Origin of the sequence: Herbaspirillum sp. CF444 (assembly GCF_000282135.1) — a bacterium.
GTDB lineage: Bacteria > Pseudomonadota > Gammaproteobacteria > Burkholderiales > Burkholderiaceae_D > Herbaspirillum.
Genome location: NZ_AKJW01000018.1, coordinates 57,402 through 115,072 on the forward strand (window position 1 = coordinate 57,402; position 57,671 = coordinate 115,072).

Here is a 57,671-nt window from a genome sequence, read left to right on the forward strand (position 1 = left end):
GCATCCTGATCGTGGTCAACATGGAAGTCGGCATGTGCCATCCGCCGGTAGGCCTGAATTTGTACGTGGCGTCCGGCATCACCAAGATGGGCATCACCGAGCTGACCGTGGCGGTCATGCCGTGGCTGCTGACGATGCTGGCGTTCCTGGCCCTGGTGACCTATGTGCCGCAGATTTCGCTGTGGTTGCCGAATCTGGTGTTTGACTGACAAAATGCCGCCGGAGCCTGCGGATGGCGGCTTCCGGCGGCGAGTTTGTTTTTTTGAAATATTGCCAAAAAGTATGTTTTCGATTTGCGCAAAAAGTACTTTTAATGCGGGACAAGTACTGTTAAAGTGCGACCTTCGTCTGAAAAGACATCGGAATTTTTAGTCGCAGCTTAGTAACGATGTTGTTGTCGGTCATGCTTTAAAAAACGGAATTTAAAGTGGGTGATACATAACAAACGGTATTAATACCGAGGATACTGAGGAGACGTGGGTTCAAGAGACTGTTGAAACGGCCGGAACGCACAGGGGTTAGTTTGAGGCGCATCGCGAGATGCGCCTTTTTTATTTCCGGGGCCGGATTTGTCGCCAGGCAGCGTCGGCATTCATCCCGACAGGCCGAGCGGATGCATTCCGGTCGGGGTCTGTATCAGCGCCAGCAGGTGCGGCGTCTGGCCCGGCGCCGGGCGATGCATGGCGACGTGGCTTTGCAGGCCGATCAGCTTGAGGTTTTCGGTGATGACGTCGGCCTCGGGATGGAAACCTTCCAGCTTCACCAGCGAGCAGCCCTGGTCCGGCATGTCGTCGGTCGGATGGCTGGAGGTGTTCCATTGAATCAGGCTGGGCATGACGCCGTTCATCACCGGTTTGCCGTCAAGGGGAATGGTGATGCGCCACTGCAGCGCGCCGCGGCTCATGTCTTCGACCGGGCCGAGCGGGATTTCGGAAGCCGCTGCGGCGGCATCGATGTCGTCGGTGCGCACCACCCAGCTCGCCAGGCGCGGCTTGCTGCCGGCGGGCAGATGATCCAGGCCGAACCAGCGGGCGCGTTCCGCCGGCGGCGCCGACGGGTTGACGGCAATCACTTCCAGATAAAATCCGCGTCCCAGTTTCAGCAGGGCATTATGGGTGCCGATGCGGGCATGTTCGCCGCCGGCCCGCGGCGAGACGCCCAGCGTTTGCTCGATGTAGGCGACCCCCTCGGCGAGCGTCGGGGCGGTGATGACAAGGTGATCGGCGTGGCTGACTGGCATGGGCGTAGTGTTCTTCTGTTGGATTGGCAGGGACCGGCGACGATGTGCTTAAATAGCGTATTCCATTTTTATGTCTGAATGATGAAGAATACCCAGGCGGGCGATATTTTTTCTGCCATCGTACACGTACCGTTCGGCGGGGTCGGCATTCGCACCTCGGCGGGCGTGATTCTGGAAATGGTGTACCTGCCCAAGCACTTCCGCGAAAAAGACGCCACCGATGCGCTGGCCGACAAGGCCGCGAAGCAGATTCTGCGTTACATCGACAAGCCGGACTACAAGTTCAAATTGCCGCTGGCCGAGGTCGGTTCGGAATTCCAGCGCAAGGTCTGGACGGCGATTTCGTCGATTCCCCGTGGCGAAGTGCGCACCTACGGCCAGATCGCCAAGTTCATCCAGTCGGCGCCGCGTGCAGTCGGACAGGCCTGCGGCGCCAACTGGTTTCCATTGGTCGTTCCCTGTCATCGCGTGACCGCATCGGGCGGATTGGGGGGCTTTTCGCATCATGACGATGAGGACGGTTTTCCCCTGAGCGTGAAGCGCTGGCTGCTGGCGCACGAAGGCGTCGATGGCTACTGAAGCAGACAAGACCGTCAAGCCCCGCAAATCCGCCAAGCCTGCCCAGACCGCCAAGCCCGCGTCGAAATCGCGCAAGACAGCCGCCGGCAAGGCGCCCAAGGTCGAGGCCACCGGCGCCAGCCTGGCCGCCATCGACGAGTTTTGCGACACCTTGTGGCTGGAAGACGGTCTCGCCAAGAATTCGCTGGAAGCTTACCGGCGCGACATGACGCTGTTCGCACACTGGCTGCAGACGCAGCGCCACAAGGATTTGCTGGCCACAACCGCGGACGACCTCAACGCCTATTTCGCCGCGCGCCATGCCGACACCAAGCCCAGCTCGGCCAATCGCCGGCTGGCGGTGCTCAAGCGTTTCTTCCTGCTGGCGCTGCGCCAGAATCGCATCACCGAAGATCCCTGCCTGCGCCTGCGCTCGGCCAAGCAGCCGCCGCGTTTTCCCAAGGTGCTGTCGGAAGGCCAGGTCGAGGCCCTGCTGGCGGCGCCGGACGTATCCACGCCGCTGGGCCTGCGCGACCGGACCATGCTGGAGCTGATGTACGCCAGCGGCTTGCGCGTGTCGGAGCTGGTGTTGCTCAAGTCGGTGGAAGTCGGCATGAACGAGGGCGTGCTGCGCATCACCGGCAAGGGCAATAAAACGCGCCTCGTGCCTTTCGGCGAAGAAGCGCGCAGCTGGATCGAGCGCTACCTGCGCGACGGCCGTCCGCAGATCCTGGAAGGCCAGATCGACGACGCCTTGTTCGTCACCGCGCGCGGCGGCGCCATGACGCGCCAGATGTTCTGGACGCTGATCAAGAAATACGCGTTGCAAGGCGACATCCGCGCACCGTTGTCGCCGCACACCTTGCGCCACGCCTTCGCCACGCATCTGCTGAACCACGGCGCCGATTTGCGCGTGGTGCAGTTGCTGCTGGGACATGCGGATATTTCCACCACCCAGATCTATACCCACGTGGCGCGCGAGCGGCTGAAAAAACTGCACGCCGAACATCATCCTCGTGGTTGAGCGGTCAGCGGTAAAAGTGGTGGCATAATGTGCGCCAACTCAGGGTTCCGCAAGCGTATTAAATGAGCTCCAGAAAAGACCACATCTCCGAAACTCCCGCCACGCAGTTCCTGCGCAAGCAGGGCGTTGCCTTTACCGAACATCCTTACGCTTACGAAGAGCACGGCGGCACCAGCGTGTCGGCGCGCGAACTGGGCGTGGACGAGCACAGCGTGGTCAAGACGCTGGTGATGCAGGACGAGGCCGCCAAGCCCATGCTGGTGCTGATGCACGGCGACCGCAAAGTCTCGACCAAGAACCTGGCGCGCCAGATCGGCTGCAAGTCGGTGGAGCCCTGCAAGCCCGAGGTGGCCAACCGCCATTCGGGTTTCCTGATCGGCGGCACCTCGCCGTTCGGCACGCGCAAGGCCATGCCGGTGTATGTCGAAGGCAGCATCCTTGAATTGCCGAAGATTTACATCAATGGCGGGCGTCGCGGTTTCCTGATCGGCATCGCACCGGAAGTGATCGTCAAGGTCTTGCCCGGCAAACCTGTACACTGCGCGCTGGAAGAATAAGCAATCCAAAGCCGCTGCAATACAGAGGCGGCATAGAGAAGAAAACAAGAGAGTAAAAGAGGAACAGATGAATACAGTATTGTTTGCAATTGCAGCCTACCTGATCGGCTCCATTTCCTTCGCGGTCGTCGTGAGCAAGGCCTTCGGCTTGTCCGATCCGCGCACCTACGGTTCCAAGAATCCGGGCGCTACCAACGTCCTGCGCAGCGGCAACAAGAAAGCCGCCGTACTGACCCTGATCGGCGACGGTTTCAAAGGCTGGCTGGCAGTCTGGCTGGCCATGAAGTTCGGTCCGCAATACGGCGTCGACGACACCGGCATCGCGCTGGTGACGATCGCGGTCTTCTTGGGTCACCTGTGGCCGGTGTTCTTCCGCTTCGTCGGCGGCAAGGGCGTGGCGACCGCGCTGGGCATCCTGCTGGCGCTCAATGTCTGGCTCGGCGTCGCAACGTTGGTGACCTGGCTGGTGATCGCCTACGCCTTCCGTTACTCCTCGCTGGCGGCGCTGATCGCCAGCGTGTTTGCACCGTTCTATTACGGCTTGCTGTTCGGCAGCGCCGACGGCATCCTGCTGGCGGTGCTGGCAATGAGCGCCTTGCTGATCTATCGCCATCGCAAGAACATCGCCAATCTGCTGGCCGGCAAGGAAAGCAAGATCGGTTCGAAGAAGAAGTAAATGTTTCCCCGGATGTGAAAAAGCCCGGTTCATGCCGGGCTTTTTTCATGCGCCAAAGAATCCGATTCAGGCCTGGATACGCAGTTCATCCAGCGGCCAGCGCGGTCGCACGCTGAAGGCATAATCGCGTTTGGCGGCTTCGGGGTGTTCCTGCAAGCGCATGGCGCCGGCGAAGGCGATCATCGCGCCGTTGTCGGTGCAGAACTCCAGCTCCGGATAAAACACCTGATAGCGGCGCTTTGCCGCCGCAGCGTTCAGGGCCTCGCGCAACTGCTTGTTGGCGCCGACGCCGCCGGCGATCACCAGGCGCTTCATGCCGGTGTGCTTGAGCGCATTCATGCACTTGGCGACCAGCACGTCGACGATGGCGTCGACGAAGGCGCGCGCGATGTTGGCCTTGTCCTGTTCGCAGATGTTGGTGGTCTGGTTCTTGACGACGGTCAGGACGGCGGTCTTGAGGCCGGAAAAGCTGAAGTCGAAGTTCTTGGAGTGCAGCATCGGACGCGGCAACTGATATGCGCCGGGGTCGCCGAATTCCGCCAGTCGCGAAATCGCCGGTCCGCCCGGATAGCCGAGGCCGAGCAGCTTGGCCGATTTGTCGAAGGCTTCGCCGGCGGCGTCGTCGAGCGTTTCGCCGAGCAGTTCATATCGACCGACGCCGTCCACGCGCATCAATTGCGTGTGACCGCCCGACACGAGCAAGGCAACGAATGGAAATTGCGGCGGATTGGACGACAGCAGCGGCGACAGCAAATGGCCTTCCAGGTGATGCACGCCGACCACCGGCTTGTCCAGCGACAGAGCAAGTCCGCACGCTACCGACGCGCCGACCAGCAGCGCGCCGGCCAAGCCGGGACCTTGCGTGTAGGCGATGGCGTCGATATCGTTGCGGGCGATGCCGCTTTTTTCGAATACCTGCCTTAGCAAAGGAATGGCGCGCCGCACGTGATCGCGCGAGGCCAGCTCGGGGACGACGCCGCCGTATTCCTCGTGCATCGCGATTTGCGAATGCAGGGCGTGGGCGAGCAGGCCTTTTTGCGTGTCGTATAACGCCAGGCCGGTTTCATCGCAGGAAGATTCGACACCGAGAACTATCATTGCAGCAGGGAAAACAGTGAGAACGCTGATGCGTCCGAAGGCGCTATTGTAAAGGAAAGGCGCCTGCCGCCCCGGCAGCGGACAATGAATCGTGCTTGGTGTACCCTTGCGCACATGAAAAATGAGAGCAATGGACGAGAGTAAACCATGACGGATGCAAAGGACACAGGCGTAGAAATGCTGGCCGCGGCTCGCTTCATCAAGGAAATCGGCCGTGGCAAGGACGGCGCGCGCAGTCTGTCGCGCGAGGATGCGGCGCAGCTGTACGGCGCGATGCTGGACGGCCGCGTCAGCGATCTTGAGCTGGGCGCGATTCTGCTGTCCATGCGCGTCAAGGGAGAATCGGTGGAAGAGATCGCCGGCTTCCTCGATGCATCCGAAGCCTCGTTCACGCCGCTGCAGGCGCCGCCGGGTAAATACGCGCCGGTCATCATCCCCAGCTACAACGGTTCGCGTCACATGGCCAACCTGACGCCGTTGCTGGCGCTGCTGCTGGCGCGTGAAGGCGTGCCCGTGCTCATGCATGGCGTCACGCATGATCCGCAGCGCGTCACCAGTGCGGAGATTTTTGAAGCGCTCGGCATCCATCACGCCAAGAGCGTGGAAGAGGCGCAGGCGGCATTGGCGCGCGGCGAGCCGGCGTTCATGCCGATCCAGTCGCTGGCGCCGAAGATGGCGCGCTTGCTGGCGATGCGCCGCGTGCTGGGCGTGCGCAACTCGACGCATACGCTGGTCAAGATCATGCAGCCGTTCGCCGGTCCGGCATTGCGATTGACCTCTTACACGCATCCCGAATATCTGGAGATGCTGGCGGCCTATTTCGTTGCTGCTGCACCGCATGCGCGCGGCGATGCATTCCTGATGCGCGGCACCGAAGGCGAGACGGTCGCCAACGCGCGGCGCGCGCAACAGATCGACTGGTTCCATGCCGGGCAGCGCACGCTGTTGGTGGAAAAGCAAAAGGTGGCGGAAGATATCCCGGACTTGCCCGAAGGCCGCGATGCGGAAGCGACTGCGCGCTGGATCAAGGCTGTGCTGGCGGGAGAAAAATCCGTGCCCGAGGCGGTCGTGGAGCAGGTGGAACATTGCGCGGCAGTCGCAGGGGAGATTGCTGCGAGGTAAGTTGGCGCGACAATATCGGACGGTCAGTCAGGCAATGCAGGCAAACAAATTGAACGAACGATGCAAGCGAGCAAAAGTGCTGCACTCGTATCTTGTTCCGTTGCTGAAACAGCGATCGGAAATGGACGATCAGGCTTTGGTTTTTGGAGCAGCTTTTATTGCCGCAGGCGAAGTAACTTGCGCGAAGGCAAAGATCACTTCCTTGACGATTTTGCGTTGCGGCGCGGGGAGATTGATGAAGGCTTCGAAAGCTTCCCGTTCGCGGTAGCCGATGGCTTCTTCCCAGCGAGCGCGGCGCTTGTCGATGCGTTTGCCGATCTCTTCACCGAAGCGCAGGTGTTGCGGCGTGACAATCAGCCATTCGGCAAGCGTCTCCAGCTTGTCCTGATTCGGCATCGACTCGCCGAGAAGCCAGCGACGCACACCGTGCAACGTCATCGGCTTTCCCCAATAGCGCAAATTGAACTCGCGTTCCAGGACTGCAGGTTTAGGCTCATATCCCGCTTTTTCCATCGAGGCGCGCAGTCGTTTTGCAAATTTTTCGTTCGCGTTTTCCATGACTGGAAGTTACTGCCTAGCAGCTAAAAAATGGGTACGTTTGCGTTTCTGAATAATTACGCGAAGGATGTGACTTATAATCAACTCCGCAAATTGTTGCGTCGTTTTGTCTATCTTGTCTTATTTTTAACTTGACTGATAGATAACAATTGTAACGTGTCGGAATCTGTCAACATGATGCCCAGCAAGACTTTCAGGCCGGTAACGTAACTTTCTGCACAGGTTTTTCCTGAGCAAGCTACTGAGGCGAATGTCGGATTGCGTCATGTCGTGAAGCAAGTAAAAAATTTTGAGAGCTTGTTAAAAGATTCAGTTAACTTTCGATGTAAAAAACTCCCTGGAAGAAGCCGGGATTTTTTGGTTGAGACAGGCTAGAATAGGCGCGGATAAAGGGATTGCGCGGATCGTCCGAATGAATAATCAGCAAATGACGATGACAAGAACGCGCGGAAAACTCAAGCGCGAATCAAAGCAAATCAATAGTATTTCCGCGACGCTTTTTCTCTCGCTTTGAATACGTAAAAAATCTGATGCATGCCTGTGCGTTGCATGGGATCGAGCGGCATTGGTTGTTGTGAATTATCGAGATTCATTCCGTCACTGGCAGTTTGGATGGTGCGGTTCGTAAAGAACATGCAGACGAATTTTTCAGATCATGGCTGGCTCCTATAACCTTTTGCTGATTGGTTTTTCACTATTCGTTGCGACGCTTGCTTCGTACACGGTATTGGAAATCGCCGAACGCATTTCATCCCAGGAAACCGCGCGCTATCGCCGCATGTGGCTCGGCGGCGGTGCGATGGTGTTCGGCGTCGGCATGTGGGCCACGCACTTCACCGGCATGCTGGCGTTCCAGTTGCCGATCAATATCGGTTACAACGCGTTCCTGACGACGCTGTCGCTGCTGCTGTGCATCGCGCTCTCGTTCTATCTCCTGCAGCGCGCCACGCAACGCCGCCTGCGCCGCACGCGCATGCTGGGCGACGGCATTGCGCTAGGCGCGGGCATGGCGCTGGTGCATTACCTCGGTCTGCATTCCATGCAGATCACGCCGGCAGTGCGCTACACGCCCTGGCTGGAAATCCTGTCGGTGCTGTTGACGATGGCCGTGGCCGTACTCAATATCTGGATTATCTATACGCTCAATGCGCGCAAGAGCGATCATTTCTGGAAGCGCGTCACGCTGGCGGCGGTGCTCGGTCTCGGCATCTTCTTCATGCACTGCCTGAACATGGCGGCCGCAAACTTCTCGCCGGACAGCATCAGCGGCACCTACGGTAATATGGATCGCGACAATCTGATGAGCGTGGTGCTGCTCGGCACGCTGTTCGTGCTGATCGCCGCGTTGATTTTCAGCGGCGCGCAAAAGACCAAATTGCTCAAGAAGATCGTCGGCCGCACCAATGACAAGCTGCTGCATTTCGCCACGCACGACGTGCTGACGGGTTTGCCGAATCGCGCTTTGCTGGCCGAACGCATCCAGCACGCGATTCATGTTTCCAAACGCAGCGGCCTGTCGTTTGCGGTGCTGTTCATGGACCTGGATGGTTTCAAGGCGATCAACGACTCGCTCGGCCATGCGGTCGGCGACGGTTTGCTGATTGCGGTCGGCCAGCGCATTCGCGCCTGCATTCGCGGCGAAGACATGGTGTCGCGCATCGGCGGCGACGAGTTCGTGGTGGTGATGAGCAACCTGGCGTCGCCGGAGGTGGTGGAGAATTTATCCGAGAACATCCTCAGCGTGCTGCGCCAGGATTTTCGCGTCGACGAAGCGACCCTGCGCGTGACGTCGAGCATCGGCATCGCGGTATACCCGAACAGCGGCGAGACCGTCGATGCGCTGATGAAAAATGCCGATGCGGCGATGTACGAAGCCAAGCAAAACGGCCGCAACACCTATCGCTTCTTCGAGCCGGCCATGCACGCCAGCGCGATGCGCCACCTGACCATCCGTCACGCCTTGCAGCAGGCGGTGGAGCACAACCAGCTGTCGCTGCATTTCCAACCCAAATTCGAAGGCCGGCAGCGCACGCTGACAGGCGTGGAAGCATTGCTGCGCTGGAATCATCCCGAGCTCGGCAGCATGAGCCCGACCGAGTTCATCCCGATCGCCGAACGGTCCGGGCAAATCATTCCCATCGGCGACTGGGTATTGCGAGAAGTGTGCGCGCAGATCGTGCGCTGGGACGCGCAAGGTTTGCCGCCGGTGAAAGTGGCGCTGAATCTGTCGCCGCTGCAGATGCGTCCGGATCTGGTCGATAGCGTCACCGCCATCGTCGGCCAGGCCGGCATCGCGCCGCAGCGGCTGATGTTCGAGATCACGGAAACGGCGGCAATGAAGAACGTCGAAAAGTCCGCGCGCATCATCACCGATCTGCAGACGCTCGGCTTCGATATCGCCATCGACGATTTCGGCGCGGGTTATTCCAGTCTCGCCTACCTCCAGCAATTCCACTGCCGCCAGATCAAGATCGATCGCTTCTTCACCTCGCGCCTCGATCAGGGCGGCGACTCCGGCCCGGCCATCGTGTCGGCGATCATTGCGCTGGCGCATGCCCTGAACATGGAGGTGGTGGCGGAAGGGGTGGAGACCGAAGCGCAACTCGAGGCGCTGCAGAAACTCAAGTGCGATCAGGTGCAGGGCTTCCTGCTGGGCCGCCCCGCGGCGGCCGTCGACATGCAACAACTGCTGGGGCCGGGACGCGCTTTCGCCTGAGCAGGCGTCGGAAAATCAATTGGCGATGCGCCGTTGCACCACGCGCAGATACCAGATCAGAAAGAAAGCCACCAGCCCCAGGCTGGCGCTGTTGCCGAGCCAGAAGCCGGCAGCGCCGTGCAGCCAGGCCGGTGAAAAGCCGAAGGGATCCAATCCCAGCACATAGCCCCCGCCCAGCCCCACGCCCCATAGCGCCACCGCATAAATCACCGTCGGGATCACCGCCACCTTATAGGCGCGCAGCACGAACGCCGTCGTTACCTGCAACGAGTCGAACAGTTGATAGAAGGCGATGAACAGAAACAAGGGCAGCGCCGACGCGATGATCACCTCGTCCGGCGTATAGGCGCGGATGATGTGCTCGCGCGCAAACCACACCACCACGCCGATCAGCACCGACAGGAGGGCCGACAGGCGGATGCCGGCGCGGGAAATGGTTTTCGCCATGCGCCAGTCGCGCGCACCGATGGCTTGCGCCACCAGCGTGCCGGTCGCATTCGCCAGCGACAGCGGCAGCATGTACAGCACCGTGCCGACGTTGGCCGTGATCTGGTGCCCGGCCACGGCGACGGCGCCCAGGCGCGCGATGAAGATCGCCATCAGCGTGAAGGCGGTCACTTCGATGAAATAGCTCAGGCCCATGGGAATGCCCAGTTTCAGCAAGCTGCGCTGCGCCGCCCATTGCGGTTTGATGAAACCGCTGCCGAAGACCTTCAGTTCGCGATAGATCGGCGCCTTGCGCACCAGCATCCAGCCGGTCAGCAGCATCAGCCACGCAATCAGGCTGGTGGCGATGGCGCAGCCCGGACCGCCGAACGCCGGCAAGCCGAGTCCGCCGAAGATGAACCAGGCATTGAGGGGAATCTTCAGCAGCAGCGCGCCGATCTGGATCGCCATGACCATCTTGGGACGCGCGATCGCCGTATTGAGCGCGGCATAGACGCGAAAGCCCAGCGTCGCCGGCAGCGCCAGCGCTTCGATGCGCAGGTAGAGCGTGGCCTTTTCCGCCAGTTCGGGCGAAGCCTGTGCGAAGGACAGGAAAGCGGGAGAGAACAGCAGCGCCAGGCAGCCGACGCAGCTGAGGAAAAATGCCAGCCACAATCCCTGCTTCACTTCGCGGCCGATGTCTTCCAGCCGTCGCGCGCCGTAGAGCTGGCCGATGATAGGCAACAGCGCCTGCAATACGCCCGACAGGCCGACGAAAACGCTCACGTAGATCGATACGCCCAGCGCCAGCGCGGCCAGGTCCATCGCCGAAAAGCGCGACACCATGGCGGTATCGATGACGCCGTTGGCGATCAGCGCCAGTTGGCCGATCAGGATGGGCCAGGCCAGCGAGGCGATGCGGAAGGTATGGAAGCGTTGGTTCATGCGATAAACGATCAACGCAGGCTTCTTGCGAAAGCCTGCGTTTTATTTTCTGTGTGAATGGAGCGCAGTGCAGACGTCCGGCGCGATCAATGCGCAACGGATGGCGGCCGTCGCGCGTTGCCTCAATTATTGCCCAATGCGGCGATACAGGCGGAAGCGCTCGTCGCGGTCGGACGGACGGCGGCCTTCCCACAGCAATTGCCAGTTGCCTTCGTACTGGCGCAACATCTGTTCGGCGTTCTGGTTGTCGATACTGTCTTGCAGCAGCAGGAAATCGCAGCGCATGTCCGGACGGTCTTCAAAACGGACATGGCCGAAGTAGGCGAACGAAGCGCGTTGCGCCGGTCCGACGTTGGATTCCACGCATTGCTTGACGGCCGACATCTTTTCTTCGATCTGCTGCGCGACGCCGGCATAGCTCTTGCCGTAGTTGACCCATGGCAGCCACAAGGTCATCAGCAGCACCCAGCACAGCACCACGCCGCCCGACGACAGCACCACCGCGCGCCACAACACCGATGGACGACGCGAGATGCGCCAGTGCACCAGCAATATCCAGAAAATGGTCGTCACGACCGCAATCGCCAGCGCGATCATGTTGAAGCCGGGCTGGTAGCCCGGCGCCAGCTTGTAGGCGTTCTTGGCGATCTGCGCCGGCCAGCCGGTTTCCTTGGCGATCCAGCCGATCCAGATGAAGGCCGCGCAGGTCGTCAATGTCATCACCGAGAACCAGTCCACCGCATTGATGGCGCCGCGCTTCATGGTCGGCAGGCCGAATGCGGCAAGGATCGCCAGCGCCGGCAGCAGCGGCAGCAGCATGCCCTCTTCGCTGTGCACGTTGAGCAGCACCAGCAAGGTCAACGGGATGAAGAACGCCAGCGGCAGCGAGATGTGCAGCGAATGCGGCTGGCGGCGCCAGGCATACACGGCCCAGCCGGCGAACGGCCAGGCCGGCCAGGCGAACCAGACGCCGTATTTGAGGAAGAATTTCAGCGAGGCCATGGTCGGCCAGTTCAACTGGTAGATGTTCCAGCTCAGCCAGGTGGAAAACTGCGCGCCGGCTTCCGGCAGCAGTGCGCGGATGGACAGCACCCAGATCACGCAGATTGCCAGCGCGGCAGGCAGCGACACGCCCAGCAGCGATTTGAAGACCGGACGGTAATACAGGCCCGACAGCACCAGCAGGCCGATCAGCAGGCCGCTAGGCAGCAGCCAGCCATGCGTCAGCACCAGCAGGCCGAGCGTCGCACCCAGCGCCAGGGCCTGGTGTGCCTTGTTGGTGTCGAACACGCGCGCCGAGCTGTACAGCGCATAAGCCACCAGCGCGATCTGCATGGTCTTGGCGCTGGTTTCATGGCTATGCAGCAGCAGGCCGAGGAAGCCGAGATAAATCAGGAAGGCGCCGTCGGCCAGCGTGCGGCCGAAGTCGCGCGGCTCCGGCTGGCCGCCGAAGGCCAGTTTGAGCGGTTGCGCTTCGTTGCGGCGGCCCAGCAGGTAGGTCGCGTACCAGATCGACAGCGAGCCGATCAGGAAGCAGGCCACGGTAGAAATGCGCGCCGCCAGCGGATCGCCCAGCAGCCAGCCGAACAGCTTGATGCACAGCGCCCCGAACCAGTAGGCCAGCGGGCTTTCCGCCGGCATCGCCAGGCCGGCGATGTTCGGCGCCAGCCAGTCCTGCAGCGTGCCGTGCGCCATGGTCCACATGATGCCGAAGCTGGCGGCATCGTCGTTCTTCCACGGGTCGCGACCGATCAGGCCGGGCAGGATATAGAGCAGGCCGAGTGCGAGCAGGCCCCAGCGAGGCAGTGCATTGGTCGCGGCGGCAGGGAGGCGGACTGGCTTCATCAAGGTGTTATTGCTCTTGTTTAGTTTTGATGCACTGTTGGAGTGCAAATTCAGGGTATCGTTTTGTCGACAAGTTTGCAGGCGATATTGTGCAGCAAAACCCTGTTAAAAGTTGTATTTGACCGTAACGGCCATAGGGGTGAATACATGCCGGCTGAGGCAGATGAGACAGTTCGCCCGCATGCGGCGGGCAAAAAACAAAAAAGGCAGCCTGAGCTGCCTTTTTTGACATCGTGCAGAGATTATTCTGCTGCGACTGCAGTCTTGGAACCGACTGTGCCGAACTTTTGGCGGAATTTCTCAACGCGGCCGGCGGTGTCGACGATCTTGTGCTTGCCGGTGTAGAACGGGTGCGATTCGGAAGAAACTTCAATCTTCACGAGTGGGTATTCTTTACCTTCGAATTCGGCCTTTTCGCGTGTGCCGATAGTCGAGCGGGTGATGAACTTGAAGTCGTTCGAAACGTCGTGGAACAGAACTTCGCGGTAATCCGGGTGAATGCCTTGTTTCATTTTTTTGCCTTGAGATTAAATGGTAGCCAATCGTCACTTCGTCGGTCGTCTTGCCTCTTGACCCGATTGTCGATCACTTGCCGGGGGTGAAAAGTCCGAAATTATACAATGAAATCATGGGTTTGCGTCAAGTCTGAATGGCTTTGCCCAACCGGAGATGTTGTTTTCCGTCGATCGAAACGCTTTTCGGGCCCAAACACAAGTCAGCCGGCAATCCGGATTGCCGCCGGATGCAAGATCCGGCGGACGGGCTTGTCAGTTTGTCATGAAAAACTTACTTCCACAGCGCGCACTTGGATTCCGCCTTGGTGGTCCAGGCCTGTTCGCCCGGAATGGTCTGCACCACCTTGTAGTAATCCCACGGATACTTCGACTCGGACGGCTTCTTCACTTCCATCAGATACATGTCGTGCACCATGCGGCCGTCGGGGCGGATGGTGCCGTTTTTGGCGAAGAAGTCATTGATCTTGGTCTTGTGCATCTGCGCGATGACCTTGTCAGGATCGTCCGTGCCGCTGGCCTTGACCGCATTCAGGTACTGGGTCGTCGCCGAATAGTCCGCCGCCTGCAGCATCGACGGCATGCGTTTCATCTTGGCGAAGTAGCGCTTGGACCAGTCGCGGGTTTCCTGGTTCATGTCCCAATACCAGCCGTCGGTCAGGTACATGCCTTGCGTGACCTGCAGGGTAAGCGCATGCACGTCGTTGATGAACATCAGCAGGCCGGCCAGCTTCATGGTCTTGTTGATGCCGAATTCGTTGGCGGCCTTGATCGAGTTGATGGTGTCGCCGCCGGCATTGGCCAGGCCCAGGATCTGTGCTTTCGACGCCTGGGCCTGCAGCATGAAGGACGAGAAGTCCGACGCGCCCAGCGGATGTTTTACTCCACCCACGACGGTGCCGCCGTTGGCCTTGACGATGTCGGAGGTGTCCTTCTCCAGCGATGCGCCGAAGGCATAGTCGGCGGTCAGGAAATACCATGTCTTGCCGCCATTCTTGACGATGGCCGAGCCGGTTCCCTTGGCCAGCGCGACCGTGTCGTAGGCGTAGTGGATGGTGTAGGGCGAGCATTCCTCATTGGTCAGCCGCGCGGTGGCGCCGCCGACGGCGATGAAGGTTTTTTTCTTCTCCGCCGCAACCTTGGCCATGGCCAGGCTGGTGCCGGAATTGGTGCCGCCGATCAGCATGTCCACACCTTGCTGGTCGAACCATTCGCGCGCCTTGGAGGCGGCGATGTCGGCCTTGTTCTGATGGTCGGCGGTGACCAGTTCGATCTTCTTGCCGTTGACCGATCCGCCGAAGTCGGCAATCGCCATCTTGATCGCTTCGACGCCGCCCTGGCCGTCGATGTCGATGTAGACGCCCGACAAGTCGGTGATCAGGCCGATCCTGACGACGTCTCCTGAAATCTGCGCTGTCGCCGGTCCGGCGAATCCCCCTGCAAATGCGGCGGCCACGGTCGCCGCGATGGCTGTCATCCTGACTTTCATCTTTGCTCCTCCTGATTGGTTGTCTTTGCGATGCTGCTGTTTTTATACCGTCTGGCAGACGGCTGCTTTTACTGCCCGGTATGGGTAAATAGCCGGTGTGCCGCTTTCTTCTACAACATACAACGATGCTGCGGATGCCAATGACGCTGGTGATGCCGATGATGAAATAGTTGCCGGAGGATAGGCGAAGGTGCCCGTCTTTGCTTGTCTCTGCTTTGATTCTTATTTGTTTTGGTTCGGTCTGTTTTTGTTCTGACCGAAGCGTCTGAAATAGTAGTGTACGCAGAAAATTGCGGTCAAGCGGTTTTTCCGCGACCGTTGCGCATAAAAAAGCCGCGACGCGCGTCACGGCTTTTCAATGAAAATAGGCCGCTTGTCTTACTGATGCGTCGCCAGCCGCAGAATTCCGGAGAACTTCAGCAATTCGTTTTCCGCCACGTCGGACACCGCCCAGTAATTCATCTCATCCGCCGTCCAGCGCACCACGTGATAGCCGCGGCTGCTCCCGGCCTGCGGCCCGGCATCCTTGCCGCTGGCAGGCCAGATGTAGAGGTTGATCGGATGTTTCTGGCGCCGATAGATCAGCGCCGCCACCGGATGACCATCGAGGTAATCCAGCCGGCCGCCTTCGAGCACGAAACCCTGGGGCGCCAGATCGATCACCGTCGGCGAAAAATTCAGCTTGCCGTTGAACCACGGCTTCACCGTGTGCTGGTCGGTGGAGGCGACGTCGGTCAGATGGTCGGCCTGCAAGGAGCGCACGTGGTTGGAGATGGCCTCTTCCGTCAGGCGCTCCTCGGCCGTCGGCAGGTTGAGGTACAGGCCGGCGCTCCAGACCGCGACCAGCAAGGTCGCCATCGCGGTGCCGACTTGCAGCCAGCCAAGATTCCAGCGCGCCGGGAAGCCGGGCAGACTGATCCGATGCGGCTTGTCTTGCGGCAATGCATCGGCGATGCGGGTGGCAAGGTCGGGCGGCGCCTTGAAGTAAGCGGTTTCGGTGCGGATGCGTTTGCTCAGCGCCAATTGTTCGACGTATTCGCGCTGGCACTCCGGGCAGGTATCCAGATGGCGTTGCACGGTCAGCGTTTCCGCTATGCCGAGTTCCTGATCGACATAAGCCGGTAGCAGTTCCATGATTTCGCTGTGTTCCATCATTCCCCCTGATTTGCCGGAGCAAGAATTTTTGCCAGCAGTTTGCGGCCGCGACCGAGACGCGACATCACCGTGCCGATCGGGATGCCGACGATGCCGGCGATCTGCTTGTACGACAGGTCCTCCAGTTCGCGCATCACCATCACCTCGCGAAATTCCAGCGGCAAGGCTGCAAGCCCCTGTTGCAACTGCCGTTCGCTGTCCTTGCGCAACAGCAGTTGCTCCGGATTGTTGTCGCGGTAGTGCATGTCGACGGCATCCGCGGCGTCGAGGCTGTGAAATTCTTCGTCGAAGAGCGTGTTCTGCTGTTGCGCATGATTCTCCTGATACCAGGTGTAGAAGGTATTGCGGACGATCGTGAGCAGCCAGGCGCGGGCATCGTCGCCATGAAATCCATCGAAAAAACGGAAGGCGCGCAGGCTGGCTTCCTGCACCAGATCTTCCGCGTCGTGTCGGCTGCGTGTCAGCCAGCAGGCCAGGTTGAAGGCCGAGTTCAGATGCGGCATCACCAGCATGTGAAATCGTCGGTTCTTTATCGGGTCGGTCATGCACGCATTTCCATTGGTTATCAATACGAGACTGGCAATGCCTTCGATTTATTCCCGATTTGGCGAAAAAAATAACGGGAATAAATTTTCCGGGACGGCGGTTTAGGGAGGTATCGATCAGGTGATCGGTCAACCTTGGAGGACGTCATGGGCAACGATAGTAACAATGATACGAACAATCACACCAGCAATGACGCAAACAACGGCGTCGACAGGCGCAATTTTCTTCGCCTGGCAGGACTGGGCGGCGTCATCTTTGCGTCCGGCCTGAGCGGTTGGGCGGCAGCGGCGGAGACGATGGGCGTTGCAGGGAAAGAAGATTTCTTCTTCGTGCAGCTGTCCGATTCGCACTGGGGGTTTGAGGGCGACGTCAATCCGGACGCCAAGGGCACCTTGCAGAAAGCCGTCGCAACCGTGAACGGCCTGGAGCAAGTGCCGGATTTCATCGTCTTCACCGGCGACCTGACGCACACCACGGACGACCCGCGCGAGCGCCGCCAGCGGCTGGCCCAGTTCCGCGAGATCGTGTCGGCGCTCAAGGTGAAGACGGTGTACTTCATGCCGGGCGAGCATGACGCCGCGCTGGACAACGGCAAGGCCTATCAGGAGTTTTTCGGCAAGACGAACTACACCTTCGACCACAAGGGTGTGCACTTCATCGTGCTGGACAACGTCTCGGATCCTGCCGCACGCCTCGGCGACGAACAACTCGCCTGGCTGGCCGCCGATCTGAAGCAGCAGCCGGCCGACGCCAGGATCGTGGTATTCGCGCATCGCCCGCTGTTCGACCTGTATCCGCAATGGGACTGGGCCACGCGCGACGGCGCCAAGGCGGTCGAGCTGCTGATGCCGCATGCCAACGTCACCGTGTTCTACGGTCACATCCATCAGGAAAACCATCACATGACCGGCCACATCGCGCATCACTCCGCGAAGTCGCTGATCTTCCCGCTGCCGGCGCCGGGTTCGCAAGCCAAGCGTACGCCCTTGCCCTGGGACAGTGCGCATCCGTATCGGGGACTTGGCGTGCGGGCCGTGAAACCCGAACCGAACGGCACCGAATACACGCTTACCGAACTGGCCGTAGGAGCGGCGAAATCATGAATATGAAAAAAATTGACAATGAGATCGACAAGAAACGTCGTCTGTTGCTGGTCGGTTGCGCGGCAGGCGGATTGGGGGCGATGGCGATTGCCGTAGCCCAGCCCAAGGAACGGGTCATCAAGGTGACGGCCAAGCGATTCGACTTTTCGCCAAGCGTGATTCCCTTGAAAAAAGGCGTGCCGGTGGTATTGGAGCTGACCAGTCTCGATATTCCCATGGGCTTCAATGCGCCGGACTTCGGCGTGCGGACCGACGTGCTGCCGGGCAAGGTATCCAAGCTCAGATTCATTCCGGACAAGACCGGGGAATTCACCTTCTATTGCGACATCTTCTGCGGTTCCGGCCATGAAAGCATGTCCGGCTCGCTGGTTGTTACCTGAAAGGAAACCGCTGAGAGCCTCGCGGTTGTCAGCAGGTTGCCGCGGCTTCCTTCAGGCAGGCGATAAATGCCTGCGCGGCGGGCGTCGGCTCGCGGTCGGTGCGGATGGAATAGCCGATGTCGCCGCTGTCCCCGAGCGCGCCGAGATCGCCCAATGCGAGGATGGACAGCAGATTGAGATTGGCGAAATGCCGGGCCGCGGCGCGCGGCATCAGCGAGATCGACGGCGAATCCTGCATCAGGCCGATGTTGGTCAGCACCGATTGCGACTCCACCACATTGGTCGGCATGCCGAGGCCGGCATCGAGGAACAGGCGTTCGGTCGTCAATCGTGCGGGAGAACCTTGCAATGGGAAAATCCAGGGCCAGTCGAGCAGGTCGGATAACTGGATGTCGGCGCGTTTGGCCAATGGATGCCTGCAGCCGGCCACGGCGCACAGTGCTTCGCGATACAGCACGCTGTGTCCGAAGGCGCAGACGCGCGTCGGCGGCAGATCGTGTTCCGGCAGGCTGCCGACCACGATGTCGAGTTCGCCGGTCGCCAGCGCTGGAAACAGTTGATCGGCCGGGGCGTTGCGCACGGTAATGAGCACGCCGGGACGCTGCTGCTTGAGTCGCGTGATTGCCTGCGGCAACAGAGGGGCGGATGCCGGGATCGCAGCGCCGATGATGACGTGGCCGCTGTCGCCGGTGCGGAAGGTGTTGAGCTCATCGGTCAGGTAACGCAGTTCGGCGATGACGGTCTTGACGCGCGTGCCGAGTAGCGTGCCGTAACAGGTTGGCGTGACGCCCCGGTTGGTGCGTTCAAACAGCGGCACGTCGAGGTCGGCTTCCAGTTCATGGATGGCCTTGGTGACGGCGGGTTGGGTCAGATTCAATTCGCGCGCGGCGCGGGCAATCGAGGATGAACTGAGCACGCGCTCAAAAATCAGCAGCGGTTTCAGTTTGAGGCGGCGCAGCATGACGTCGGACAGCGGAAGATTGGCGCGCGGGTTGCCGGCGCTGCTGGTGTTGGCATCGGACATCGTTGTCTCCCTGCCGGGGCGCTGGCGCATGATTCCGGTCAGTCTCGTTAATCTTAGTTGCTCGGCATTCCGGCGGAATGCTCGGTCACCGGTCATGCAAGAGGTATGCCATTGCGGCACTGCCTGTTGTTGTTTGCCGGCGAATTTAGTCGGGACAGTTTACTGTATTCGCGGCACATGCCCGCTATAAAAAATGTAAGGGCGAAATGAGCGAACGTTGTTCGTCGCTGCGAATCATGACGTTCTGATACGTCCGTCGTCCTGAAGAAAGTCAGGACCCAGCGTCGTATCGCACATCGTCACGACACTGGGTCCCAGCGTTCGCTGGGACGACGGAGAAGAAAGGAGGGATATCTGCTCAAACGGCCTGCACGGATCGTGCTGAAAAAAAATCCGCCGGATTGCTCGGGCGGATTTTTGAAGAATCGCTTGCTTCGAAAGTGGCTGACACGGCGTCGCCGGCAAGGCGTTGCAACGCGGCCAGCGGCGTTGTGTTGGCCGCTTTTAACTGCCGCGACGCATCATGTCGAAGAACTCTGCGTTGTTCTTGGTCGACTTCATCTTGTCGAGGATGAATTCCATCGCTTCGATTTCGTCCATGTCGTACATCAGCTTGCGCAGGACCCAGATCTTTTGCAACTGGTCCGGCTTGATCAGCAGTTCTTCGCGGCGCGTGCCGGACTTGCTGAGGTTGATTGCCGGGTAGACGCGCTTCTCGGCGAGGCGGCGTTCCAGGTGGACTTCCATGTTGCCGGTGCCCTTGAATTCTTCATAGATCACGTCATCCATGCGGCTGCCGGTTTCGATCAGCGCGGTGGCGATGATGGTCAGCGAGCCGCCTTCTTCGACGTTACGCGCGGCGCCGAAGAAACGCTTCGGACGTTGCAGCGCGTTGGCGTCGACACCGCCGGTCAGGACCTTGCCGGATGCCGGGATCACGGTGTTGTAGGCGCGCGCCAGACGGGTGATCGAGTCCAGCAGGATGACCACGTCTTTCTTCATTTCGACCAGGCGCTTGGCTTTTTCCAGCACCATTTCGGCAACCTGCACGTGACGCGTTGCCGGTTCGTCGAAGGTCGATGCCACGACTTCGCCGCGCACCGAGCGCTGCATTTCGGTCACTTCTTCCGGACGTTCGTCGATCAGCAGGACGATCATGACGGTGTCGGGATGGTTGGTGGTGATGGCGTGGGCGATGTGTTGCAGCATGACCGACTTGCCGGACTTCGGCGACGCCACCAGCAGGCCGCGCTGGCCGCGCCCGATTGGCGCGATCAGGTCGATGATGCGGCCGGTGATGTTTTCCTCGCCGCGCATGTCGCGCTCCAGCTGCATGATCTTGTTCGGATGCAGCGGGGTCAGGTTTTCGAACAGGATGCGGTGCTTGGACGCTTCCGGCGCTTCGCCGTTGACCTTGTCGACCTTGACCAGCGCGAAGTAGCGCTCGCCGTCTTTTGGCGTACGCACTTCGCCTTCGATGGAGTCGCCCGTGTGCAGGTTGAAGCGGCGGATTTGCGAAGGCGAAATGTAAATGTCGTCGGTGGACGCCATGTAGCTGGCGTCGGGCGAGCGCAGGAAGCCGAAGCCGTCAGGCAGGACTTCAAGGGCGCCGTCGCCGAAAATCTGTTCTCCCGATTTCGCGCGTTTTTTGAGGATCGCGAACATCAGTTCTTGTTTGCGCAGGCGCGCTGCGTTATCGATGTCCAGACCAATTGCCATTTCAAGCAATGCGGAGACGTGTAACGCCTTTAATTCTGATAAGTGCATATGAGTGTCCCGAGATGGGAATAGTAAAAGGTGGGGGAGGGAGTTGCGTGGTGTGTGTAAATTAAAGAACAGGCCACAAGTATCTAATCAGGCTGACTTGTAAGCACAACAAGCGGCAATACGAGCGTATCGCCGCCTTGAATCTTCTTAGATGTTGCTGTCGATGAACGAAGTCAGCTGGCCCTTGGCCAAGGCACCGACTTTTTGCGCAGTTGCCGCACCGTTCTTGAACAGGATCAGCGTCGGAATGCCGCGAATGCCGAATTTGGCTGGAATGGCCTGGTTGGAATCGACGTCCAGCTTGGCGATCTGCAGCTTGCCGTCATATTCCTTGGCGACTTCTTCCAGAATCGGCGCGATCGCTTTGCAAGGTCCGCACCACTCAGCCCAGAAGTCCACCAGGACCGGCTTGTCGGATTTCAAAACGTCGGCTTCAAAAGATGCGTCGGAGATATGTTTGATGTTTTCGCTCATGGTATTTCCTCGGTATGAGGGATATATAAGTAGTCAAATAGCGCCGTGGGAACATACCGCTTGCGTGGCGTATGCCATCAACGCTTCCTGAATTGCTAAGTGCTTATTAAGTAAGTGCTCAAAGCAGATGGAGTCGTTGCGCCCTAATTCAAGTTATTTTGAAGTGCGGCAGCGGGTAATCGGCGGGGTACGGAGGCAATCATAACCCATTTTTGAAAAAAGTGCGTTTCAGATTGAAAGCCTTGTTGCGCGGGCGTTTGCCTGCGCCTTGGCCCACGCCCCCGCGCATTCGGGCGGGCTCTCGCATACAATGCCGCAAAGGCATGGCCGGATGATAGTTTTCGGCAATGTTTTCGATAGATATTTATTTTCCGGTTGTTTCCCATTTTTGTTGCTCATTTTTCCAAGATTCCCGCCGCATGCTCCATTCGCCCTTGCTGATCAGTCCGTCCGTCGATTTCTGGCCGCAGACCGCGGCCGCGCTGCTGGACGCCGATCACGCGCTGGGCGAGGCCGTGCGGGCCGGGTCGCGCGATTTTTCCGGCTGTCAGGTGGTGGTGCCGGCGTTTTCGCACGCGGTGCACTGGCGCGCGGCGCTGGCTCAGGAGCTGGCGAAGGTCGTTCCCGGCACGCTCGCGTTCATTCCGCCGCGCATCAACACCATGGCCGGCTGGCTGGCCATGCAGGAACCCGAACCGGCAAGCGCCGACAGCGAGCGGCTGATGCAGCTGTATGCGCAATTGCGCCAGCACGGCTGGCTCAAGAAGATGTTCACCGCGCGCCGCAACACCGATCTGCTGCCGCTGGCGCAGACCTTGCTGTCTTTGTCGGACGAACTCACGCAGGCGCTGCTGCCCGCCATGGAAAAGACCCCCGGCGACGCTGACGAGCGCTGGCAAGCCGCCCTCAATCAATTGTCGCCGTCGGCGCGCAGCATGCTCTCGGACGAGGCGCAACTGGTCTGGTCGATCTGGAAAAGCCAGCTCGACGGCAACGACAAGACGGTGCGGCGCTACGCTCGCATGCTGGCCCTGGCGCAGCCGCCGCAACACGGTGCGCTGGCGCCGTTGATCTGGATCAGCCCGGTTGCGCCGGAACCGATGGAGCAGGCCTTCCTGGAAGCCTATGCCGAACACGCCGACGTCCAGCCGGTCGTCATCGACTGGCGCGGACCGGATATTCCCTTGTTGTATCAGACCGCCTGGCCGGAATTGTGCGATGCGTCATTGCCGCCGGTGTCTGACGATTTATTTGCGCCGAGGATGGACGCCCCGACCATGGCGCTGTGCCCGGCCGGCAGCCTCGAAGAAGCATCGCAGCAAAGCGCGCTGATCGTGCTCGACTGGCTGCGGCAAGGCAAGCAGGACATCGCCATCGTCGCGCAAGATCGCGTCAGCGCCCGTCGCCTGCGTGCCTTGCTGGAACGCGCCGAGGTATCGGTGGCCGACGAAACCGGCTGGAAGCTCTCCACCACGCGCGCCGCCGCGGCGCTGGCGGCATGGTGCGACGTCGTCACCTCGCGCGGCGAAACCACTGCGCTGCTGGACTTGCTGAAGTCGCCGTTCATCTTCGCCGGCATGGCGGACAAGCCCACCGCCGTGATGCAGATCGAATGGCAACTGCGGCGCCAGAACATCGCCGGCGAATGGCGCAGCATTCTTGCCGTCTTCAATAATGAATCCGCCGCTGCCGATTGCCTCAATGCCGTGGCCCGGCAAGCGGCGGTCTTCGAAGGCCGCAAGAGCCTGTCGGCCTGGAGCGACTGCGCCCGGCAACTGCTGGATGCGCTCGACATGCGCAGCGCATTCGAAGCAGACACCGCCGGCCAGCAGGCCTTGCAGTTGCTGCAGGATCTGGGCGACGACAGCGCGCGCAATGCAGACGGCAGCGAACTGTTCTCTTTCGCCGAATGGCGCGCCTTGCTGAACCTGCAACTCGACGCCGTGACCTTCATGCCGCCGATCACCGATCGTCGTGTGGTGATGCTGCCGCTCAACGGCGCGCGCCTGCGCAACTTCGACGCCGTTCTGGTGATCGGCGCCGATGCCGAACATCTGCCGTCGCAGCCGCAGGAGACGCTATTCTTTTCCAACGCCGTGCGGCACGAACTCGGTTTGCCGACGCGCCTGAGCCGCCAGCATCAGCAATTGCGCGATCTCACCGAACTCCTGTGCGCCAACCGCGAAGTGGTCCTGAGCTGGCAGACGCACAAGGATGGCGAACCCAATCCCATGAGTCCCTGGCTGGAGCGCATGGAGCTGTGCCTGGCAAGAGCCGGCATGGAGCCGATACGCGTGCTGCGCCATCAATTGCCGTCGCAACAGTTGCAGGCGGAGCCGGCAAGCATGCCGACGCCATCGGCGCCGACCTTGTTGCCGCCCAAGCTGTCGGCCAGCGCTTACAATAGTTTTGTCGCTTGCCCGTATCAATTCTTCGCGCTGCGCATGCTGCGCGTGAGCATCATGGACGAGTTGTCGGATATGCCGGAAAAGCGCGACTACGGCGGCTGGCTGCATGAAATCCTGATGACTTACCACGAGACCGTGCGCGACCAGAAGACGCCGCTGGAGCAACGCGCGGCCTTGCTCGCCGCCATCTCCGACGAGGTATTCGGCAAAGCCATCAGTCAGCATCCGGCGGCGCTCGGCTACGCTGCGCGCTGGCAGAAAGTCATGCCGGCGTACCTCGTCTGGGCCAACGACCGCGAAGGGCAGGGCTGGCATTTCGCCTTCGGTGAAATCGCCTTGCAACACATGCTGGAATGGCCGGGCGGCGGCATCGAGCTGCACGGTCGCCTCGATCGCGTCGATGAGAACGCCGAAGGCGAACGCGCGGTGCTCGACTACAAGACGCGTCCCTTGCCGTCGCTGGCCACCAAGCTGAAAGACGCGGAAGATCATCAGTTGCCGTTCTACGGTCTGCTGTCCGGACAAACCATGGCCGCCGCGCACTATGTCGCGCTGGAAACCTTCAAGGACAAAACCGGCGATGTTGCCGCGCCCGATTTCGAACGACAGCAACAGGCGCTGCAACAACAAATCACCACGGTCATGCACGCCGTCACGCAAGGCGCGCCGCTGCCGGCCAACGGCATCGAATCGGTTTGCCAGTATTGCGAAGTACGCGGTCTGTGCCGCAAGGGAGTCTGGCAATGAGCGCCATGGACAACACAGAAAAAGACATTGCGCCGACTGTCGTGCCTATTTCGGCCTACGAAATCAATGGCCAGCCCGCCGCAGCGGCAGCCTTCACCGCAGCCGCCTGCGACCCGCGCCATTCGGTGGTGGTGGAAGCCTGTGCCGGCAGCGGCAAGACCTGGCTGCTGGTGGCGCGCATGTTGCGTCTGCTGCTGGCCGGCGCCAAACCGGCCGAATTGCTGGCGATCACCTTCACACGCAAAGCCGCGCAGGAAATGCGCGAGCGCCTGATGGAGCTGTTGCATGAGCTGACACTGGCGCCGGCGGAAAAAGCGCGAGGATTGCTGCTGGAGCGTGGCATCGGCGAAGCCGATTTGCCGCGCGTGATGCCGCAGGCGCGCGTGCTCTATGAGCAGATTTTGTCGGGGCAGCAGAGTCTTTCCATCGACACCTTCCACAGCTGGTTTGCGCGCTTGCTGCAAATCGCGCCACTGGCGTCGGGCGTGCCGCACGGCTATGCGCTGACCGAGAAGAACGGGGAGCTGATGAACGAAGCCTATCGCCGCTTCATGCAAGCCGTGCAGAAGCCGCCGCAGATCGACATCAAGCAAGCCTTGCTGGCGTTGTACGACCTGGCCGGCGACAGCGGCGCCAGGCGCCTGCTGGATTCCTTCCTCGACAAGCGTGCCGAATGGTGGGCGGCGACCATGCCGCCGCTGTCTTCCGACGACATGCCGCTGCAATGGCTGGAGGGTTTGTGCGGACCGGATGCGCAACGCGATGCGCGTCTCGACGTCTGGTCGGATGACGCGTTGAAGGCGAAGCTGTACGAGATATCTGCCGTGCTCGGCAAAGGCGCAGTCGCCAACCAGAAGCGCGCGACCATTATCGAAACGCTGGTCGCGGGCGAAGCGTCGCCGGAGAATTTCGCTGCGCTTGCCTCGCAGTTCTATGACGACGCGGAGAAAACGCGCGGCAACAATGCGCGCACCAAAGCCCTGAAGGCGGCGCTGGCCGAACACTATGGCGTGGACGAAGAAGTTGCCGTCTCGCTGTTCGAAGAAACCTTCGAGCTGACCGGCAATGCGCTGAAACGATTGCAGCGCCGCAGCGCCGAAGGCATCGTGCTCAAGCTCAATCGCGCCTTGTTCATCGCCGGCCGCGCTTATCTCGATGCGTATCAGGAAGTGAAGGCCGAGCAGCGCGTATTCGACTTCGCCGATCTGGAATGGCAAGCCTATCGCCTGCTGACCAACGAAGAGAGCGCGGCCTACCTGCAAAGCCGCCTCGATGCGCGCTACAAGCACATTCTGCTGGATGAATTCCAGGATACCAATCCGCTGCAATGGAGCATCGTGCGCTCCTGGCTGCGCGCCTACGGCGGCGATGCGGCGCAGCCGACGGTGTTTGTCGTGGGCGATCCGAAACAATCGATTTACCGCTTCCGCCGCGCCGAGCCGCGCGTGTTCTCGGCAGCGCGCGACATGTTGCAGGAGCAAGGCGCCGCGGTGTTGCGCGCCAACCAGACGCGCCGCAATGCGACGGTCATCGTCGACGTGCTGAATACCAGCTTCACCGGTCGCAATGCCCTGTTCGCACCGCAGACGACGCTGGGCATGCCGGGCGGCGGCGTGTGGAAACTGCCTCTGGTGCAGGCGCCGGAAGCCGCTGCAGACGCAGCCGAAGCTGTCGTCGATGCCAAAACGCAAACGCCGATGCGCAATCCATTGACCACGCCACGAGAAGAGGAAGACGATGCGCGTCGTCGCGACGAAGGCGCATTGATCGCTCGGGCGATCTTGCAGGCGCGCACGCGCATCACCGTCAAAGGCGAGGACGGCGAACGCGCGCTCAAGTGGGGCGACGTGATGCTGCTGGTGAAAAAGCGCCGCCATCTGATTGCTTACGAAAGCGCCTTGCGCGACGCCGGCATTCCCTTCGTTTCCGACAAGCGCGGCGGTTTGCTCGACTCGCTGGAAATCGCCGACCTGATCGCGCTGCTGACTTTCCTGATTACGCCCAACGATACGCGTGCGCTCGCGCATGTGCTCAAGAGTCCCATCATCGGCGCCTCCGACGACGATCTGATCGCGCTGGCGCAGCGCGAAGAGGGCGACTGGTGGCAGCGTGTCCGGGCGCAGCAGCACGGCGGCAACGCGTCGCCTGCGATCAATCGCGCGGTGCAGCTGCTGTCGCAATGGCTGGAAGCCGCGCCGCATTATCCGGTACATGATTTGCTCGACATGATCCTGCATCAGGGCCAACTGGTGGCGCGCTATGCGCAATCGGTGGCGCCGGCCATGCGCACGCAGGCGCTGGGCAACATCGAAGCCTTCGTCGAACTGGCGCTCAATCTGGACGCCGGCCGTTATCCGAGTCTGCCGAAATTCATCGACGCGCTGCGCGTTCTGCAGCGCCATGCCGAAAGCGATGCGCCGGACGAAGCCAGCATCGATGCCGCCGCCGACGCCGTGCGCATCCTCACCGTGCACAGCGCCAAGGGCCTGGAAGCGCCGGTGGTCGTGATACTCGACACCAATCACAGCGATCCCGCCAACGACAACGTCGGCATCCTGTGCGACTGGCCGCAGGATGAAGACGCGCCGACGCATTTTTCCGCTTTCGGGCGCAAGAGCGAACGCGGCTTGGCGCGCGACCGCTGGTTCGATGCGGAGGAGGGATTCAAGCAGCAGGAAGACTGGAATTTGCTCTACGTCGCCATCACGCGCGCCAAGCAATTGCTGATCGTCAGCGGCGTGGCGAGTACGCGCGGCGCATTGGAAGGCGGCGTGCAGGAGGGCAGCTGGTATCACCGCCTGTTCGACCGCACCGGCGATGTCGCGGGCATGGAAGAAGTGCACCCGCAGGCGCAACGCAACGATGAGCTTGCCGCGGCCGAGCAAACGTTTTCATTGGCATTGTTCGATCCCGTGCCGCAACCGGTATCGATTGCACCGTCGGCAGATAATTACAGCAATGAAGCGATTGAGGAGGGCGTTGCTCTGCATGCCTTGCTGGAACGCTTGACGCATGCAAAAACATGGCCGCCGACATTGCCGGATGATGCCGTGATTGCGCGTTGGCTGCCGTGTCCGCGCCCGCTGGCGACGACCATACGCGTACAAGCCGCAACCATGCTGGCGCAGCCGGCGCTGGAGCGGTTCTTCAATCCGGCCTTGTATCGTCACGCGCGCAATGAAATGGATATCGTGACCGGCGACGGCGTATTGCGCTGCGATCGCGTGGTCGTGTTCGATGAGGAAGTCTGGATTCTCGACTACAAACGCAATTTTCTCGACAGCGAGCGCACGGCTTATGCGGCGCAGCTTGCGCGCTATCGAGAGGCGGCATTGTCGGTGTTTTCTGACAAGCGAATCAGGTCTGCACTGATAACTGCCGACGGTCAATTCTGGGAACAATGAAAGCGCTTTCACCATTCAGAACGTGACGATCACAACATAGGAAAATATTTCGTTTACTATAAAACTGGTTTATCCTCGGGTTCGCTCTCGAGGTAAATGCGATAAGCATCACTTCTTCATTTCATCATCAGTGCATCAGCATTAACAGCTGCGTATCGCGAAGGAACAAGCAGTAGCGAACGTTGCGCCCGGATGCACGTCAAATCTAAAACCAGGAGGAGCTATGCAGTGGACTCTTCCGTCTTTCGCCCTTGCGCAACCGCTTCAATGGAACGCGTTGCTGCTGTTCGGTAGCTTGTTGCTATTCGGGTTGATAGCCGGTCATGTCGTGTCGAAGTCACCCTGGGTACCGCGTATCACGGGTTATCTGATCGTCGGTTTCATTCTCGGCGGCGGCGGTCTGAACTGGTTGTCCGGCGATGTGCTGAGCGTCACCAATATTTTTGCCGACATTGCCGTGGCGCTGGTCGTGTACCAGCTTGGACGTTATGTCGACATCGGCTGGCTCAGGCGCGAAAAGTGGCTGCTGGCCACCGTCGTGACGTCTGCCGTGCTGTGTTTTGTGTTTGTCAGTCTGGCCTTGTCCTGGTTCGGCACCTCGCAGGTGCTGGCTCTGCTCGGCGGCGTGTGGGCGATTGCCACGGCGCCGGCGGTGGTGCTGGTGGTGTTGCGTGATTTGAAGGCGGAAGGCCAGGTCACGCGCCGTCTGGCCACGATGACGGCGTTGAACAACTTTGTCGCAATTCTTGCGGCCTACGCTTTGCTGCCGGTGATTGCGCACGAGTCCGGCACGCCGGTGCTGACGCTGGTCGAGCACACGGCGTATTCGCTGATTGGTTCTTTCGTGCTGGCGTATCTGACCTACTGGCTGATGATGCCGTTGGCGCGTTTGCTGGGACGTCAGGGCAGCCGCCAGTTCGTGCTGGTGATTTCGGTCATTGCCTTGGCCATCGGCGTGGCGCATGCCTTGCACTTGCCGGTGATGCTGACGATGCTGATCTTCGCGATTTTGTCGAAGAACCTGGATCGCCAGTACGACTTGATGGAACTGGAGTTCGGCGTCGCCAACGAATTGTTCGTGGTGATGCTGTTCGTGACGGTCGGCGCCTCGATGCGTCTGGCGGATCTCACCATGGTCGGCTGGTCGGTGCTGATTCTGATCGCTGCGCGTTTCGTGGCGATGGGCTGCGGCGTATTCGTGTTTGCCCGTTTCGCGCGCATGAACTGGAAGCAGGCCGGCTTGCTCACGCTGGGCACCTTGCCGATGACCGAAGCAGGGCTTGGGCTGATGCAGACGATTTCGACGCTGTATCCGCACACGACGGCCGACGTGGTGCCGTTGCTGGCGGGATGTCTGATCGTGCTCGAATTGTTTGGCCCGGTCGCCACGCAATTCGCCTTAATCAAATCTGGTGAAAGTGGACGCGAATGACAACTACACTTATCCAAGAAGACGCACTGGCGACTGACCATGCCGCCAGTCCGCACCTGACGCATACAGTTGGCGCCACCAGCAGCGCAGGCATCCTGCCGTTCACGTCGTCGACGCCGTTCACCATGGGCATCGAGCTGGAGCTGCAACTGGTCAATCGCCGCAACTACAATCTCGCCAGCGATGCCGTCGATCTGCTGACCTGGATTGCGCCGCGCGAGTTGCAAAAGCAGATCAAGCTGGAAATGACGCAGGGGATGATCGAGCTCAACTCCGGCATCCATACGCGCGTCGATGAGTTGATCGAAGAACTCAAGGGTTTGCGCGCGGCATTGAATCGCGGTGCGCAGCATCTCAACATCGACGTCTCCGGCGGCGGCGCGCATCCCTTCCAGCACTGGAACGAGCAGCGCATCACGCCGAGCGAACGCTTCTTCCATCTGCACGAAAAATACGGTTATCTGGCCAAGACCTTCACCGTGTTCGGCCAGCACATCCACATCGGCGTTCCCAACGGCGACGATGCGCTGTACCTGACGCATGCGTTCTCGCGTTTCGTGCCGCACTTCATCGCGCTGTCGGCGGCGTCGCCGTTCTATCAGGGCGCCGACACCAAGTTCGATTCCTCGCGCAGCAACGTGGTGCGCGCCTTCCCGCTGTCGGGCACGGCGCCGGTGCAGACCAAGTGGAGCGAGTTCGAAACCTATTACGACGAACTGCTGCAGATGGGCATCATCGGCAGCATGAAGGACTTTTACTGGGACATCCGCCCCAAGCCCGAATACGGCACCGTCGAAATCCGCGTCTGCGACACGCCGCTGACCATCGAGCATGCCGCCCATCTGGGCGCGTATGCACAGTTGCTGGCGCGCTGGATCCTGACCGAGCGGCCATTCGAGATGCGCGACGATTTCTACCTGCTGTATCAGTACAATCGTTTTGAAGCCAGCCGCTTCGGCCTCAACGGCATGCTGGCTTTGCATGGCGATACGCCGGCGACTTCGAGTAAACTGCCGATCTTCGAGCATTTGTTGCTGCAATTGCAGTTGTTGCAGCCGTATGTGCAGAACGAAGTCGAACTGATTACCCTGAAGCGCTTGCGCCATATGGCGCACAACCGGCTCAGCGATGCCGGCTGGTTGCGTCAGGCATTCACCCAGCGCGGCTCGCTCAACGATATGATGCGCATGTCGTCCGAGCTGTGGATGGATCAGTCGCCTCCGCCTTATTTCCAATGATGCCGTTTGCTTTCGCCAGTAAAGCAAGTTGGCGAAAGCAAACATGACAACACCATTCGATGTAGCAGTAATCGGCGCCGGCGCCGCAGGCATGATGTGCGCGGCCGTGGCCGGGCAGCGCGGCAAGTCGGTCGTGCTGATCGACCATTCCGTCAAGTTGGCCGAGAAGATCCGCATTTCCGGTGGCGGCCGCTGCAATTTCACCAACATCGGCGCGACGCCGCAGAATTTCCTCTCGCAAAATCCCCATTTCTGCAAAAGCGCCTTGTCGCGCTACACGCCTCAGGATTTCCTCGCGCTGGTCAAACGCTACCGCATCGGCTTCCACGAGAAGCACAAAGGCCAGTTGTTCTGCGACGACACGTCGGAAGACATCATCGAAATGCTCAAGGCCGAATGCGATCTCGGCCACGTTGAATGGCGCATGCCCTGCGGCGTGGCCTCGGTCGGCAAGGACGGGGACTTGTTTCGCCTGGAAACGGATGGCGGCGAAATCCTGGCGCGTCACGTCGTCATCGCCACCGGCGGTTTGTCGATTCCGAAGATCGGCGCGACCGACTTCGCCTATCGCATCGCCAGGCAATTCGATCTCAAGCTGGTCGAGCCGCGTCCCGGCCTGGTGCCGCTGACCTTCGACGGCGCCGGCTGGCAGCCGTTTGTCGACCTGGCCGGCATCGCGCTGGAAGTCGAGGTCGAAACCGGCGTCAAGAAAGAGCGCGGCTATTTTCTGGAAGATTTGTTGTTTACACATCGCGGCCTGTCCGGCCCGGCGATCTTGCAGATTTCCAGCTTCTGGCAGCCGGGCGCCTCGCTCACGCTGAATTTGCTGCCGCAGATCGACGTCGCCGCAACTTTCATCGAAGGCAAGACCACGCTCAAGAAGAACCTCGGCAACTTGCTGGCGCAATGGCTGCCGGCGCGCCTGGCGGACGGCTTGCTCAAGGCCAACGGCTTCGACGGCGCGGCGCGCATTGCCGACATGCCCGATAAAGAGTTGCGCAAGCTGGGCGAAGCGCTCAACCGCTGGACCATCAAGCCCAACGGCTCGGAAGGCTACCGCAAGGCCGAAGTCACCATGGGCGGCGTCGACACGCGCGAGTTGTCGCAGCAGAGCATGATGGCTGCCAAGGTGCCGGGCCTGCACTTCATCGGCGAGGCGGTCGACGTCACCGGCTGGCTGGGCGGCTACAACTTCCAGTGGGCCTGGGCTTCGGGCGTGGCGGCGGGGCAGTCTATTGAATAGGCGGGAGAGTATATGTGGGGGTGTATGTTTCCGGCACGCACCCAGATCCTTGATTTATTTGGTTTTTTTGCGATGAGGTTGGAAAAAAGCCACGCATTGGCTTCCATTTGGTGTCGCGATCTGCTAAAATCGCGTTCTTTCCGTATCCAACCTAACCTCTTTGGTTTGAATCTACATGACCACTATTCGTCTTAAAGAAAACGAGCCGTTCGAAGTCGCCATGCGCCGCTTCAAGCGCACTATTGAAAAAACCGGCCTGTTGACCGAGTTGCGCGCGCGCGAGTTTTACGAAAAGCCGACAGCAGAACGCAAGCGCAAGCTGGCAGCTGCAGTGAAGCGCCACTACAAGCGCATCCGCAGCCAGCAACTGCCTAAGAAGCTGTACTAAGAAATTCTCGTCGCGCCGCCTTGGTGTGCGCGACCACGTTAAACCCGCTCTGGTCCGACCACAGCGGGTTTTCGCATTCGTAGGCCGTCGCTAAGCTACTGCGCGAACCGGCATGCGGCCTGCGGTGCTCATCGTACCTGAGTACGATTGCGCTCCTCGATCCACATGTCGGTCCTGCTCGCTACGCTTATCGACAGCCTACGTGGCCTCATATAAGTCCTTTGCGACGCACTTCCGCGGCTGGGATGTGGGGCTTGTGCTAGTCTGAATGAATCGCTATCTCTGGAGAATGCAATGGGTCTGAAAGAGCAAATCACCGAAGACATGAAGGCGGCGATGCGCGCCAAAGAGGCGGCCAAGCTGGGTACGATTCGCCTGATCACTGCGGCGATGAAGCAAAAAGAAGTCGACGAGCGCGTCGAGCTCGACGACGCGATGGTGCTGGCGATCATCGACAAGATGGTCAAGCAGCGCAAGGACTCCATCAGCCAGTTTGAAGCCGGCGGTCGCCAGGATCTGGCGGATATCGAAAAAGCCGAGCTGGCCATTCTGGTCGCCTACATGCCTGCCGGCCTGTCCGACGATGAAATCAAGGCCGAAGTGCAAGCCGCCGTTGCCGCCACCGGCGCCGCCGGTCCGCAGGACATGGGCAAGGTCATGGGCGTGTTGAAGCCCAAGCTGGCCGGTCGCGCCGACATGACTGCCGTTTCCGCTCTGGTCAAGGCTGCCTTGACCGCTGCCTGAATCTTGCCAGGACGTTAATTTTCTGTGATTCCACAGTCGTTCATTCAGGATTTGCTCAACCGCGTCGATATAGTCGATGTGGTTGGCAAGTACGTGCAGCTCAAAAAGGGCGGCGCCAACTTCATGGGCCTGTGCCCGTTCCATAACGAAAAATCGCCGAGCTTTACGGTCAGTCCGACCAAGCAGTTCTATCACTGCTTCGGCTGCGGCGCGCATGGAACGGCCATCAGTTTCCTGATCGAATATTCCGGCCTGGGTTTCGTCGAGGCGGTCAAGGACCTCGCGCAAGGCGTGGGCATGGTGGTGCCGGACAACGACGACCGTATCCCGCCGGCGCAGCGCGCCGAGCAGCAGGCCAAGAGCATGGCCTTGTCGGATGCGATGTCGGCGGCCTGCGATTTTTACCGCCAGCAGCTGCGCGCGGCGCCGCAGGCGGTCGAGTATCTGAAGGGCCGCGGACTGACCGGCGAAATCGCCGCCAAGTTCGGTCTGGGCTACTCGCCCGACGAATGGGACAGTCTGCGCAAGGTGTTTCCGGATTATGAAGTGCCGGCGCTGGTCGAAGCCGGCCTGGTGATCGACAAGAGCGAGGAAGAAGGCGCCCAGCGCATGGGGCGCAAGCGTTATGACCGCTTCCGTCATCGCGTCATGTTTCCGATCCGCAATACCAAGGGCCAGGTGATCGGCTTCGGCGGCCGCGTCATGGATGGTGGCGAACCGAAGTACTTGAACTCTCCGGAAACGCCGCTATTTCAAAAGGGTAGCGAGCTGTACGGCCTGTTCGAAGCGCGCCAGGCGATCCGCGAAGCGGGTTACGTGCTGGTGACCGAAGGCTATATGGATGTGGTGGCGCTGGCGCAGCTGGGTTTTCCGCAGGCGGTGGCGACCTTGGGGACGGCGTGTACGCCGATCCACGTGCAAAAGCTGTTGCGCCAGACCGATGAGGTTGTGTTCAGTTTCGACGGTGATTCGGCCGGACGGCGCGCCGCACGGCGGGCGCTGGATGCCTGCCTGGTGCATGCCTCGGACAACAAGATCATCAAGTTCCTGTTCTTGCCGACCGAGCACGATCCGGACAGTTATGTGCGCGAAATGGGCGCCGCAGCCTTTGAACAGCAGATCAAGGAAGCCATGCCGCTGTCGCAGTTCCTGATCAAGGAAGTGGTCGGCGACAACGACATGGGCACGCCGGAAGGCCGCGCCCGCGCGCAATTCGACGCCAAACCGATGCTGCAGGCCCTGCCGCCGTCGTCCTTGCGTCTGCAGATCGTGCGCAGCCTGGCCCAGGTCACGCAGACCTCGCCGGCCGAGATCGAGGCCTTGTTCGAACTGGCCAAGCCGGTGGTGCAAACATCCGCACGCCGCGCGCCGCCGCCGAAGAGCAAGCGCATGGCGCCGGTCGGCCTGGAACGCCAGATCATTCGCCTGCTGGTGGCGCATCCCGCGCTGGCGGCGGACCTGGACGACACGGCTTTGCAAGCCATCGGCCGCCACGCGCCGGACCGGGCGGACATGTTGTCGCGGTTGGTCGAGGCCTGCCGCAGCATGGGCGAGCAAGCCAATTTCGCCACGCTGGTCGAGCAGTTGCGCGACGCCGGACCGGATTTTGAAAGCCTGATCGCCGAAATCGCGGCCGAAACCGAGTCCGAATTCGATGTCGTCCGGCAAGAAATGGCCGGTGCTGTCCGCCAGACCAAGATGCGCGGCGTTGAGGATGAGATGGAACAACTGGCAAGCGCCGGACTCAGGGACGATGCCGCGCGCAGCCGCTATCGCGAACTGCAGCATCAAAAAGAGCACCTGAAGCGCCTGAGCGGCGCCGAATTCGGTTGAAATTCAGGTGCAGGCAAGACCCGACCCGTCTTGCAGAATGTCGGATGTTGTGTCTGATTGGCTTGATCTTGGGGTAAAACACCCTATATATGATATAATCTAGGGCTTTAATTCCGCGGCGAAACATACTCCGTGATGCGGAAAAGATTCATCGAACCATCGGTCCATAGGGCGATTTACAGCACATAAGCTATCGCATGGACACAGCAGAAAGCAGGGGACGAAAGATTTAGGAACGTTGCGCGGGCAGTCCGTGTCTATCTGATAGGCGGATACGGTTGCATGAAAAGCATGGTCTGATTGGCGCAATGAGTTTGACTCACTTGGCTTTGATTCTATGGCAAATGCAATGAAGAAAACCGCAAAAACTCCGACACCTTCCGCAAAGAACACCAAGCCGGCCGCCAAGCCGGCAAGCAAATCGACCCCTTCGGCACCTGCAACACGATCGGTCCCAAAGAAAGCAGCTGTTGCCAAGCCCACCGGCAAAGCAGCGGCAACGGCAGTAAAGGCGGTAGCGTCGCCAGTGAAAGCTGCATCGGCAGCGGCGGCGAAAAAATCCAGTGCCAAAACTGCTCCCAAGGCGGTTCGCGCTGCAGCGCCCGCGGTAGCCAGACCGGCGGCCAAAGCGACTGCGACGCCAACGAAGAAGAACTTATCCGAAGCCAACGTGAAGACGGCTTCTGTGCAATCGAAAGCTTCTGTGACAACCAAGAAACCTGAACCGAAAACCGCTAAGCCTGCCGTCAAGGCAGCAGCCAAGAGCGAAGCCAAAGACGTCAGCGTCATGATCGCGCCTGGCGTGAGCCAGACGACGGACGCCGCTGCACTGGCAGCCATCGACACGTCCGGCTACATTCTGCCGTCCGTCAAGGTGCCTGGTCGCCGTGGCCGCAAGCCGAAGGAATTCCAGCCCGAGAACGACGAAATCGCCGCGCTGAACGCGGTCGAGCGCGCCGAACTCAAGGCCGTCGACAAAGCCAAGGCCAAGGACCGCAAGGCCAAGGAAAAGGCCCTGTTGAAAGACGCGTTCTCGTCCGACACGGAAGCAACCGAAGAAGAACTCGAACGCCGCCGTCAAAAGCTCAAGACCCTGATCAAGCAAGGTAAAGAGCGCGGCTTCCTGACCTTCTCCGAAATCAACGATCACCTGCCGGAAAACATCGTCGATCCGGAAGCGATCGAAGGCATCATCGGCACCTTCAACGACATGGGCATCGCCGTGTACGAACACGCGCCCGATGCCGAGACATTGCTGCTGTCCGACAACGTCGCCAACGTCGCCAGCGACGACGACGCCGAAGCCGCCGCCGAAGCAGCGCTGTCGACCGTCGACTCCGATTTCGGCCGCACCACCGACCCCGTGCGTATGTACATGCGCGAAATGGGCTCGGTCGAACTGCTGACCCGCGAAGGCGAAATCGAAATCGCCAAGCGCATCGAAGACGGCTTGAAGGACATGATCCAGGCGATCTCGGCTTGCCCGACCACCATCGCCGAAATCCTGGTCGCCGCCGACAAGATCAAGAACGACGAAATCAAGGTTGACGAAATCGTCGACGGCCTCGTCGACATGAGCGAAGGCGAAGTCGTCGTTGCCGCCGCTGCTTCCGATGAGGAAGAGGACGAAGAAGACGAGGACGAAGAAGAAGACGAAGAAGAGGAAGGCGAAAGCAGCGGTTCCGGTGCAGCCGGTTTCTCCGCCGAGCAGTTGGAACAGCTCAAGCGCGACGCGCTCGGCAAGTTCGCGACCATCTCGACCCAATTCGACAACATGCGCAAAGCCTTCGAAAAAGAAGGCTACAACTCCAAGCCTTACGTCAAGGCGCAGGAAATCATTTCCAATGAGTTGCTGGGCATCCGCTTCACCGCCAAAGTCGTTGAAAAGCTGTGCGACACCCTGCGCGGGCAAGTTGACCAGGTGCGTCAGATCGAACGTCAGATCCTCGACGTCGCCGTCAACAAGTGCAACATGCCGCGCACGCACTTCATCAAGGTTTTCCCCGGCAACGAAATCAATCTGGACTGGGTTGACGGCGAAGTCAGCGCCAACCACGACTACAGCACCGTATTGAGCCGTAACGTGCCTGCCATCAAGGAACTGCAACAAAAGCTGATCGACCTGCAGGCGCGCGTCGTGCTGCCGCTGCCGGACCTGCGCGGCATCAACAAGAAGATGGGCGCCGGCGAGAAGAAGGCGCGCATGGCCAAGCGTGAAATGACCGAGGCCAACCTGCGTCTCGTGATCTCGATCGCCAAGAAGTACACCAACCGCGGCCTGCAATTCCTCGACCTGATCCAGGAAGGCAACATCGGCCTGATGAAGGCGGTGGACAAGTTCGAATATCGTCGCGGCTACAAGTTCTCGACCTATGCGACATGGTGGATTCGCCAGGCCATCACGCGTTCGATCGCCGACCAGGCGCGCACCATCCGTATCCCGGTGCACATGATCGAAACCATCAACAAGATGAACCGCATCTCGCGTCAGATTCTGCAGGAAACCGGTGCAGAACCCGATCCGGCGACGCTGGCCATCAAGATGGAAATGCCGGAAGACAAGATCCGCAAGATCATGAAGATCGCCAAAGAGCCGATCTCCATGGAAACGCCGATCGGCGACGACGACGATTCGCACCTGGGCGACTTCATCGAAGACAACAACACATTGGCCCCGGCCGATGCAGCGTTGCACGCCTCGATGCGCGGCGTGGTCAAGGACATCCTCGACTCCCTGACGCCACGCGAAGCCAAGGTGCTGCGCATGCGTTTCGGCATCGAAATGTCGACCGACCACACCCTGGAAGAAGTCGGCAAGCAATTCGACGTCACCCGCGAGCGTATCCGTCAGATAGAAGCAAAAGCGCTGCGCAAGCTGCGCCATCCGTCGCGCTCCGACAAGCTCAAGAGCTTCCTGGAAGGTAACTAAGTCAGATCGGGATTCACGTCCCGACCAGACTCAGGCCCCCTAGCTCATGCTTGGTTAGAGCAGCGGACTCATAATCCGTTGGTGCCGTGTTCGACTCACGGGGGGGCCACCAGTAAAATCAAGGGGTTACGTGCAGACGTAGCCCCTTGTTCCGTCTTATGCATAGGTGTTGGTGCAATTTCAGTACAGTGAAGATCAAAATCACTGCATCGGAGAAACAATGGCCACCATCGTAAAGACGGTTGATTTGCGCCGAAATTTGCCCCGCTTTTGGAGTGCCCTTCTCGGGCTGGACCAAGGCCAGTCGATGAAGTGATACGCTTGTCGAGCCTTCTCCAGAGGAGCGACACCATGGCAGCACGAGGACCATATCGGCGGCACAGTCTGCAGTTCAAGATTCAGATCTGCAGTGACGTTCGCAGCGGACGCTTGGACGTCGAGAGGCGCTCAAGACAAGGTTGCCACCAACACCGGCACGACGCACAGCACAGTCAGAATGCCGACGATGGCATGCAGATCTCAGTCTGGCGACCAGGGGCGACATGACTGCAGCGTCCGCGGATAACGCCCCAGCGTCAGCACTTTGAACGCCGCAGCACCGAGCAGGGGCATGATTGTATTGAACAGCACATACCGTAGCAGGAAACCACAAAAACTCAGCAATGCTTCCATTTGTCTCTCATATTGTCCGTTGGCTCAGTTTCTCTTGATCGCATTTTTTTGCGGACGTTCCGCCAGGGTGCTGGGAAAGGCAATCATCCATTGCTCTTCCGTTTCCGACCACGGCACGCCTATCTTGGCTTCATATGCGCTCTTGAGCAGGCTGACATCGCCGGTAAAGTAAGCGTGCTTCAGGATCTCCCGGCCGATCTTCTGCGCCATGAAGCGCACCGCATCGACCTGCTTGCGATACACCGCATTCTTTCTTTTTGCATCGGCCTTCTGGACTTCCTGCCCAAAATATTCGGTAAAGCCTTCGTTAATCGAATCGGCCTTGCCAAAGCAGAAGTCCCGGATGAATTTATCCTGTGCGCCGTAGAAATGAATCAGTTCGTGCACCACCGTCGAGGCATTGGGTAGCTCGCGGAAGAAAATCCGGTCTCCGGCCTGTATCGCTTTTTCAGTTTCGCATTTCATCTGGCGTAACTTCGCCAGTGTAACCAGATCCTCATCCAGGCTGGCATGATTGCGCAAGGCATCCTTGATCGCTTCAAAAACACAGGCAGATGGATAAGTCACAGGATCGAGCACAAAGGCAATGGCATCGGTGCGCATCAGACGCAAGCCCAGTTTTTGGGCAATCAGCTCCTTTTTCCCTTGCAACTGCTGCTGCCCTGCCTGCCGCGCCTGGCCATGATTGGCCTCGATCCAGGGCGCAATACCGGCCAGATGCAGCACTTCATTGATTAAGTCTTCCGGTGCATTGCCATGACGCCAGGTGCGCAAATGTCCTATGCTCAGGTGACCCGCAATCAGTTGTTCAATCGTCCATGCGACAACCCCGTCATGCGCAAAACCGGCCAGTTCCGTCAATGTGATTCCGCTGTTTTTCGCACGTGTGATCAAATTCCCACCATAAGACGATGCACTCAATGCCATCGCCTGCTGCACGGTTGCCTCTTCGGCAATCACAAAATCGACCGCCCATCCGGCAACCACATGACGCGCCAGCATTGCCAGCGTATCGAGCGTAACTCCGCTTTGTATGGCCAGCGCGATGCGCGCCTTGCCCAGCGACGACGCGCTCAGTTCGGTCGCCTGAAGTGACGTCATTTCGATACCGTAAGTAGTTTTCATCGATGCTCTGTAGGCATCGATGGCGGCCTGCTTGCGCTCCATTTTGGCGGCTTTGCGTTCCCAGAATTTCTCACTCTGTTGTCGCTGTTTGGCGGTCCAGCTCTTTTTGTTTTTACCGCTCTTGCCTTGCTGCTGCACCGTGGCGCCATTGCCCGCCGCCATCGGCTTCATCTGCAGCGGCACAGCCGCCTCCTGTTGCCCCAGCGTCGCAGCGCGCGCGCCCATCACATCGGCTTCATGTTCCAGGCCTTTGTCATTGTTGACCGGCGTGCCCTCTTCCATGTGTATCGTCGGCTGCACCCGGCCTTGCGCCTGTTGCGCCACATGCCAGGCTTCATGCGGCAGATGCTGCTCCTGCCCCGGCGCCAGATGGATATCACGCCCCTTGGCATAGGCGTGGGCCTGCAATTGCGCCGGCTGCGCCGAGTTGTAATGGACCTTGACATCGTCCATGCGTATGCCGGAAAGCTGTTCGACTGCTCGTCTGAGCTGTATCGGCAAGCCGTTCTGCCGTGCCGTTGCTGCGCCTGTTTCTGTTGCTGCGGTATTGGACTGAGCCTGATGCGCCTGTAGCGGCATGCGCTGACGTGAACGCGGACTGTTGTGCATCATTTCTTCCATCGCACGCAACTGCGCCGTGCGCGGGCTATCCTGCACGATGTCATGCAACGCGCGCAACTGGCGTGCTGCAGGACGCTGCTCATCGTGGACAACTGGCGCCGGTATGGCCGATTTCAGTTGCGCCGGTGTTTCCCGGGATGGTGCCGGTTTGCTGCGGGAAAGATAAACAGCCATGGCTTTTCCTTTGAGTCAGTGCTTCTCGATACGATACTTCCCATCACGATCACCGGGTTCTTCCACCAGGCGCACGATTGGTTCTTTGCGCAGCGCCTTGGCGATGATCTGTTTAGCTGTCGCCGGTTCTGCCGCTGCGATTTCTTCTTCGATGTCATCGAAGTAAAGCTTCGCATCAGCCATCGCCTCGGTTACAGCTTTCATAGACCGGTAGAGATCGACGTTGTAGCCTTCGTCAACGACTGTGTACATGGCCATGTTTTCCGTTGTCTTACCCCAAGCGGTATCAAGGCACCGAGGAACTTCCGTTTGGATGCACCCGTGCGGGGAATAATTGCGTCATGATATTTTCCTATCCGAACGCCGGACGAGGGCATTCTATAACGACTTCATTCGAGCCGACAGTCCAATACTGATGGTAACCATGCAACCTGCAATCTTTACCGTCGAAAAGCGCTTGAGGAACTTGGGTGGCGAAAAAATCATTCGCGACCACGCCAAACGCTGCGGTCTTTCCTGTAACCGGGAACTTAAGCATATTCTCTGTTTCCGAGAGTATGCGGATGCATTCAAAGTCATCCATGTCTTCGAGCACAGGGATTGAAAGCCGATTCATATAGTTTTCCTCGATCAGAACGCTTCGGGCAATGCATCGAATTCAGCCTGCTATCACGACAAGCGCGCGGCGATGTGTCCTACCTGTGTGCCCGGCGCATCAACCCATTGCGTGCCAGCACAGGCATACGAATTGCGAGGAGGCCACGCATCAGGTGACATCCTGTGCGACCACGGCATCGCTGTCGATCAATTGCAGCCAGCCACGCGCCGCGATGTAGTCGGGCTTGAGCGCTATGGCACTGTTGAAGCAGTGCCGAGCCTGCGCTGTATCGTTCAGGGCGCAATGGCAAAGGCCCAGGTTGTAGTGCAGGGAGGGCATGTCCGGCTGCCGCTGCAAGGCTTGCTGGTAGTAAGTGATGGCCTGTGCAAATAGCTTGAGGCGCTGGCACAACACGCCGAGGTGCTCGAAGAAGTGGCTGTGCGCGTTGAGCTCATAGTAATTGGCTGCCATCAGCGGCAAGCCACGCACCAGGTCCTGGATGGCAAACAGATCGCTGTGATCGAGGATTGCGTAGATGTGCTGGATATGGCTATCGAAGACGTGGGGATCCCAGCCGGTCATGTTCAGGTAAGACACCAGGACATTCAGACTGGTGCCGGCCTGTACCTGTTGCAAGTGTGCGTAGAGGCCGAACAGGTCGCCGGGACTGAAACGGTCGAGGAAATGCTCGAGTGCATGACGGGTCTCCACCAGGGCATCGAACCGCGCGCCGCAGACAAAGGCGGCGGTGCCGATCTCCTTATTGGTCGATTGCTGAAAACAATCGCCGCCGCGCTGCTGAAAAAACATGCCGAGCAGGTCGAAATCTACCATCATCGAGAACGCCGTAGCATGAAACGCCAGCCCCGGTTCAGCTTGCATGGCAGCGAGCGTATCGGCACCGTAGGATTTGTCGGTGGCGATGAGCAGCATGCGCTCGCCGGCGATGCGGGAAAGTGTTCGCACCGCGCGTAGGGCTGCCACCGGCATGAGCACATGGTGCTCGGATCCGCGTTGCAAGGCGGTCGCCAAGATCTGGTCTAGTTCCGGATCGTCGTAGCGCGCTTGCGACGACAGCGGACGGTAGGTCACCGGGCAGCCGCTCTGCGTCAGCGACAGGCCGGCATTGTCGGGCAACCCGTCGGGAATGGTTGGCGCGGCTGGCACCAAGCCTTCCTCGGCCACACCATCTACGACGCGGAAAAGGTCTTGCGGCAGCGAGTCGAACAGGTAGTTCGCGACCAGGACCATCGGCGCCGACGCGCCATCCTGCTCCTCGGCCGACAAGACCCTGCCGGAGACCTGCAAGTTGAGTTGGGTATCGGTGAGTGCGTCGAACAGCGCGAAATCCAGTTTGCCCGCGGCAATAAAGGGTTGGAACTGCGGATGCGCTTTCCAGAACGCGAGGTTGCCCGGCACGCAATCGGTGGCGACGTAGACGAAGGGTAGATGATCGAGATGCAGCGACTGGCTCAGTTCGAGGATGCGCCGCAGCAGGTAGAAGGTAAAGATGCCGTGTCCCGCCCCCAGTTCGACGATATGGCAGGGCGGGCTATCCGGCCTGGCATCGCGTAGAGTCTCTTGCAGGTAACGTACGATGGCGTTGGCGTAGGCGTTGGCAATGTAGGGGTTACAGGTCGCATAGAACGGCACGCGACTGTCCCAGGCCTGGATATCGAACGACTGGTAAAAATCGGTCTGACGATGCCACAGAGCGCTGGCGGACAAAGGGACGAGGTTGTCCAGCGTGACATCGATTGGGTTGGTTGCGGCAACGTCAAGGGGGAGGATGGACATGGGCGGATATTCCGTGCGATGGATGAGATGTCATGGTATTAGGAGCCATAGACCGTATGGCTTGCAGATCTATTAGTGCTTGAACAGGTTCGGTGCCGGGGCGGCTTTCTTGATGGTGTCGGCGTAGGTGACCTTTTTTGCGCCTGCTGCGGGCCCGTAATCCTTGAACGCGTCCTGATTGGCCTTGGCCTGGGTGGCGCGGAAAAGTCCATCAGCCTGGTTCAGGATATTGATCAGGTTGTCGGTCATGTTGTTGGCCGCCGTGATCGAAGCATTTTGCCAATCTGCGGGGTCCAAGGCAATCTTGTGGACCGCATCGATACCTCTGAACTGGCCTTTGAGTCGCTTCATCAGTTCTTTGCGGATATCACCATTCACAATGTTCGCTTTCTTCCCGGACAATATTTTGCCAGCAGTCCATGTCGAGACCTCGATCAAATTTGCATTGACAGGATGCGCCTTGCGTATGTTCGAATGGGGGACCGTCCGTTCCTCGATATCGGGCATTGTATGGCCAGCGAGACGCCGCAGCCATGCGCTCGGGTTGACCGATGTATCCTTGTGCTTGAAGATGGCACGTGCAAAGTTTGCAGAATTTAATTCCGAATCCTTCATCTGCGTGTCGTCCTCGTGTTTCATGTGATGCGAATTGGCACTGGAGACAATGGATAATTTACTGAAGCTGAAATCGGCCTCGTCGCCCTGGACCAGATTGGCCAGGGTGGAGCCGAAGTCCACCTTATAGTTGTTCCATGTATTCCAAGAGCCTTTGGCTTGAACCCCATTGTGCAGCGTATCGTAGTCGATGAAGGTATTGGGTTCGGTCATCCAGGGTGCGCTGCCGTAGGCTGCCGCCATGGATTCCCGGTGCGACATGTCCAGGTCGTGAACGGTCTTGATCCCCCATGCCTGATTGCTCGGCGCGTCGCCATCGTTGTTGATACCTTGATTAGTGATGCCGCCGCCCAGAAGCTTGATGCCCGCTTTGCCGCCGGCGCGATAGGCGTCGACGCGATCATAGATACCTTGGCCCGTCCCCTGCTGCTTGACGCTGATGACGTCGCCATCGCCAGCATGCATGAACACCTGGAGGTTGCGCGCCGCCAGTTGCTTCTTGAAATGCCCCGTGGCAGGGTGATTGAAAGTGATTTGGCGCATCTGCCCAAAGCGGAACTGCGGCTTGGCATAATGTTCCTTCAGCGCCGCGACATCGGCGCCGGCTCCGACGGCATCTTCATAGGCCCTGCGCACCTCCGCCGTAGAGGCGTCCGCGCCGAGCGTGCCATCCGCCGCGCGCCTTTTCCACGTATGCGTCCAAAGATGTCCAATAATCACAGCCTTGCCGTTGACGTTGGCGACTGCGGCACGTTCGCTGTTCAGGGTCTGGTAGAGCGCATGGGCCTTCGAAGGGAGAAGCGGGTCGTCGTACTGATTGACGTTGACGACCATGCGCAGGCGGTTCTTCGCATCGATGGCCTCGGCAAAACCCTCTTGATAACGGGTGATACTGGTACGCGCTTTGAGATCGCCCTGGTCTTCTTTCACGGCATCGGTCTGGGTATTGCCAGAACTGATATTGACGAGGTAGCCGGCCTTTCCCCCTGCGTAGATTCGATTGGGGTCGCTCGCAGGCTGGCCAGGCGTGGCGACATAGTCCGCAGGCAACGCGGGTAGACCGACTTCCCGGGTATGGAATTCATTCGCGAAAAGCTCATACTCTTCGCTCGGGTCACCGACATTCACCGGAATCCTGCGCTGGATCGGCATGATGCCATGTGGCGTCGCCGCTTGCGCGAGTCGCTGGATCGCTGTCGGCGCAGCGGCGCCCATTGACGGTGCATTTGGTGCATCTGCACCGTGCCAGGCCTGCCGCAACTGCGCTGTCCCTAATTGCAAGGCCCTGGCTCCCATGCTATCGGCTTCTGTCTCAAGTCCTGCATCGTCGTTGAGCGGCACGCCGGCACGCATCTGTCGTGTCGCCTGCACCCGGCCTTGCGCCTGCTGTACGACGTGCCAGGCCTCATGAGGTAGATGCTGTTCCTGGCCTGGAGCCAGGTGGATATCAGTGCCTTGCGCATAGGCATGGGCATTGAGTTGGGCCGGTTGTGGCGAATCGTAGTGGACGTTGACATGGTCCATCGACATGCCGGACAGCGATTCGATGCCGTGTTTAAGACCGTCGGGCAAGCCGCTCTTGGCGGCCGCAGCCGAGCTCGCCTGGCGCTGCAATGGCGCCTGTGCTCCGATGGAGGCTGTTTCGCCGTCTTCTTCTCGGTCACGTTCGCGCTGCAAGGTAGCTGCACGGGCCTGAAATGCCTGCGCCCGACCGCCCTGGATTGTCAGCTGCGCCGTTTGCCGGACACGCTCGGTGCGCGGACTGTTTTGAGCCAGCGTCGCCAGTTGCCGGATTTCAGCCTGCGCTGGACGCTGGTCAATAAAGCCATCATTAGCCTGCATCGCACCACTGGGTCGCTCGGACTGCTGGTTGTCCGGCTTGCGTACGGATTCTTGTTGTTTATCGTGCACCGGACCTCCGGACAGATGGACTATCGGGAAAAGCATGTGGAAAGACGTCGGCAGGCATGCTGATATCGCGACAGCGGACTAGGGGCAGAGTATAACGATATTCCTGTCGACTTACGTCGAAAACTGCCCCACTTTTGGAGTGCCCCCTTGGGCTGGACCAAGGCCAGTCGATGAAGTGATACGCTTGTCGAGCCTTCTCCAGAGGAGCGACACCATGGCGGCACGAGGACCATATCGGCGGCACAGTCTGCAGTTCAAGATTCAGATCTGCAGTGACGTTCGCAGCGGCAAGCCTGGACGACGGGAGGTGCTCAAGACTCACAACTTGTCGACCAATCTTATGCAAATGTGGCTAGGACGGTTTGATCGCGATGAACTGGATCGGACAGGTGCTGCTGCATCAACGGGCGCAGAGTATGAAGCGCACATTGCCGCTTTGGAGCGAAAGGTCGGCCAGCTCACGATGGAGATCGATCCCTTAAAAAAACACCACGACTGCAACTCGTCAGCAACAACGAGAACTCATCAATCATCAGCGGCCCCCGGCTTGCTCCATCCGAGGATGGATGCCAAATGATCGATCTGCTGAGTATTCTCAGAAAATGCACCACTCATTGCCCTGACAGTAGGGCCATATTCTGATCCATCGAAAGCACCAACTACGGCTTAGTAAGAGAGGCCGGCCCCAGTTCTTCTAGAAGAATCGCGACGTGGCAACTAAGTATCACCACCCTTCTTATCAGCATTTAAACGCCACTCACTTTTAGTACCAAGCTACCAGTCAATACTGAATAAGCGGCGCCATTCATTTTCAGAAATCGATACCATTTTTTATCTTTCGGGAAAAAATTCTTGTGCAGTAAAATGAAAAGAGGCAATACAAGAACATCGCCGAAATGTTCTTTGAAAAACTACTGCGTAACGGTTAGACGTGCTTGAAAGACAGATACTTGATTAGTTTTCAAAGTCCGCAATCGGCCAGAAGCCGACATCTCTGAGACAGGAGCATCATCTCCTCGGTTATTCGCTAGAATTGGTCTTCCACGTGAAAGTCCAACTCAGCGTGTTCGAGAGAGGCACCACCTTAATCAGCTCAAAGTGATATTCGTGGAGGCGAACCTTCCCGGTGAAATCCAATGTTCTTTTAGAATCATCTCCTCGACATGATGAGGGAATGCCGCCGCATTTTTTTAGTGCCGTCTTCAATTGTTCTTCTGTTGGTACGTCCCGTTCTTTTTTTTCCACGACAACATAGTTCATGACGGTCCTTATTTTGAAATCGGCTTGGATAGGCTGGCTGATGAATCCTGCTTTTCGAGAATACTTCTCAAGCGTGCCATGCAATGCCAAGACTACTTGACCGCCTGTCTCACTTTTTACGTTTTTTTGTGCAGATGCTTCAGGAATGTCTCTCGGGTGCGTCAAGATCGACGCCCAATCTACGTCCGCAAGCCCCGAGGCCACTAGGTCATGGCCGACAAAGCAGTGAGTCAGCCGCCCGCGAGGCGGCTTTTTCTTGCGTCTGTCAAGTACCAGTTATCGAACTTGCGTCCAGCACGACCACGTGGCCGCCCGGCAGTGGGCGCAAAGTGCAGGTGACAATGCGTGTTGATGAGGACGTGTTAGAGGCATTTAAAAATGAGGGCGAGGGCTGGCAAACCAGGATGAATGACGCCCTGCGTCAGTGGGGTCAGGAGCATCGACGCTAACGGACATGCTCTGTACGTACCGAAGGCCGCCTTGTGCGGCCTTTTTGCGTCCGCTGCTATCCAAGAGGAGCGGCGGCGGGGTTGTTCGACGCTCAAAGTCGCGAGACCAAGCAAAAATAAAACATACCAAAACGAATGTTGTAGGTGTCGTAATTAATTGAGCTTTGACCCTCTGGCGCGCAGTTGCCCCACCCCGCGCCTGCCGGCTTCATAGGGGGCTCAAAATTGCATCAGTGGGCAATGTCCACCGGGCGTGGCTTTGATACCCGGCGGATGGGCGCCGAGTTTGATGCATTTTGACGCGCCCGAGAGATATTCTTGATGCGTCTGCGGCTTACTCACAAAAAATATAAAAGGTGAGATAGGCAGTCAAGTGCTCTTGGAATTGTGTGGCACGCTTGCCCAGCACAATCGATTAATTTTCGTGACCAATAATTGCCTGCTACTAGCAGATTGTGGACGTTAAGCGCTACTGCAATTGGCTCAAATCCACGAATGACGAGAATAAGGAGCCGATATGTCTGGAAAAGCACCACTGCAAAACAAGGTCAATCCATCACATCAGGAAATGCAAAAGCTGGGGGGCGTGTCAGGCTCGGCCGGTTTTCTGGATGCCCGTCCGGCGGCACAGACGAATTCGGACTTGATGCGAATGGTCGGCGACAGTCCACGCGCCAGGCAACAAGTCGCTGTGGCGCAGATGATGTTCGGCGGCCGTAATGCGCCGGTGCAGCTGATGCCGAAGAAAAAGAAACCCGGTGGTGGTGCCGCAGCGTTAACTGCAACCGTCACAGAAGAAACGAAAGTTGAGGTGATGAACAACGACGACGTGCCGAAGCTGGAGGCTATGGAGGCAGAGGCCGCCGTAGTGGATCATGGCGCGATGGACGGCGACAGTAAACGGGCTACTGCCGACCCTGAGAATAGCGATGACGGTTTCGATGCTGCCACTTACGACGCGGAGCAAATTCTAACAGTCGCTACAGCGACAGCCAGGCCACACGCGGACGAGAAAGATGCAAAAAGTACGGAGCCGACGGACATGCAGGTATTGACTAAATGGCGAGGCCTAAATAAGAAAGCGTCTTCCAAAGATCCATTCCTGAAAGAGATGGCGAAGAATATCAAGGCAGCGCGGCTCTTACTTCGGTTAGAGGTCGTGGATCAAGCCAAGTTCGAACAATTTGATGATTGGAAGACAATGAATCACCAGAGCTACGTCGATGCGGCTCTCGCTTGCCACACTTTTTTGGCAACGTTACCTGGCTCGGCCAATCCAGCGCTTGGCCGCGAAGAGAAAATGCCGTCACGCGCTGGTAATACGCTGGAAACTATTGCCGAGTACTGGCCGCGTTGCAGATTCAACCCTATTGGAATAATGCCGCATGGCGTACAAAAAAAGGTAGACTCCAGGAGCGGGAGAGCCATGTCCATCTTTACTGGAATTGTAGTGCAGGTGAAAAAGGGAGTTTGGTTATCGGCCCATATTTCATTGCCGCCGGACACCACAGGAGATGGAACCATATTTTCGGACAGTTGCCACTTGAAGGTCACGACGGGGCACATCCCTTTTCCCGGCAGCTATTACTTCTCAATCAGCAAGGACGGAACGTGCACAAAGACAACAAGGGGTGATGATTGGAGCAAACTCGATAAAAACGTTTGGATAGCCTTGGAGCAAACCGCGAAATATCTAGCGGTGGGAAATCTGAAGTAAGAACTTGTTCACAATTTGTAGCATGAGTCCGTCAATTGGTGACGTTAGAGGCCGAGAAGCGATTGCGATATGTTGTCAGATAAAGCACACGAATTTCTTCAATGACAGCTTTTTGCCAGCATTTCCAACGAAGCCGCTAAGTGACTGGACATAGCGTTAATTCGAATCCCGCGATAGAAAAAGCCCGCATCGTGAACTGACCCGCTCTAACTGATCCACCCTCCATTGCCGAGCGAACGCGGCAACACGGTCATAAGAACCTTCAAATCCCAATGCGCACAGATGGGGCCTCAATGTGCGTGCTCTACATCTCTCACCAGACGCATTCCCACCAGGGTATAGCGAGTGCTAGTGGTATTCCAGTTGCGGAAGGCGCAACGTGCATACAATGACCAGGTATGCCACGAGCCGCCACGTCGCACTTTGACTTCACCGTCTGCCGGGCCATGGGGGTCTGCCAGCGGCGAATGTGCGTAGGTGTCTTCGCCATACCAGTCGGCTGTCCATTCCCAGGCATTGCCGACCATGTCATACAGTCCAAATCCATTCGGTGGGAAACTCCCCACGGGAGAGGTAAAGGCAAAGCCGTCATGATTCTTGAGCGCATGACTGGCGAAGCGAGGCCAGTACGGTGTAGCGTTGGCATCGAAGGTATTGGCGATGCGGCTCAAGCCCTCCGGATCATCGCCATTGGGGTAGCGAGTCGTGCTGCCTGCGCGACACGAGTATTCCCATTCCGCTTCGGTCGGTAGCCGGTAGTGCACCTGTTCTTTCTTGCTCAGCCATGCTGCCAGGGCTTGTGCATCATTCCAGGTGACGTTAAGTACCGGATGATTGTCGGCCTGCGGAAAGCCGGGATTTTTCCAGCTGTATCGCGGGTTGCGGCCTTCGAAGGCGTCTTTGCGTTCAGTTTCTTGAGGATCATAGTCCGGGTTGTAACCATAGCCTCCGGTCTGGTCTCGAATGGATTCCGGGGTATAGCCCGACTCCGCCACAAATTTGGCAAACTGCCCAACCGTGACCAGATACTTCCCTACATAAAACGGATGGGTGATCAGCACCTTGTGTCGTGGCCGCTCATCGTCAAGGTCCAGCAGACGACGCTCTTCATAATCCGGATAGGCCCCTTTCAGCGATGCGAGAGATTCATCGGTACCCATCAGAAATTCTCCCGCAGGGATCAGGACCATTTGCATTCCAATTGAATTTTCAATGGTCGCAGGCAGTGGTGTCGTTTCCTCGGCATGCAGAGATGTCAACGCCATGCCAAGCAGCATTGCCAGTAATCCAGCGTATCGGTGTTTCAAGTTCTCTCCCTTGTTTTGACTATTGTTATTCGTTGTTCGTTGTTCGTTGTTCGTTGTTCTGTTCCAGCTCCAACAACGTGCTGAAATCCTTGCTGCTTGTCCTGGGATTACCGAAAAAAGTGGTCGATTCGATCGCAAATGAAATGGTGAGCAGTTAGTAAGGGAGCATGCAGTGGCAGAAGTATCAGCCTCGGCCGATTGCGGACATCGGCGGCGATCGCGAACGCCACTTTATCAGCAATTTCTTGTTGGGGAATATTTTGCCCAAACCGGCGCAAATCGGCGAATTCGCGCACTGTATGCGCAATCAGTGATCCTTGCCCAGTCTGACTTTGCGGCTCGCCGCGCACATGCTCTTTTGACTCATAATCCGTTGGTGCCGTGTTCGACTCACGGGGGCATCAGCAATTCAGAAGGGCTTGCGGTAAAACGTAAGCCTTTTTGTTTTGGCAGTTCTACGTCGGTTTGAAATAGTGTTTAATGCTGTTTCTGAAGATGTCGCTATCGATGTCGGACATGCTTTGCTGCCGCGACATCAGCGCTATCGGTGAACGGGCAATACACTATAAAACGCAAACAATGCATAGATACCAGAAGATCACGTTGTACGGCATCGCCGGCTTGAGCTTGTTGGCGGGGGCGTGCTGGACTGTCACGAGTTTTCTGCGCTTGCCGTCACCGACAGCATTACTTGGCCTGGCTCTCGAGCTACGACCATTTTCACAAAGCTATGTCTATTTCGATAGCGTACCATTCGTCGCGAGCACGAACCCGCAAGCGCTACAAACTTCTTCCCCCGCGCAATCGAGTTCACCATCGCCATTCCTGTCCCAGCAAGTCGCCTGGCGCAATGGCGCAACCATCGACCTCTCACAATTTTTAAGTCAGACCCACACCAACGCCTTGCTGGTCATTCATCGCGGCCAACTGATACAAGAACTCTACCCCCTCGGTGCAACACGCGAAACCGTCTTTCCTTCCTACTCCATCGCCAAATCCATCCTCTCGGACCTCACCGGCATTGCCGTGCAAGAAGGCAAACTCTCCCTGTCCGACCCGGTACGAAAATATCTCCCGTACCTGCCGGAAAAATTCAACTCGCTGAAAGTGAACCACCTGCTCAACATGCACTCCGGCATCCACGTCGACGAGAAGTACGACAGCGTGTTCTCGCAGATCGCCTACATGTACATCACCACCGATCTCAAGCGCTTCGTGCGCGGACTCGGGACGACGCAGTTCACGCCGGGCGAGGGCTTCGTTTATCGCAGCATCGATTATCTGTTGCTGGGCATGGTGTTGTCGGCGGCGACCGGCGAGCCGTTGACGCGCTATCTGCAAGACAAGCTGTGGCAGCCGATGGGGGCGCAGTATCCGGCGAGCTGGAGTGTGGATAGCGACGCCGGTGCGGTGGAGAAAAGTTTTTGCTGCATCAATGCGCGCGCGGTCGATTTTGCGCGTTACGGGCTGCTGCATTTGCGGCACGGGCAGGCGAACGGCAAGGCGGTGTTGCCGGAGAGCTGGATGCGGCGGCCGGAACAGGTCGGCGTGGCGGATGCCGACTTTGCCTATGGCCGCGGCTGGTGGTTGCCGCGCCGTGCCACCAACGGGCAGGATTACACGGCCATCGGCATTCACGGACAGTACGTCTATATCGACCCGGTCAGCGATACCGTCATCGTCAAGCTGAGCGATCACGGTGCGGAGCAGGACGAGGCGTTGACGGTGGCGGCCTTCCGCAGCATCGTGGCGTCGTTGCCGGCAGCACGGAACTGATCATTACGGAAAAAAGGGCTTACGGTAAAACGTAAGCCCTTTTTACATTGCCTACGCCGCCACCGCCCCATGCGGATCAATCACAAACTTCTTTGGCGCACCCGCGTCGAATTCGCCGTAGCCGCCCGGCGCCTGATCCAGCGAGATGACTTGCACGCCGACGATGTCGGCTATGTGCAGGCGATCCCACAGGATGGCTTGCATCAGCTGGCGGTTGTACTTCATCACCGGGGTCTGGCCGGTGTGCATGCTGTGCGACTTGGCCCAGCCCAGCCCCAGGCGGATACTGAGGCTGCCGCGTTTGGCGGCGCTGTCGACGGCGCCCGGATCGTCGGTGACGTAGAGGCCGGGGATGCCGATGCGGCCGGCGGCGCGGGTGATTTCCATGAGCGAGTTCAGCACGGTCGCCGGCGCTTCCACTTGCGAGCCGCTGTGGCCGTGGCCGCGCGCTTCGAAGCCGACGCAATCGATGGCGCAGTCGACTTCGGCGTCGCCGAGTATCGCGGCGATCTGATCGGCCAGCGTCGCATCCTGCGACAGGTCGACCGTTTCAAAGCCGACCTTGCGCGCGTGTTGCAGGCGCGTGGCGTTGACGTCGCCGACGATGACCACCGCCGCGCCCAGCAGTCGCGCCGATGCCGCGGCAGCCAGGCCGACCGGACCTGCGCCGGCGACATACACGGTCGAGCCGGGACCGACGCCGGCGGTGACGGCGCCATGGAAGCCGGTCGGCAGGATGTCGGACAGGCAGGTCAGGTCGGTGATTTTTTCCATCGCCTTGTCCTTGTCGGGAAAACGCAGCAGGTTGAAATCGGCATAGGGCACCATGACGTATTCGGCCTGTCCGCCGATCCAGCCGCCCATGTCGACGTAGCCGTAGGCGCCGCCCGCGCGCGCCGGGTTGACGCTGAGGCAGACGCCGGTGTGCTGTTCCTTGCAGGTGCGGCAGCGGCCGCAGGCGACGTTGAACGGGACGGAAACCAGATCGCCTTTCCTGAGCGTTTCGACGTCCTTGCCGACTTCGATCACTTCGCCGGTGATCTCGTGTCCGAGCACCAGTCCCGACGGCGCGGTGGTGCGGCCGCGCACCATGTGCTGGTCCGAGCCGCAGATGTTGGTGGTCACGACTTTGAGGATGACGCCGTGTTCGATCTTCCGGCCTTGCGGATTGTCGAACTTGGGGAAGGGAATCGACTGCACTTCGACGCGCCCATGCGCGACATAGACAACACCACGATTTTCTGCCATGAATCATCTCCTTTGTTATGGGGGAAAGCCTTCTTGTCAATCCGTGATCCGCGGATCCGGATCACGCCGTCTTCTTCGAGACCTTGATTGCTGCTGCAGCGATGCGGTCGGCGACCTCGCGCCAGTTTTTTCGTGTTTGTCGATGACGCCTGCACCTGAGTGGCCAGCCCGTCTTTTCGTGGAGAAAAAGAACAGTCCGGCAAGCGGGCGGTCGCCTGATTCTGTGGGAATTCATCGACGCCAACCAGCGCAATTCACTCGCACAGGCATCTGATTTTCTTATCGGGATGGAAAAAACGATGTCGATTGCATAAGCTGCGAAGAGAGTTCGTGTTCCGCCGCAATGCGAGCTTGTAAAAATCGTGCATATCCTTCATCCTAGAAAAAAAGATATCGGAAATCATCATTCCGCAACGCCCGGAGCCGCGCCCTTCCTATGACATCCACCGTAAGCCTGCGACATCTGCGCGCCTTCATCACCGTCGCCGAACTGGGCAGCGTCACGCGTGCCGCCGATGCGCTGTATCGCGCGCAGTCGGCCATCACGCGTTCGGTACACGAGCTTGAAACGGTTATCGGCGAGTCGTTGTTCGAACGCAAATCCAGCGGCATGCTGCTGACGGTGTTCGGCAATACCTTGCTGTTTCGCGCGCGCAGGGCGGCGCAGGAGTTCGAGCTGGCGCGCGACGAAATCTATAGCAAGATCAAGACGCCGACCGGCGCAATGAAGACTTCCATCCTGTCGATGCTGTTCAATGAGCGTCGCCTGCAGATCTTCGTCAGGCTGGCCGAATCGCACCACATGCCGACCGTCGCCAATGCGCTCGGCATCACGCAACCGGCGGTGAGCGCCTCCATTTCCGATCTGGAAACCAGCCTCGGCGCGACCTTGTTCCAGCGCACGCCCAAGGGCATGTTGCTGACCGAGGCCGGCGCCTTGCTGCTGTTTCGCGCCAAGCGCGCGCTGGCGGAATTGCGTCACGCCGAAGCCGACATCTCGGCGCTCAAGGGCACCACGCAAGGCCGCGTGGTGGTCGGCGCGCTGCCGCTCAGCCGCACCACCATCCTGCCGCGCGCGATCGCCAGCGTGATCGCGGCGCATCCGCAGCTGCGCATCACCACCATCGAGGGACCGTTCGACAGCCTGGCGGCGCGTCTGCGCGCGGGCGACATTGATTTCATCCTCGGCGCATTGCGCCCGCCGGAATACGCCAACGACCTGCATGGCGAGCCGCTGCTGGAAGACAAGATGGCGGTGATCGTGCGGCGCGGTCATCCGCTCACGCAGAAATCGAAGGTGACGCTCGACGACTTGATGCGCGCGCAGTGGATCTTGTCGGGCAAGGGCACGCCGGCGCGCGCGCTGTTTGATCTGTCGATGAGCCGCAAGGACATGCCGGCGCCGACCGAAGTGGTGGAGACCAGCGACCTCGCCATCCTGCGCGGCCTGCTGTTGCACAGCGACATGGTCACGGCGATTTCGGCGCAGCAGCTGGAATATGAGATCCACTCCAATGCGTTGCAGGTGCTGGATTTCGATTTGCCGCGCACTTCGCGCACCATCGGCATCACGCAACGCGAAGAAAGCCACCCGTCGCCGGGCGCGGTGGTGCTGATGGATGCGATCCGCGAAGTGACGGCGCAGATGCAACGACGCGCCGTCAACAGCGGTCATTGGTAGCGCATCATTGCCGTCGCAATGACCGTCCAGGAAAGTTTGCTCAGGCGGCCCAGTCCAGCAGCGCCTGCGTGACGGCGTCCGCTTCTTCCATGGTCGACATGTGCCCGCAGGCCGGGATTTCGGCCAACACGCTTCCCTTCACCAGCGCCGCCATGCGCGCATGCCGTTCCGGCGGGCTCCAGGCATCTTCGGCGCCGCACAGGATCAGGGTCGGGCAGGAGATCGTCGACAACACCGGCGTCGCATCGGGACGGCCCAGCAGCGCGCGCGTCTGGGCGGCGTAGATCTCGGGAGACATGCGTCCCACCATGTCCAGAATGCTGTTGACCAGCCTTGCATTGCCCCGATTGCCGGGCGCCAGCATCGGCATGGCCCAGGTTTCCGCAATGGCGGCGATGCCTTCGGCGCGCGCGCGATCGACCAGCACGGCGCGGCGCGCGTCTTCGCCCGGTGTCGCGGCCTCGTAGCCGGTATCCAGCAGCGCCAGCCGCTGCACGCGATGCGCGGCCTGGCGATACACCTCCAGCGCGACGCGGCCGCCCATCGAATGGCCAGCCAGAAAAAATTGTTCAGGCGCATCCCGCAGCACGCGGCCCGCCATGCCGGCGATGGAATCGTCCTGCTGGAAACTCAGGATGCGCACGTCCGCATGGTGTTGCTGACGCAGGGCCTCGGCTTGCGCTTCCCAGACGACCTCGTCGCACAACAAACCACACAGCAGATAGATCGTTTTCATGTCGCTTCCGAAAGGGTGAAAAACGAGATGCAATGTATCCAAACGGCTTGGCCGTGTCCAGCTGCCCATCTTGTCTCAATCAGTCAGTTTGACATGCCGCAGCAATGTCGATATCGCGTTCTTGTTCCTGGTTTCAATTTCAATTTATTGATTTTAAAGGATTTAAATTCTTCATATGGAATGAGTAACCGGCTGTCGATCAGTGACCGTCAAAAAATCAATAAGCAAATTAGATGGGGTGGCAAGGCTAAATGTATAACGCCGGCATGCTCCGAACCCGATAATGCATCCATAACAACGGCAGCAAGCCGACAACAAAATTCCATACGACAGGAGACCACCGATGTTGCACCGATTGATGAAGTTCGCCTTGCCGCTCGCCGGCGCCGCCATGTTTGCCGTCCCCGCCGCCCATGCCGATGAAATCCGCATCGGCGTGATCGCCGCCTTCAGCGGTCCATACAGCAACTGGGGCAAACAGATCCAGGACGCCACCGAACTGTTCCTCGCGCAGAACAACGGCCGTGCCGGCGAACACACGATCAAGATCATCTATCGCGACGTCGGCGGCAACAACCCTGCACGCGCCCGCCAACTGGCCGAAGAACTGGTCGTGCGCGACAAGGTGCAATACATCAGCGGTCTCGAATTCACGCCGACGGCGCTGGCCGTGGCCGACGTCGCCACGCAAGCCAAGGTGCCCATCGTCATCATCAATGCCGGCACCTCCGGCATCCTGAGCAAATCGCCTTACCTGCTGCGCGCCGGCTATACGCAGTGGATGGTGGCGACGCCCCTGGCGAAGTGGACGGCGGAGCAGGGCGCCAAGCGCGTGGCGCTGGCGGTGGCCGACTATGCGCCGGGAGCCGATGCGCTGACCTCGTTCAAAAAGTCGTTCACCGAAGAGAAGGGCCAGATCGTGGCGGAGCTGAAGATGCCGCTGAACACGTCCGACTTCTCGACCTACATGCAAAAGATCAAGGAAGCCAATCCCGAGTACGTCTACATGTTCACGCCGGTCGGTCCGATGGCGGTGGCTTTCATCAAGGCCTTCGTCGAGCGCGGACTGGACAAGTCCGGCATCAAGCTGCTCGCCACCGCCGAAACCGAAGAAAGCGAACTGCCGTCCTACGGCGACGCCGCGGCCGGCATCGTGACCGCGCTGCATTATTCGCCGGCCGGCACGTCGCCGGCCAACGTCGCCTTCGTCAGCGCATTCCGCAAGAAGTACGGCAACGACAAGACGCCGAACGTGGCGTCGATCGCCGCCTACGATTCGATGAAGATGATCTATGAAATGATCCGCGCCACCGGCGGCAAGCAGGACGGCGACAAGGCCATGGCGGCGATCAAGGGCTATTCATGGGAAAGCCCGCGCGGTCCGGTGACCATCGATCCGCAGACGCGCGAGATGACGCAGAACATCTACATCCGCCGCATCGAGAAAGTCGATGGCGTCTACGTCAACAAACCGTTCAAGACTTATCCGGCGATCAAGGATCCGGGCGTGAAGGTGCAGTAGTCGTCACGCGCATCGTGTTCATTGCGGCGACGGAGCGAGGTCGCCGCATACCGTTTAAAGGAATTCACCATGCTCCAGAAAGCCGCCGCCAAGCCGAAGATGGCCAATCACACCACGCCGCTGATCAGGGATTGCTGGTACGTCGCCGCTTTGTCCGGCGAAGTCACGCGCGACCTGCTGGAGCGCACCCTGCTCGGCAAGACCGTGCTGATGTATCGCAAGCTCGACGGCACGCCCGTCGTCATGCAAAACCGTTGCGCCCATCGTTCCTTCCCGCTGTCCAAGGGGCGGCTCGACGGCGACCAGGTCGTGTGCGGCTATCACGGCATGGCCTACAACCCGGAAGGCCAGTGCGTGCACATGCCCTCGCTGGCCAATCCGCCGACGCATGCGCGCATTGCGTCCTATCCGGTGCAGGAAAGAGGTCCGCTGATCTGGATCTGGATGGGTGACGCCGCCAAGGCCGACCCGGCGTTGATCCCCGATACCTCCTGGCTGGATGCGCCCGAGTGGACCACCGTCACCGGCTACTTCCACATGAAGTCCAACTACGTCGCGATGCACGAGAACCTGCTGGATCAGACGCACTTCCCGATCCTGCATGCGGATACCGTCGGCACGCCGGAATATTCGCGCTCCAGCCTGGAGATCCATAACGAAGGCGACGTCGTGCGCATCCGTCGCGAGCTGCGCAATTCGCCGCCGCCGCCGATCTACGGCATCCCGATGAAGCTCATGGGGCGCCCGGTGGATCGCTTCTCCGACAGCCGCTTCGTCTCGCCGGCGGGACATATCGCGTTCGCGCGCATCACCAACCCGGAGCCGCGCGAAGACGAGCAAACCGACTATCGCGTGAATATTACGCACTTGTTCACGCCCGA

At 59.3% G+C, this 57,671-nt stretch carries 47 protein-coding genes, 1 tRNA gene and 1 pseudogene (2 of these 49 cut by a window edge); 26 read left to right on the plus strand and 23 right to left on the minus strand.

Translation table 11 applies throughout. The features are described from left to right. Positions 1–209, plus strand: the end of a protein-coding gene (locus tag PMI16_RS03845; RefSeq protein ID WP_007876606.1) for a TRAP transporter large permease. Its footprint begins 1,072 nt before the window's first position; the window shows 209 of its 1,281 coding nt (coding positions 1,073–1,281); its start codon lies beyond the left edge, outside the window; it ends in the stop codon at positions 207–209. 383 nt (positions 210–592) lie between these two features. On the opposite strand, the gene PMI16_RS03850 is transcribed toward PMI16_RS03845, so the two are convergent. Further along, positions 593–1,240, minus strand: coding sequence for a VOC family protein (locus PMI16_RS03850; RefSeq protein ID WP_007876607.1), 648 nt, complete (start codon positions 1,238–1,240; stop codon positions 593–595). Between the two features lie 81 nt (positions 1,241–1,321). Here PMI16_RS03850 and PMI16_RS03855 point away from each other — a divergent pair, with 81 nt between their 5' ends. The 4 genes from PMI16_RS03855 (at position 1,322) to plsY (ending at position 4,055) form a co-directional block, all read left to right on the plus strand. Further along, complete coding sequence (locus PMI16_RS03855; RefSeq protein ID WP_007876608.1) at positions 1,322–1,819, plus strand: methylated-DNA--[protein]-cysteine S-methyltransferase; 498 nt, start codon at positions 1,322–1,324, stop codon at positions 1,817–1,819. Beyond that, positions 1,809–2,822, plus strand: a complete 1,014-nt coding sequence (xerD, locus tag PMI16_RS03860) for a site-specific tyrosine recombinase XerD (protein ID WP_007876609.1) — start codon at positions 1,809–1,811, stop codon at positions 2,820–2,822. Before PMI16_RS03855 ends, xerD begins: the two co-directional genes overlap by 11 nt. A gap of 62 nt (positions 2,823–2,884) precedes the next feature. Beyond that, positions 2,885–3,379 (plus strand): Cys-tRNA(Pro) deacylase, encoded by a 495-nt coding sequence (gene ybaK, locus PMI16_RS03865; protein ID WP_007876610.1) that lies wholly within the window; start codon positions 2,885–2,887, stop codon positions 3,377–3,379. Between the two features lie 67 nt (positions 3,380–3,446). Beyond that, a complete protein-coding gene (plsY, locus tag PMI16_RS03870; protein ID WP_007876612.1) occupies positions 3,447–4,055 on the plus strand; it encodes a glycerol-3-phosphate 1-O-acyltransferase PlsY in 609 nt (202 codons plus the stop codon). Between the two features lie 66 nt (positions 4,056–4,121). Here plsY and tsaD read toward each other — a convergent pair whose 3' ends face one another. Next, entirely contained in the window at positions 4,122–5,153 is a 1,032-nt protein-coding gene (gene tsaD, locus PMI16_RS03875; protein ID WP_007876615.1) for a tRNA (adenosine(37)-N6)-threonylcarbamoyltransferase complex transferase subunit TsaD, read from the minus strand. Between the two features lie 147 nt (positions 5,154–5,300). Between tsaD and ybiB the strand changes: the two genes are divergently transcribed. Next, the gene (gene ybiB / locus PMI16_RS03880; RefSeq protein WP_007876616.1) at positions 5,301–6,275 is read left to right on the plus strand and encodes a DNA-binding protein YbiB; all 975 of its coding nucleotides are present in this window, start codon (positions 5,301–5,303) and stop codon (positions 6,273–6,275) included. 129 nt (positions 6,276–6,404) lie between these two features. On the opposite strand, the gene PMI16_RS03885 is transcribed toward ybiB, so the two are convergent. Next, positions 6,405–6,833, minus strand: coding sequence for a hypothetical protein (locus tag PMI16_RS03885; protein ID WP_007876618.1), 429 nt, complete (start codon positions 6,831–6,833; stop codon positions 6,405–6,407). 655 nt (positions 6,834–7,488) lie between these two features. Here PMI16_RS03885 and PMI16_RS03890 point away from each other — a divergent pair. Beyond that, on the plus strand, positions 7,489–9,549 hold the full coding sequence (locus PMI16_RS03890) for a putative bifunctional diguanylate cyclase/phosphodiesterase (protein ID WP_007876620.1): 2,061 nt from the start codon (positions 7,489–7,491) through the stop codon (positions 9,547–9,549). 15 nt (positions 9,550–9,564) lie between these two features. Here PMI16_RS03890 and PMI16_RS03895 read toward each other — a convergent pair whose 3' ends face one another. From PMI16_RS03895 to PMI16_RS03920, 6 genes are all read right to left on the minus strand, one after another. Then, positions 9,565–10,920 (minus strand): MATE family efflux transporter, encoded by a 1,356-nt coding sequence (locus PMI16_RS03895; protein WP_007876622.1) that lies wholly within the window; start codon positions 10,918–10,920, stop codon positions 9,565–9,567. Positions 10,921–11,046: 126 nt separating this feature from the next. Then, positions 11,047–12,765: an ArnT family glycosyltransferase gene (locus PMI16_RS03900; protein ID WP_007876623.1), complete on the minus strand. Its 1,719-nt coding sequence runs from the start codon at positions 12,763–12,765 to the stop codon at positions 11,047–11,049. A gap of 242 nt (positions 12,766–13,007) precedes the next feature. Then, complete coding sequence (locus PMI16_RS03905; RefSeq protein WP_007876624.1) at positions 13,008–13,277, minus strand: type B 50S ribosomal protein L31; 270 nt, start codon at positions 13,275–13,277, stop codon at positions 13,008–13,010. 274 nt (positions 13,278–13,551) lie between these two features. Then, entirely contained in the window at positions 13,552–14,766 is a 1,215-nt protein-coding gene (locus tag PMI16_RS03910) for an ABC transporter substrate-binding protein (protein ID WP_007876625.1), read from the minus strand. A gap of 378 nt (positions 14,767–15,144) precedes the next feature. Continuing rightward, the gene (locus PMI16_RS03915; protein WP_157212516.1) at positions 15,145–15,921 is read right to left on the minus strand and encodes an anti-sigma factor family protein; all 777 of its coding nucleotides are present in this window, start codon (positions 15,919–15,921) and stop codon (positions 15,145–15,147) included. Further along, a complete protein-coding gene (locus PMI16_RS03920) occupies positions 15,918–16,466 on the minus strand; it encodes a sigma-70 family RNA polymerase sigma factor (RefSeq protein ID WP_007876627.1) in 549 nt (182 codons plus the stop codon). The genes PMI16_RS03915 and PMI16_RS03920 overlap by 4 nt, the downstream gene beginning before the upstream one ends. A gap of 147 nt (positions 16,467–16,613) precedes the next feature. Here PMI16_RS03920 and PMI16_RS03925 point away from each other — a divergent pair, with 147 nt between their 5' ends. Both PMI16_RS03925 and PMI16_RS03930 read left to right on the plus strand, forming a co-directional pair. Beyond that, complete coding sequence (locus PMI16_RS03925; protein WP_007876628.1) at positions 16,614–17,570, plus strand: metallophosphoesterase family protein; 957 nt, start codon at positions 16,614–16,616, stop codon at positions 17,568–17,570. Next, on the plus strand, positions 17,567–17,950 hold the full coding sequence (locus tag PMI16_RS03930) for a cupredoxin domain-containing protein (protein ID WP_007876629.1): 384 nt from the start codon (positions 17,567–17,569) through the stop codon (positions 17,948–17,950). Before PMI16_RS03925 ends, PMI16_RS03930 begins: the two co-directional genes overlap by 4 nt. Positions 17,951–17,978: 28 nt before the next feature. Here PMI16_RS03930 and PMI16_RS03935 read toward each other — a convergent pair whose 3' ends face one another. The 3 genes from PMI16_RS03935 to trxA form a co-directional block, all read right to left on the minus strand. After that, entirely contained in the window at positions 17,979–18,974 is a 996-nt protein-coding gene (locus PMI16_RS03935; RefSeq protein ID WP_007876630.1) for a LysR family transcriptional regulator, read from the minus strand. Between the two features lie 504 nt (positions 18,975–19,478). Then, entirely contained in the window at positions 19,479–20,741 is a 1,263-nt protein-coding gene (gene rho, locus PMI16_RS03940) for a transcription termination factor Rho (RefSeq protein ID WP_007876631.1), read from the minus strand. A 147-nt stretch (positions 20,742–20,888) separates the two neighbouring features. Further along, positions 20,889–21,215, minus strand: a complete 327-nt coding sequence (trxA, locus tag PMI16_RS03945; protein WP_007876632.1) for a thioredoxin TrxA — start codon at positions 21,213–21,215, stop codon at positions 20,889–20,891. A 419-nt stretch (positions 21,216–21,634) separates the two neighbouring features. Here trxA and PMI16_RS03950 point away from each other — a divergent pair, with 419 nt between their 5' ends. The 10 genes from PMI16_RS03950 (at position 21,635) to PMI16_RS03995 (ending at position 37,693) form a co-directional block, all read left to right on the plus strand. Next, entirely contained in the window at positions 21,635–24,370 is a 2,736-nt protein-coding gene (locus tag PMI16_RS03950) for a PD-(D/E)XK nuclease family protein (RefSeq protein WP_007876635.1), read from the plus strand. Next, positions 24,367–27,774, plus strand: a complete 3,408-nt coding sequence (locus tag PMI16_RS03955) for a UvrD-helicase domain-containing protein (RefSeq protein WP_007876637.1) — start codon at positions 24,367–24,369, stop codon at positions 27,772–27,774. The genes PMI16_RS03950 and PMI16_RS03955 overlap by 4 nt, the downstream gene beginning before the upstream one ends. A 223-nt stretch (positions 27,775–27,997) precedes the next feature. Next, complete coding sequence (locus tag PMI16_RS03960; protein WP_007876639.1) at positions 27,998–29,206, plus strand: cation:proton antiporter; 1,209 nt, start codon at positions 27,998–28,000, stop codon at positions 29,204–29,206. Then, positions 29,203–30,444, plus strand: a complete 1,242-nt coding sequence (locus PMI16_RS03965; protein ID WP_007876641.1) for a YbdK family carboxylate-amine ligase — start codon at positions 29,203–29,205, stop codon at positions 30,442–30,444. The genes PMI16_RS03960 and PMI16_RS03965 overlap by 4 nt, the downstream gene beginning before the upstream one ends. A gap of 43 nt (positions 30,445–30,487) precedes the next feature. Continuing rightward, positions 30,488–31,687 carry an NAD(P)/FAD-dependent oxidoreductase gene (locus PMI16_RS03970; RefSeq protein WP_007876649.1) on the plus strand — a complete coding sequence of 400 codons (1,200 nt, stop codon included), beginning with the start codon at positions 30,488–30,490 and terminating at the stop codon, positions 31,685–31,687. A gap of 175 nt (positions 31,688–31,862) precedes the next feature. Next, entirely contained in the window at positions 31,863–32,075 is a 213-nt protein-coding gene (gene rpsU / locus PMI16_RS03975) for a 30S ribosomal protein S21 (RefSeq protein WP_005665410.1), read from the plus strand. A gap of 294 nt (positions 32,076–32,369) precedes the next feature. Beyond that, entirely contained in the window at positions 32,370–32,819 is a 450-nt protein-coding gene (locus PMI16_RS03980; RefSeq protein ID WP_007876651.1) for a GatB/YqeY domain-containing protein, read from the plus strand. Positions 32,820–32,843: 24 nt separating this feature from the next. After that, complete coding sequence (gene dnaG, locus PMI16_RS03985; RefSeq protein WP_007876652.1) at positions 32,844–34,652, plus strand: DNA primase; 1,809 nt, start codon at positions 32,844–32,846, stop codon at positions 34,650–34,652. 349 nt (positions 34,653–35,001) lie between these two features. Further along, positions 35,002–37,581, plus strand: coding sequence for an RNA polymerase sigma factor RpoD (gene rpoD / locus PMI16_RS03990; protein ID WP_443134884.1), 2,580 nt, complete (start codon positions 35,002–35,004; stop codon positions 37,579–37,581). 33 nt (positions 37,582–37,614) lie between these two features. Further along, positions 37,615–37,693, plus strand: a tRNA-Ile gene (locus PMI16_RS03995). A 407-nt stretch (positions 37,694–38,100) separates the two neighbouring features. Here the strand turns inward: PMI16_RS03995 and PMI16_RS25700 are convergent. The 7 genes and pseudogenes from PMI16_RS25700 to PMI16_RS04020 all read right to left on the minus strand — a co-directional run bounded on the left by PMI16_RS25700 (position 38,101) and on the right by PMI16_RS04020 (position 45,094). Next, a complete protein-coding gene (locus tag PMI16_RS25700; protein WP_007876656.1) occupies positions 38,101–38,253 on the minus strand; it encodes a hypothetical protein in 153 nt (50 codons plus the stop codon). Between the two features lie 24 nt (positions 38,254–38,277). Continuing rightward, on the minus strand, positions 38,278–39,660 hold the full coding sequence (locus tag PMI16_RS25165) for a hypothetical protein (RefSeq protein WP_237719790.1): 1,383 nt from the start codon (positions 39,658–39,660) through the stop codon (positions 38,278–38,280). 33 nt (positions 39,661–39,693) lie between these two features. Beyond that, positions 39,694–40,173, minus strand: a pseudogene (locus tag PMI16_RS26755) (eCIS core domain-containing protein); the annotation flags it as partial. 15 nt (positions 40,174–40,188) lie between these two features. Continuing rightward, positions 40,189–40,425: a hypothetical protein gene (locus tag PMI16_RS04005; protein ID WP_007876658.1), complete on the minus strand. Its 237-nt coding sequence runs from the start codon at positions 40,423–40,425 to the stop codon at positions 40,189–40,191. 100 nt (positions 40,426–40,525) lie between these two features. Continuing rightward, positions 40,526–40,789, minus strand: coding sequence for a hypothetical protein (locus PMI16_RS04010; protein ID WP_007876660.1), 264 nt, complete (start codon positions 40,787–40,789; stop codon positions 40,526–40,528). 150 nt (positions 40,790–40,939) lie between these two features. Further along, complete coding sequence (locus PMI16_RS04015; protein ID WP_007876661.1) at positions 40,940–42,568, minus strand: tetratricopeptide repeat protein; 1,629 nt, start codon at positions 42,566–42,568, stop codon at positions 40,940–40,942. A 72-nt stretch (positions 42,569–42,640) separates the two neighbouring features. Further along, positions 42,641–45,094, minus strand: a complete 2,454-nt coding sequence (locus tag PMI16_RS04020; protein WP_007876662.1) for an eCIS core domain-containing protein — start codon at positions 45,092–45,094, stop codon at positions 42,641–42,643. A 214-nt stretch (positions 45,095–45,308) separates the two neighbouring features. Here PMI16_RS04020 and PMI16_RS25170 point away from each other — a divergent pair, with 214 nt between their 5' ends. Continuing rightward, positions 45,309–45,671 carry a transposase gene (locus tag PMI16_RS25170; protein WP_237719775.1) on the plus strand — a complete coding sequence of 121 codons (363 nt, stop codon included), beginning with the start codon at positions 45,309–45,311 and terminating at the stop codon, positions 45,669–45,671. 443 nt (positions 45,672–46,114) lie between these two features. Here the strand turns inward: PMI16_RS25170 and PMI16_RS25175 are convergent, their stop codons facing one another. Continuing rightward, entirely contained in the window at positions 46,115–46,519 is a 405-nt protein-coding gene (locus tag PMI16_RS25175; RefSeq protein WP_162131114.1) for a hypothetical protein, read from the minus strand. 176 nt (positions 46,520–46,695) lie between these two features. Here PMI16_RS25175 and PMI16_RS26350 point away from each other — a divergent pair, with 176 nt between their 5' ends. Both PMI16_RS26350 and PMI16_RS04030 read left to right on the plus strand, forming a co-directional pair. Continuing rightward, the gene (locus PMI16_RS26350) at positions 46,696–46,803 is read left to right on the plus strand and encodes a BrnA antitoxin family protein (protein WP_202801639.1); all 108 of its coding nucleotides are present in this window, start codon (positions 46,696–46,698) and stop codon (positions 46,801–46,803) included. A gap of 517 nt (positions 46,804–47,320) precedes the next feature. Next, complete coding sequence (locus tag PMI16_RS04030) at positions 47,321–48,520, plus strand: hypothetical protein (protein WP_007876664.1); 1,200 nt, start codon at positions 47,321–47,323, stop codon at positions 48,518–48,520. Positions 48,521–48,810: 290 nt separating this feature from the next. Here PMI16_RS04030 and PMI16_RS04035 read toward each other — a convergent pair whose 3' ends face one another. After that, positions 48,811–49,797, minus strand: coding sequence for a formylglycine-generating enzyme family protein (locus tag PMI16_RS04035; protein ID WP_081493364.1), 987 nt, complete (start codon positions 49,795–49,797; stop codon positions 48,811–48,813). A 510-nt stretch (positions 49,798–50,307) separates the two neighbouring features. Here PMI16_RS04035 and PMI16_RS04040 point away from each other — a divergent pair. Beyond that, a complete protein-coding gene (locus PMI16_RS04040; RefSeq protein ID WP_007876666.1) occupies positions 50,308–51,603 on the plus strand; it encodes a serine hydrolase domain-containing protein in 1,296 nt (431 codons plus the stop codon). Between the two features lie 51 nt (positions 51,604–51,654). Here PMI16_RS04040 and fdhA read toward each other — a convergent pair whose 3' ends face one another. Next, positions 51,655–52,851, minus strand: a complete 1,197-nt coding sequence (fdhA, locus tag PMI16_RS04045; protein ID WP_007876667.1) for a formaldehyde dehydrogenase, glutathione-independent — start codon at positions 52,849–52,851, stop codon at positions 51,655–51,657. Positions 52,852–53,287: 436 nt separating this feature from the next. Here fdhA and PMI16_RS04050 point away from each other — a divergent pair, with 436 nt between their 5' ends. Next, positions 53,288–54,532 (plus strand): LysR family transcriptional regulator, encoded by a 1,245-nt coding sequence (locus tag PMI16_RS04050; protein WP_007876668.1) that lies wholly within the window; start codon positions 53,288–53,290, stop codon positions 54,530–54,532. 40 nt (positions 54,533–54,572) lie between these two features. Here the strand turns inward: PMI16_RS04050 and PMI16_RS04055 are convergent, their stop codons facing one another. After that, positions 54,573–55,268 carry an alpha/beta fold hydrolase gene (locus PMI16_RS04055; protein ID WP_007876669.1) on the minus strand — a complete coding sequence of 232 codons (696 nt, stop codon included), beginning with the start codon at positions 55,266–55,268 and terminating at the stop codon, positions 54,573–54,575. Positions 55,269–55,611: 343 nt separating this feature from the next. Here PMI16_RS04055 and PMI16_RS04060 point away from each other — a divergent pair, with 343 nt between their 5' ends. Further along, a complete protein-coding gene (locus PMI16_RS04060; RefSeq protein ID WP_007876671.1) occupies positions 55,612–56,790 on the plus strand; it encodes an ABC transporter substrate-binding protein in 1,179 nt (392 codons plus the stop codon). Between the two features lie 69 nt (positions 56,791–56,859). Then, on the plus strand, positions 56,860–57,671 hold the 5' portion of the coding sequence (locus tag PMI16_RS04065) for an aromatic ring-hydroxylating dioxygenase subunit alpha (protein WP_007876672.1). 289 nt of this gene lie beyond the right edge of the window; the window shows 812 of its 1,101 coding nt (coding positions 1–812); the start codon lies at positions 56,860–56,862; its stop codon lies off the right edge, out of view.

Bases quoted from the DNA above. Each gene is read 5' to 3' on its own strand.
- PMI16_RS03850 (WP_007876607.1), bottom strand. From the start codon at position 1,240: ATGCCAGTCAGCCACGCCGATCACCTTGTCATCACCGCCCCGACGCTC.
- PMI16_RS03855 (WP_007876608.1), top strand. From the start codon at position 1,322: ATGAAGAATACCCAGGCGGGCGATATTTTTTCTGCCATCGTACACGTA.
- xerD (WP_007876609.1), top strand. From the start codon at position 1,809: ATGGCTACTGAAGCAGACAAGACCGTCAAGCCCCGCAAATCCGCCAAG.
- ybaK (WP_007876610.1), top strand. From the start codon at position 2,885: ATGAGCTCCAGAAAAGACCACATCTCCGAAACTCCCGCCACGCAGTTC.
- plsY (WP_007876612.1), top strand. From the start codon at position 3,447: ATGAATACAGTATTGTTTGCAATTGCAGCCTACCTGATCGGCTCCATT.
- tsaD (WP_007876615.1), bottom strand. From the start codon at position 5,153: ATGATAGTTCTCGGTGTCGAATCTTCCTGCGATGAAACCGGCCTGGCG.
- ybiB (WP_007876616.1), top strand. From the start codon at position 5,301: ATGACGGATGCAAAGGACACAGGCGTAGAAATGCTGGCCGCGGCTCGC.
- PMI16_RS03885 (WP_007876618.1), bottom strand. From the start codon at position 6,833: ATGGAAAACGCGAACGAAAAATTTGCAAAACGACTGCGCGCCTCGATG.
- PMI16_RS03890 (WP_007876620.1), top strand. From the start codon at position 7,489: ATGGCTGGCTCCTATAACCTTTTGCTGATTGGTTTTTCACTATTCGTT.
- PMI16_RS03895 (WP_007876622.1), bottom strand. From the start codon at position 10,920: ATGAACCAACGCTTCCATACCTTCCGCATCGCCTCGCTGGCCTGGCCC.
- PMI16_RS03900 (WP_007876623.1), bottom strand. From the start codon at position 12,765: ATGAAGCCAGTCCGCCTCCCTGCCGCCGCGACCAATGCACTGCCTCGC.
- PMI16_RS03905 (WP_007876624.1), bottom strand. From the start codon at position 13,277: ATGAAACAAGGCATTCACCCGGATTACCGCGAAGTTCTGTTCCACGAC.
- PMI16_RS03910 (WP_007876625.1), bottom strand. From the start codon at position 14,766: ATGAAAGTCAGGATGACAGCCATCGCGGCGACCGTGGCCGCCGCATTT.
- PMI16_RS03915 (WP_157212516.1), bottom strand. From the start codon at position 15,921: ATGATGGAACACAGCGAAATCATGGAACTGCTACCGGCTTATGTCGAT.
- PMI16_RS03920 (WP_007876627.1), bottom strand. From the start codon at position 16,466: ATGACCGACCCGATAAAGAACCGACGATTTCACATGCTGGTGATGCCG.
- PMI16_RS03925 (WP_007876628.1), top strand. From the start codon at position 16,614: ATGGGCAACGATAGTAACAATGATACGAACAATCACACCAGCAATGAC.
- PMI16_RS03930 (WP_007876629.1), top strand. From the start codon at position 17,567: ATGAATATGAAAAAAATTGACAATGAGATCGACAAGAAACGTCGTCTG.
- PMI16_RS03935 (WP_007876630.1), bottom strand. From the start codon at position 18,974: ATGTCCGATGCCAACACCAGCAGCGCCGGCAACCCGCGCGCCAATCTT.
- rho (WP_007876631.1), bottom strand. From the start codon at position 20,741: ATGCACTTATCAGAATTAAAGGCGTTACACGTCTCCGCATTGCTTGAA.
- trxA (WP_007876632.1), bottom strand. From the start codon at position 21,215: ATGAGCGAAAACATCAAACATATCTCCGACGCATCTTTTGAAGCCGAC.
- PMI16_RS03950 (WP_007876635.1), top strand. From the start codon at position 21,635: ATGCTCCATTCGCCCTTGCTGATCAGTCCGTCCGTCGATTTCTGGCCG.
- PMI16_RS03955 (WP_007876637.1), top strand. From the start codon at position 24,367: ATGAGCGCCATGGACAACACAGAAAAAGACATTGCGCCGACTGTCGTG.
- PMI16_RS03960 (WP_007876639.1), top strand. From the start codon at position 27,998: ATGCAGTGGACTCTTCCGTCTTTCGCCCTTGCGCAACCGCTTCAATGG.
- PMI16_RS03965 (WP_007876641.1), top strand. From the start codon at position 29,203: ATGACAACTACACTTATCCAAGAAGACGCACTGGCGACTGACCATGCC.
- PMI16_RS03970 (WP_007876649.1), top strand. From the start codon at position 30,488: ATGACAACACCATTCGATGTAGCAGTAATCGGCGCCGGCGCCGCAGGC.
- rpsU (WP_005665410.1), top strand. From the start codon at position 31,863: ATGACCACTATTCGTCTTAAAGAAAACGAGCCGTTCGAAGTCGCCATG.
- PMI16_RS03980 (WP_007876651.1), top strand. From the start codon at position 32,370: ATGGGTCTGAAAGAGCAAATCACCGAAGACATGAAGGCGGCGATGCGC.
- rpoD (WP_443134884.1), top strand. From the start codon at position 35,002: ATGAAGAAAACCGCAAAAACTCCGACACCTTCCGCAAAGAACACCAAG.
- PMI16_RS25700 (WP_007876656.1), bottom strand. From the start codon at position 38,253: ATGGAAGCATTGCTGAGTTTTTGTGGTTTCCTGCTACGGTATGTGCTG.
- PMI16_RS25165 (WP_237719790.1), bottom strand. From the start codon at position 39,660: ATGGAAGAGGGCACGCCGGTCAACAATGACAAAGGCCTGGAACATGAA.
- PMI16_RS04005 (WP_007876658.1), bottom strand. From the start codon at position 40,425: ATGTACACAGTCGTTGACGAAGGCTACAACGTCGATCTCTACCGGTCT.
- PMI16_RS04010 (WP_007876660.1), bottom strand. From the start codon at position 40,789: ATGAATCGGCTTTCAATCCCTGTGCTCGAAGACATGGATGACTTTGAA.
- PMI16_RS04015 (WP_007876661.1), bottom strand. From the start codon at position 42,568: ATGTCCATCCTCCCCCTTGACGTTGCCGCAACCAACCCAATCGATGTC.
- PMI16_RS25170 (WP_237719775.1), top strand. From the start codon at position 45,309: ATGGCGGCACGAGGACCATATCGGCGGCACAGTCTGCAGTTCAAGATT.
- PMI16_RS26350 (WP_202801639.1), top strand. From the start codon at position 46,696: ATGCGTGTTGATGAGGACGTGTTAGAGGCATTTAAAAATGAGGGCGAG.
- PMI16_RS04030 (WP_007876664.1), top strand. From the start codon at position 47,321: ATGTCTGGAAAAGCACCACTGCAAAACAAGGTCAATCCATCACATCAG.
- PMI16_RS04035 (WP_081493364.1), bottom strand. From the start codon at position 49,797: ATGCTGCTTGGCATGGCGTTGACATCTCTGCATGCCGAGGAAACGACA.
- PMI16_RS04040 (WP_007876666.1), top strand. From the start codon at position 50,308: ATGCTGTTTCTGAAGATGTCGCTATCGATGTCGGACATGCTTTGCTGC.
- fdhA (WP_007876667.1), bottom strand. From the start codon at position 52,851: ATGGCAGAAAATCGTGGTGTTGTCTATGTCGCGCATGGGCGCGTCGAA.
- PMI16_RS04050 (WP_007876668.1), top strand. From the start codon at position 53,288: ATGACATCCACCGTAAGCCTGCGACATCTGCGCGCCTTCATCACCGTC.
- PMI16_RS04055 (WP_007876669.1), bottom strand. From the start codon at position 55,268: ATGAAAACGATCTATCTGCTGTGTGGTTTGTTGTGCGACGAGGTCGTC.
- PMI16_RS04060 (WP_007876671.1), top strand. From the start codon at position 55,612: ATGTTGCACCGATTGATGAAGTTCGCCTTGCCGCTCGCCGGCGCCGCC.